Genomic DNA, 57389 nt, shown 5'->3' on the forward strand with positions numbered 1-57389 from the left:
ACGAAGAGAACCAGCCGGCGCACCTCACGCTCAAGGACGCGAGCGTGCCCGTGAACGTGAACCTGCGCACCTACGCGGGCCCCGAAGCGCGCTTCTGCCCGGCCGCGGTGTACGAGTTCATGAAGAACGACGACGGCAGCGACCGCCTGCAGATCAACGCGCAGAACTGCGTGCACTGCAAGACCTGCGATATCAAGGATCCGACGCAGAACATCGTGTGGGTCACGCCCGAAGGCGGCGGCGGCCCGAACTATCCGAACATGTAAGTCCGGCAGGCGAAAAAAAGCCGCTTCAGGTGTGAGCCTGAAGCGGCTTTTTTGTTGCCCGCGCAACGCGTGCGGCTCACGCCGCACCGGTCGACGTCACTCGTCGCTGGCCGCGATCTTCGGCGTCGTCACGACGACGTCGGCATTCTGCGCACGGTGGCGCAGCGCGTGATCGATCAGCACGAGCGCGAGCATGGCCTCGGCGATCGGCGTCGCGCGAATGCCCACGCACGGGTCGTGGCGGCCGAAGGTCTCGACCGTCGCGGGATCGCCCGCCTTGTCGATCGAGCGCCGCGGCGTGCGGATGCTCGAGGTCGGCTTGATGGCGATCGAGACGGTGATGTCCTGCCCCGTCGAAATGCCGCCGAGCACGCCGCCAGCGTGGTTGCCGTGGAATCCATTGGGCGTGAGTTCGTCGCCGTGCACCGAACCGCGCTGTGCGACGCTCGCGAAGCCTGCACCGATCTCCACGCCCTTCACCGCGTTGATGCCCATCATGGCGTGTGCGATGTCGGCGTCGAGCCGGTCGAACAGCGGCTCGCCCCAGCCCACCGGCACCCCGCTCGCCACCACGTTCACACGCGCGCCGATCGAGTCGCCGTCCTTGCGCAGCGCGTCCATGTAGCTCTCGAGCTGCGGCACGAAGTCGGCGTTGGGCACGAAGAACGGATTCTCGTGCACGTGCTCCCAGCTCACGAACGGCACGTCGATCTCGCCGAGCGCGCGCATGTAGCCGCGCACTTCCACGCCGAAGCGCTCGCGCAGCCACTTCTTCGCCACAGCGCCCGCCGCGACCGTGGGCGCCGTGAGGCGCGCCGACGAACGGCCGCCGCCGCGATAGTCGCGAATGCCGTACTTCTGCCAGTAGGTGTAGTCGGCGTGACCGGGGCGGAAGGTCTCGACGATGTTGCCGTAGTCCTTGCTGCGCTGGTCGGTATTGCGGATCAGGAGCGCGATGGGCGTGCCCGTGGTGCGCCCTTCGAATACGCCCGAGAGAATCTCGACCCTGTCCTCTTCCTGGCGCTGCGTCACGTGACGCGACGTGCCGGGACGGCGGCGGTCCAGGTCGATCTGGATGTCGGCTTCGGTGAGCGCCATGCCGGGCGGGCAGCCGTCGATGACGCAGCCAATGGCCGGGCCGTGGGATTCGCCGAAGGTGGTGACGGTGAAAAGCGTACCGAGCGTGTTGCCGGACATGGCGGTCGTCCAAAGTGAATCGGGGAATCCAGCATTATGCCAGCCTGCGCGCGGCGACGCCCGACCGGGCGGTCGGGCCTTCCGGCGAGAAGAGGCGGCGCGTTGGGTGGCGCGTACGCGCCGCGTGGCCCGGCGTCAGCGCCGCGCGCCGCGCAGTTCTGCCACCGTCTCCTGCAAGCGCTCAAGCGTAGCGTCCGCCGCCGCGATCGGCTCGCCCACCGCGAGCGTCAACCGGCTCGTCAGACCGCGTCGCAGCGGCCGCTCCTGGCCGGACCCCGCAAAGCGCGAGAACGCACTGCCCCACAGCCCGCGCAACGCCATCGGCACGACCGGCACGGGCGAGCGCCGCAAGATTTCGCTCACGCCGTGGCGAAACGGGTTCAGCTCCCCGGTGCGCGTCAGCTTGCCCTCGGGAAAAATGCAGACGAGGTCGCCCTCGGCCAGCGCGGCCGCGCACGCATCGTAGGCAGCAGCTAGCGCATCCGGGTCCTCGTGCGCGGGCGCAATCGGAATCGCCTTGGCGTGGCGGAACACCCAGCCGACGAACGGCGAGCGGAAGATCTGCTGATCCATCACGAACCGGATCGGCCGCGGGCTCTCGGCCATGATGACAATCGCATCGACATAGCTCACGTGATTGCAGACGAGCACGGCGGCGCCCTCGGCCGGTATGCGTTCGGTATGCACGAGCCGCACGCGGTAGACCGTATGCACGAGCACCCATGCCACGAAGCGCAGCAGGAACTCGGGCACTAGCGTGTAAATGTAGGCCGCCACGACGATATTGAGCAGCGCCGTGGTCAGAAAGATGCCGGGAATGCCGACGCCCGCGGACGTGAGCGCCATCGCCATGAGCGCAGAGACGATCATGAAGAGCGAATTGAGGATATTGTTCGCGGCGATGATGCGCGCGCGGTGGCTGGGCGCACTGCGGCTCTGGATCAACGCGTAGAGCGGCACGCTGTAGAAGCCGCCGAACATGGCGAGCAGGAACAGGTCGGCGAGCACGCGCCAGTGCGCGGCGGTGCGCAGGAATTCGCCTACCGAAAGCAGATGGGACGCGGCAGGCAACGCATGGCTCGCAAAGAAGAGATCGATGCCGAACACGCTCATGCCGATCGAGCCGAGCGGCACGAGGCCCACCTCGATGCGCCGCCGCGAGAGCCTCTCGCAGAGCAGCGAACCCGAGCCGATGCCGAGCGAAAACATCGCGAGCAGCACGGTCACGACGTCGGGGTCGGCCGACATCACGTCCTTCGCGAAATTGAAGAACGAGGCGAGAAACGTCGCGCCCACGAACCAGAGCCACGAGATGCCGAGCAGGCTCAGGAACACGGTGCGGTTGCCGTGCGCGAGGCGCAGGTTGCGCCAGGTCTCGGACACCGGATTCCAGTTGATGCGCAGGCCCGGCTGCGACGGCTCGCACGGCGGCACGAAGGCCGACGCCACGCGCCCCACGAGCGCGATCGCGATGCACATGCCGCCGAGCCACCATGCGCCCAGCGGCGGCCCAAGGTCCGCATGAGCAGACGCGGGATCCATCGCCCCGATACCCGCGGCCACGCCCCCGACGATCGTCCCGAGCAGGATTGCGACGAAGGTGCCCATCTCCACGAGCCCGTTGCCGCCAACCAGTTCATCGGGCGCGAGACGCTGCGGGAGGTACGCGTACTTGACCGGCCCGAACACGGTCGAATGCACGCCCATCAGGAAGGTGCACGCATACAGCAGCGGCGCGCTGTGCATCCAGAAGCCGGCCGCGCCGATCACCATGACCGCGATCTCGAAGGTCTTGACCCAGCGCGTGAGCATCGCCTTGTCGTACTTGTCGGCGACCTGGCCCGAGGTCGCGGAAAACAGCACGAAAGGCAGGATGAAAATGGCCGAGATGAGGAATGCGACCGTCTTCGGATCGACGCCCGAAAAGCGCGCGGCCTGATACGTGACGAGCGAGGTGAAGCCGATTTTGAAGACGTTGTCGTTCATCGCCCCGAGGAACTGCGTCCAGAAAAACGGGGCGAAACGGCGCTGGCGCAGCAGTGCGAACTGCGAAGCGTGGTCACCCTCATGGTGCACTTTGCGCTTGTCGCGCTGCGCCGCGGGCATCGGTCTATCGTTCATCGAACAGGAATCACACTGACAGAATTCATGGGGCCCAGACGCGAAAAAGCGCGCCTGATGCGCGCTTTTTCATCCTGATCAATCGGGCGTTAGTCGGGCTGCGCTCAGCGCGCCGGCTGACGCTCCTCTTCGGGCCAGTCGCGAATATACGCCTTGAGCAGCTTGTTCTCGAAGCCCTGCGCTTCCACCACGGCCTTCGCCACGTCGTAGAACGAGATCACACCCATGAGCGAACGGCTTTCCATGACCGGCAGGTAGCGCACATGGTGCTCGAGCATCATGCGGCGCACTTCGTCGACCTCGGTTTCCGGCGTGCAGGTGATGGGATGATCGTCCATGACCTTGCGGATCGTCGTGGTGCCGACGCTGCCGCCGTTTGCGCGCAGCGTGAGGATGATCTCGCGGAACGTGAGCATACCGACCAGATCGCCGTACTCCATGACGACGAGCGAGCCGATATCGTGCTCGGCCATGGTGTTGACTGCCTCGTTCAGCGCAGTGTCGGGCGTGACGGTGTAGAGCGTGTTGCCCTTCACCTTGAGGATGTCGCTGACACGCATGATGTGTCTCCAGGAATGCCGCTAGTAATGGGGGAAATGCTGAAAAGATGCCTACCTGATTCGATCCTAGCGGAAAGATTGTTAAAAGGAAAGCCGCGCGGCGGGCGCCCAGCGGCGTACCGAAACGTCTGCCGAAAGCCGTCGCGAGGGGGTTTCCGGCGCGAATCCGGCCACGCGGGACGCCCTCCATCCGGCCCGAAAAACGACCGGCCGGGCGTCCCCGCGCCCCGCCGCCGGTGTTACGATGCCCTTCACCCCCGACACCAGGCCGGTTTGCGCCGGCCGCGCCGCCACGATGTCATCAAATCCTGGATCGACTCCCGATAGCCGCTTCGACACGCTCGCGCTGCATGCGGGCGCGGCGCCCGACCCCGCCACCGGCGCCCGCGCGACGCCGATCTACCTCACCACCTCGTTCTCGTTCCGCGACACCGACCACGCCGCCGCGCTCTTCAACATGGAGCGCGCGGGCCACGTGTACTCGCGCATCTCGAACCCGACCGTCGCCGTGTTCGAAGAGCGCGTGGCCGCGCTCGAAGGCGGCGCGGGCGCGATCGGCACCGCGAGCGGCCAGGCGGCGCTGCATCTCGCGATCGCGACGCTGATGGGCGCGGGCTCGCACATCGTCGCCTCGGCGGCGCTTTACGGCGGCTCGCACAACCTGCTGCACTACACGCTCAAGCGCTTCGACATCGAGACGACTTTCGTGAAGCCAGGCGACCTCGACGCCTGGCGCGCGGCGCTGCGGCCCAACACGCGTCTGCTGTTCGGCGAAACGCTCGGCAACCCGGGCCTCGACGTGCTCGACATCGAAGCCGTCGCGCAGATCGCGCACACGCATGGCGTGCCGCTCCTCGTCGATTCGACGTTCACCACGCCTTACCTGCTGCGCCCCTTCGAGCACGGCGCGGATCTCGTCTATCACTCGGCCACCAAGTTCCTCGGCGGCCATGGCACGACCATCGGCGGCGTACTGGTCGACGGCGGCACGTTCGACTTCGAAGCGTCGGGCCGCTTTCCCGAACTCACCGAACCCTATGCGGGCTTTCACGACATGGTGTTCAGCGAGGAAAGCACGGTCGCGCCCTTCCTGCTGCGCGCGCGCCGCGAGGGCCTGCGCGACTTTGGCGCGTGCCTGCACCCGCAGGCCGCGTGGCAATTGCTGCAAGGCATAGAAACGCTGCCGCTGCGCATGGAGCGGCACGTGGCGAACGCGCGGCGCATCGTCGAATATCTCGCCGCGCACGAGGCGGTCGAATCGGTCGCGTGGCCGGAACTGCCGAGCCATCCCGATTACGCGCTTGCGAAGTGCCTGCTGCCGCGCGGCGCGGGCGCCGTGTTCAGCTTCAACCTGCGTGGCGGCCGCGCGGCGGGCAAGCGCTTCATCGAAGCGCTCACGCTGTTCTCGCATCTGGCCAATGTCGGCGACGCGCGCTCGCTCGTGATCCACCCCGCCTCGACCACGCATTTCCGCATGGACGCCGCCGCGCTGGCCGCCGCCGGCATCGCGGAGGGCACGATCCGGCTCTCGATCGGGCTCGAAGACCCCGCCGATCTGGTCGACGACCTCAAGCGCGCGCTGAAGGCGTCGCAAAAAACGGAAGCAGCGAAAGCCAAGCCCACCGGCAAGGAGGCGTCATGATCGTCGATGTCGCCGGCAAGCCGGTCTATGCCTACACGGCCTCGCGCGCGATCGAGCCCGCGCTGCCGTTCGCGGTGTTCGTCCACGGCGCGCAGCACGACCACAGCGTCTGGGCGCTGCAATCGCGCTATTTCGCCAACCACGGCTTCAACGCGCTGGCCGTCGATCTGCCCGGCCACCTGCGCAGCGCGGGTCCGGCGCTCACGAGCATCGGCGCGCTCGCCGACTGGCTCGCCGCCCTGCTCGACGCGCTGAACGCCCCGCGGGCCTTCGTCGCCGGCCATAGCATGGGCTCGCTGGTCGCGCTCGAATTCGCGGCGCGCCATCCGGAGCGCGCCCAGCGCATCGCCCTGCTCGCCACTGCATTCCCGATGACGGTCGCGCCAAGCCTGCTCGAAGCCGCGCGCGAGCGTGAGCCGGAGGCGATCGCGCTCGTCAACGCGTGGTCGCACTCGACGCTCGCCGCCAAGCCGTCGAGCCCCGGGCCGGGCTTCTGGCTGCGCGGCATGAACCAGCGGCTCATGGAGCGCGTCTCCGCGCGCGGCGAGCCGCAACTTTTCCATACCGATTTCGCGGCGTGCAACGCCTATGCGGACGGCCTGACCAGCGCCGCGAAAGTGCGTTGCCCGGTGCGCCTGATCCTCGGCAAACGCGACGCGATGACGCCCCCGCGCGCAGCGCGCGCCCTCGCCGAGGCGTTTGCGCAAGCGGGCACGCCCGCGGACACGGTCACGCTGGACGCCGGCCACGCGCTGATGACCGAGCAGCCCGATGCGACGCTCGACGCGCTCTACGCTTTTGCAATGCAGCAAACACCGCGCGTGGGCAACGGCTGACGGCTGTGACCTCCCTGGTTGCACGGTCGTTCGGAACGCTGGAGAATGGCTGAATCAACCATCCCCTGCGTACCCACGCAGAAAGGAGGAGACGATGCAACCCACCACGCATACCGAGCATTTTTCGAGCTTCGCGCAGTTCTATCCGTTCTACCTGAGCGAGCACAGCAATCTCATGTCGCGGCGGCTGCATTTCATCGGCTCGCTTGGCGTGATCGGCTTCGTCTGCATGGCGATCGCCACCGGCAACTGGCTCTGGCTGCCGCTTGCCATCGTGTGCGGCTACGGCTTCGCGTGGTTCGGACATTTCAAGTTCGAGAAGAACCGTCCAGCCACTTTCCGTCACCCCATCTACAGCTTGATGGGGGACTGGGTCATGTTCGCGGATATCTGCCGCGGCAAGATTTCTCTTTGATTCGAATGCGATGCGACGGCGCGCCTGTCATGGGCGCGCGGCCTCGTCACGCCGCCGGATGCGGGAGCACCGGCGGATGCTCCTCCGTGAGCGCCGGGAAACGCCGCGTCGCGAGCAGCGACGCGAGTGAAATCGCGAGCTTGTCGTTGTCGAGCGCACCGAGCAGCAGGTGCGCATCGATACTGCTCGACTTGAGCTGATACGCCAGTTCCTTGCGATCGATCGCGAAGCGGTCGAAGATGCGCGTCACCGAAATGCGCGCAGGATTGCCGATCAGCAGGAACAGCGTCTTCGCGCGCTCCTCCTGCTCGAGACGCCCCACCAGTTCATCTTCTTCGAGGCCGTCGATCAGGCGCGTGACCGTGGCCAGGTCGCGCCGCAGCAGCTGCGCGAGCTGCTCGGTCGTGCGGCCCGGCTCACCCGCTTCCCGCGCATCGGCGAGACCCGCGAGCAGTTCGAGCGCGTCGAGCAGATCGCTGCCCGGAAAGCGCGGCTTGTCGAAGCGCCCGGTGCGAATTTCGGGCAAGGCGGAGGTGATCATCGCGCCTACGAGCGTGATGAACCAGCTCAGGTACATCCACAGCAGGAACATCGGCGCGGCCGCGAAGGCGCCATAAACCGCCGTGTAAGTCGGAATGCGCCGCACGTAGTAGCCAAAGCCGCGCTTGGCCGCCTCGAAGGCGATCGTCGCGGCAATGCCGCCCACCAGGGCGTCGCGCCACTGCACGCGGCAGTTCGGCAGATACACGTAGAGCATCGTGAACGCGAGCGCCGTGAGCGGCAGGGATGCGCCAATCAGCATCCAGTCGAGGATGCCCGAAACGTGCTGCTCGGTCGCGATCACGGCCGAACGCGTGAACACGTACGAGGAGATCGACAGGCTCACGCCGATCAGGATCGGCCCGAGCGTCAGAATGGCCCAATAGACGAGCACGCGCTGAGCGAACGGGCGCGCCTTGCGCACGCGCCAGATCAGGTTGAAGGCCGACTCCACGGTCATCATCGTCATGACCGACGTGACGAAGAGCACGATCATGCCCATCGTCGTGAGGCCCTTGGCCTTCGAGGCGAACTGGTTCAGGTACTTGAAGATCTGGCTGTTGATCTGCGCCGGCATGAGATGGTCGGCGAGAAAGGCCTGCAGCGAGTTCTGGAACGAAGCGAAGATCGGGAACGCGGTAAAGAGCGCGAATGCGACCGTAGCGAGCGGCACGAGCGAGAGGAGCGTGGTGAACGTGAGGCTGCCCGCGACCTGCGGAATGCGATCTTCGCGGCTGCGCCGCGCCGCGAAGCGCGCGAGCCGCTTCACGATGTCCAGATCGATCTTCACCCTCGACAGCACATCCATTGGCCTGCTTTCCTCGCCACCGTGAACACTTCGATTGCTGCGCTTTCTAACCACCCATTCCGCGCGCACGCAGTGTACCTATTTGCCGATGATTTGCACGTGACATGCGCGTCGCTCGCCGGTGCCCCGCTGCGGCGGCAGACCCAACCCCTATAATATCCCGTCCACCGACGAGGCCCGATGAAACCGATTCTTGTGCTCTATTACAGCCGGCATGGCGCAACGCGCGAACTCGCGCGCGCCATCGCCCAGGGTATCGACAGTGTTCCCGGCGCCGAAGCGCGCGTGCGCACGGTGCCGCCCGTCTCGACGGTCTGCGAGGCCACCGCGCCCGACATCCCCTCCGACGGCCCACCCTACGTCGAGCTGCGCGACCTCGAAGAATGCGCGGGTCTCGCGCTCGGCTCGCCCACGCGCTTCGGCAACATGGCCGCGCCGCTCAAGTACTTTCTCGACGGCACCACGCCGCAGTGGCTTTCGGGTGCGCTCGCGGGCAAGCCCGCTTGCGTGTTCACTTCGACCGGCAGCCTGCACGGCGGCCAGGAGAGCACGCTGCTCTCGATGATGCTGCCGCTGCTCCATCACGGCATGCTGCTCGTGGGCATCCCCTACACGGAAAGCGCGCTCACGACCACGCAGGGCGGCGGCTCGCCCTACGGCGCCTCGCATCACGCGCGCCAGGACGCGCGCGGCCACGGTTTGAGCGCCGATGAAAGGACACTCGCGAGCGCGCTGGGCGTGCGGCTTGCACGCGCGGCGCTCGCACTTGCCACTACCGAGCAAGGCCAGCGGCTGTGAACACCCGCGTGGACGGCGTCACCGAACCCATCGTCCAGCGTCGCGGCGCCGCGCTTGGCGCTTTTGCGATGCTCGCCGCGCTCACGCTGCTGTGCATCGCGTGGGAATGGCGGCTCGCGCCACTGCGCCCCGGCGGCAGCGCGCTCGTACTCAAGGCCGTGCCGCTCGCCATCGCCCTCCCTGGCGTGCTGCGACGCAGGCTCTACACGCTGCAATGGGCGGCGATGCTCGTGCTGCTCTACTTCGCGGAAGGCATCGTGCGCGGCATGACCGATCCCGCGCCCGGCAACCGGCTCGGCTGGGTGGAAGTCGCGCTGGCTCTTGGCTTCTTCGCGTGTGCGCTTGCCTATGTCGCGCCGTACAAGCGCGCTGCAAAGCGTGCCGCGAAGCCCGCGAAACCCGAGTCCACCTAAGCGGCTCCCTCCGCGCCGCGACCGCCTTGTCCACGAGCGCTGCGTGAAGGCTATCACCGTGTCAAACTAGGTATTTGAGCCTCGCGACTTCATGACAATCGCGCCGTGAGCCAGCCCAGCCCAGGCGCGAATTCCCGAGACACCATGACCGACTCCACCCCGACCGCCTGCCAAGCCTTTCTCGACGCCTGCGCCGCCGCCATCGGCGCGCACTACGTGCTGACCGACGCCCACGACACCGCGCCCTACCTCGCCGACTGGCGCCGCCGCTACCAGGGCGCGGCCGTCGCCGTGCTCTGCCCGGCCAATGCGCAGGAAGTCGCCGCGGTCGTGAAGCTTGCGCACGAGCATCGCGTGGCGCTCGTACCTCAAGGCGGCAACACGGGCCTCGCGGGCGGCGCGACGCCGGACGCGAGCGGCAAGCAGGCCGTGCTGAGCCTGCGCCGCCTGAACCGCGTGCGCGAAATCGATCCGCACAACAACACGATCACCGTCGAAGCCGGCGTGATCCTCGCCGAAGTGCAGGCGCGCGCAAAAGATGCGGGCCGCCTCTTCCCGCTTTCGCTCGCGGCCGAAGGCAGCTGCACGATCGGCGGCAATCTCTCGACCAACGCGGGCGGCACCGGCGTGCTGCGCTATGGCAACACGCGCGAGCTGTGTCTCGGCCTCGAAGTCGTCACGCCGCAAGGGGAGGTCTGGGACGGTCTGCGCGGGCTGCGCAAGGACAACACCGGCTACGATCTGCGTGACCTCTTCATCGGCGCGGAAGGCACGCTCGGCATCATCACCGCCGCGGTCATGAAGCTGCATCCGCTGCCGGCCGCGCGCGTCACCGCGCTCGCTGCGCTCGGCTCGGCGCATGCGGCGCTCGACTTCCTCGCGCTCGCGCAGCGCTACGCCGGGCCGCTGCTCACGGGCTTCGAGCTGATGTCGGACTTCTGCATGGCGCTCGTCAGCCGTCATTTCCCGCAACTGCGCTATCCGTTCGCGGAGCATCATGCGCAGGTCGTGCTGCTCGAACTGTCGGACAACGAAAGCGAAGAGCACGCACGCGCCCTCTTCGAGCGGCTCATGGAAGAAGCGCTCGAACAAGGTCTCGTAGAAGACGCGGTGGTCGCGGAAAGCCTCGCGCAGTCGCAGGCGTTCTGGAATATCCGCGAGCACATTCCGCTCGCCCAGGCGCAGGAAGGGCTGAACATCAAGCACGATATCGGCGTGCCGATCTCGCGCATCGGCCATTTCATCGAGGAAACCGATGCCGAGATCGCCCGCGCGGTGCCCGGCGCGCGCATGGTCACCTTCGGCCATCTCGGCGACGGCAATCTGCACTACAACGTGCAGGCGCCCGAAGGCGGCGACCCGAAGCGCTTCCTCGCCGACAACGAGAAGACGCTGAACCGCATCGTCTACGACAGCGTGGATCGCCATCGCGGCACGATCAGTGCGGAACACGGCCTCGGGCAGTTGAAGATCGACGAGAACATGCACTACAAGAGCGAGGCCGAACTCGCGCTGATGCGCGCGATCAAGACCGCGCTCGATCCGCTGAACCTGATGAATCCGGGGAAAGTGCTGCGCTGAACGCGCGGGACGCAAGGAGCCGACATCGTGTTGAAGATCCGCGTGCTGTCCGACCTGCATCTGGAAAACGACGAGCCCGACACGATCCCGCACGCGCAGGCCGATCTCGTCGTGCTCGCGGGCGACATCCACAATCACGGGCTGGGCTTGCGCTGGGCGGCGGAAACGTTCGATCCGCAGGTGCCGGTGGTGTACGTGCCCGGCAATCACGAGTACTACGACGGCGATCTCGGCGCGCTGGAAACGGCGATGCGCGACGCCGCCTCCACGCTCGACAACGTACACTTTCTCAACGACGGTGTGTACGTCGATCCGGCGGGCCGCTTTCGCGTGCTCGGCACGACGCTGTGGGCGGACTTCGCACTCTTCGGCGCCGACGACGCCGCGCGTGAGGCCTCCGTCGCGGCCGCGATGCGCGTGATGCTGGACTTTCGCGGATTGATCCAGGTGTCCTGGCCGGATAGCCCGCAAGCGCTCGCGCGCGACTTCACGCCGGCCGACTCGCTCGCGCTCCACGCGCGGTCGCGCGCATGGCTCGAAGCGGAACTGGCAAAGCCCTTCGCGGGCGAGACGATCGTCGTCACGCACCACGCGCCGCACAAAGGGAGTCTCGCGCCGCGCTACGCGGAGGATCGGGTGTCGGCGGGATTCGTGAGCGATCTCGACGCGCTGGTGCGCGCGCCTGTCGCGCTATGGATACATGGCCACACGCACACGTGCTTCGACTACACGGTCAACGGCACGCGCGTGGTGTGCAATCCGCGCGGCTATCGCGACCGCCGCACGGGGCAGCCGGAGAATCCGGCCTTTGCATGGGACAAGGTGGTGGAAATCTAGCGAGGCAAACGTGCCCGCAGCCTTAGCGCAGGCGTGCGTCGTCGCGGCGCACGCGCAGCGTCACGGGCTGCAGTTGCGCGCGGCGCATGCGCAGCAGATCGCGCGATGCCGCGATGCCGATCAGGCCCATCATCACGGCGATGCCGATCATCAGATGCGTATCCATTCGAGTTCCCGGTATTGGCAAAAGAGGGTTGCGTGAAACAGTCCCGCTACCTTACCAAGCCGCCGCCCCGCCGGGCGTAAGGAAGTGTTGCCATCTGCGCAAGCTGTAACAGGCTGTCACAACCCGCGCGCGCACCTTTTGACCGGCTGCGAGTGCAACCGGCTCAGGTGCGCGCGAACTGGCGCAGTTCGTTCTGATCGCGGGCGAGCGTCGCAGGCATGCTCTCGCGCAGCAGTTCGACCCATGTGCGGATCTTCGCATCGAGATACTGGCGCGACGGATACACCGCAAAGACGTTCATCTCCTGCGACTTGTACTCCGGCAGGATCCATTGCAGCTCGCCGCTGCGCAGACCGCTGATTGCCGAATAGATCGGCAGCAGGCCCACGCCCATGCCCTCGCGCACGGCCACCGCCATCGCCTCCGCCACGTTCACCTGGAAGGTCGCCGGGCCGAGGTCGATCGTGGTCTCGCCTTCAGGGCCCGTGAACTGCCACTGCGAGGTCGGGAACACGGGCGTCACCATCTGCAGACAGGTGTGGTTCGCGAGATCGGCGGGCTTTTGCGGCACGCCGCGCTTTTCCAGATACGCCGGCGAGGCAACTGCGATGCTGCACGCACTCGCGAGCCGCTGCGATACGAAACCGGAATCCGGCAGATCGGTCGCGACCACGAGGGCCACGTCATAACCTTCGTCGAGCAGGTCCGGCATGCGCTGGGCGAGCGTGAGTTCCACGTGCACGTCCGGATAGAGCTGCTGATACTGCCCCACCGCCGGCACCACATAGTGCTGGCCGAAGCTCGTCATCGCGTGGACCTTGAGCTTGCCCGAGGGGCGCGCATGCGCGTCGCCGGCTTCCGCTTCGGCCTGATCGACGTAGGCGAGGATCTGCTCGCAGCGCTGCAGGTAGCGCTCGCCCGCCTCGGTGAGCGCGATGCGGCGCGTCGTGCGGTTCAGGAGGCGCGTGCGCAGGTGCGCCTCCAGATCGGAGACCGCGCGCGAAGCGTAAGCCGTGGTCGTGTTCAGGTATTGCGCCGCGCCCGTGAAGCTGCCCGCCTCCACCACCCGGACGAATACACGCATGTTTTGAAGCGTATCCATACCAATCCTCTATCTGACACACGAATTGTTGCATATTTTGCAAGATCGATTGTCTCACGTTCCGTAAAAATGCCTTGCATCCTTACCGGTTATTCATCAATCGCGCAAAAAATATAATGACGCACAGTGATTCATAGTCAAGATAAGGAGTAAATCGTGCAGTCTCCGGTACCGAAAGGACTAGCCGCACTCACGGTTCTTACGTTCTCGTTGATAATCGCGGGCTGCGCCAGTACCGGGGGCATCGCACCGCAAGCGAAACAGGCCGAAGCCGCGCAACTCGACGCCGGCTCGGCGATCCGCGCGGCCGACACCGACGCCGGCTGGCCCGCCAGCGACTGGTGGCGCGGCTATAACGACCCTCAACTGAACGCCTGGATCGAAGCCTCCGTGGCCGGCAACCCCTCGCTTGCCGCCGCCCAGGCGCGTGTGCGCGAAGCGCGCTCGATGGTGGGCGTGGCACAGGCCGGGCTCCTGCCGCAAATCAACGGCAGCATGTCCATCCAGCGCCAGCAATGGTCCGACAACGTCTACTACGGGCCGGGCCCGCTCGCGGGTGCGAACACGTGGAACAACACGGCCACGCTCGGCCTGTCGTATCACCTCGATCTCTGGGGCCAGGACAAGAACAACGCCGAGCGCGCGCTCGACGTGGCCCACGCCACCGCCGCCGATGCGCGCGCGGCGCAACTCGAACTCGAAGTCAATGTCACGCGCACCTACATCGAGATGTCGATGAACTACGCGCTGCTCGACATTGCGAAGCAAACGCTCGCCCAGCAGCAGCGCATTCTCGCGCTCGCGCAAAAGCGCCTGGCAGGCGGCATCGGCACCCAGCTCGAAGTGAGCCAGGCGCAAACGCCGCTGCCCGAGTACGAACGCCAGATCGACGCGCTCGAAGAATCCATCGCGCTCGGCAAGAACCAGCTCGCGGCGCTCGCGGGCAAGGGCCCGGGCGCCGGTGAATCGATCGAGCGCCCTGCGCTCTCGCTCGCCGCGCCCGCGGGTCTGCCCTCGGCGTTGCCCGCCCAGTTGATCGGCTATCGCCCCGACGTGGTCGCGGCGCGCTGGCTCGTCGCCGCGCAGGCGCGCGGCATCGACGTCGCGAAGGCCGACTTCTATCCGAACGTGAACCTGCTCGTCTCGATGGGCGGCTACGCGGCGGCCGGTCCGCTGTTCCAGTTCCTCAAGTCGATGAGCGGCAGCTATGCGGCAGGCCCCGCGTTCTCGCTGCCGATCTTCGACGGCGGACGCCTGCGCGCGCAACTCGGCGCGCAGTCCGCCGCATACGACATCGCCGTCGATCAGTACAACCAGACTATCGTCACCGCGCTCAAGGAAATCGCCGATCAGGTCGTGCGCATGCGCTCGCTCGCGACGCAGGAAAACGACGCGCACCGCTCGGTCGCGGCCGCGCAGCGCAACTACGATCTCGCGCAGGAAGGCTTCCGCCGCGGCTTGACCGATTACGTGAACGTGCTGATTGCGCAAACGCAGTTGCTGCGCGCGCAGGAAGGCGTCGCGCACATCCAGGCCGAGCGGCTCGCCGCACATGCCACGCTCGTCGCGGCGCTGGGCGGCGGCATGATCGACGCATCGAGCGATGCGGCCGCGAAGGGTCCGACCGAAGCCGAGCAACTCCCCGCGCACGGCAAAAAGACGCGCGACGTGCCGCTCATGCCCGCGGCGCTGCTCGCGCCACGCGGCTCGCATGCGTCGTCCGGACCCGACGCCGCCGACGCGAGCGCATCGGGCAACGCCAGCGCAACCGGCTCGGCGCACTGAGGCAGACGACGATGCAAGCGTCCACTTCCTCACCCTCGCAGCCGGGCGGCCAGAGCCTCTACGCCGCGTTTGCCGACTGGGCGCGTACCGACGGCCTCGTCTGGATCTACCTCTTCAAGGTGATCGCCGCTGCGCTGCTCGCGCTCGGCATCGCCATGAAGCTCGATCTGCCGCAGCCGCGCACGGCCATGACCACCGTGTTCATCGTGATGCAGCCGCAAAGCGGTCCAGTGTTCGCCAAGAGCTTCTACCGGCTGTGCGGCACGCTCGTGGGCCTCGTCGTGATGCTCGCGCTGATCGGCCTGTTCGCGCAGCAGCCGGAACTCTTCATCGTCTCGACGGCGCTATGGGTCGGCCTGTGCACCGCGGGCGCCGCGCGCAACCGCAACTTCCGTTCGTACGGCTTCGTGCTCGCGGGCTATACGGCGGCGCTCATCGGCATTCCGGCCTCGCAGCATCCCGACGGCGCATTCATGTCGGCGATGACGCGCGTGGGCGAAATCTCGATCGGCATCCTTTGCTCGGGCTTCGTCAGCGCCGTGGTGTTTCCGCAGTTTACGGGCGAGTTGCTGCGCTCGAACGTGCGGCGCCGTTTCTCGTCGTTCGTCGATTACGTTTCGGCGGCGCTTGCCGGGCGTGTCGATCGTTCGCATATCGAAGCGAGCAATGCGCGCTTCGTCGCCGACGTCGTGGGCTTCGAAGCGAACCGCAGCATGGCCGTGTTCGAGTCGCCCGACGCACGCATGCGCTCGGGGCGCCTCGCGCGTCTGAACACCGAGTTCATGACGGTCTCCACGCGCTTTCACGCGCTGCATCAGTTGATGAACCGTCTGCGCGCCGATGGCTCCGCGGCCACCGTCGCTGCGCTCGAACCGTACTTCCGCGAAATCGCGCCGCTGTTCGCCAAAGCGGGTGAGCCGGTGCTCACGGCCGCCGACGCGACGCACGTCTCGAAGCAGCTCGACGACTACCGCTCGGCGCTGCCAAAGCGCGTGCGCGCCACGCGCGCGGAGCTCGAAGCACGGGGCGATGCGCGCCTGCTCGACTTCGACACCGCCACGGAACTGTTCTACCGCTTCGTGCACGAGATGACCGAATACACGGCCACCTACGCCTCGCTCGCCGTCGACACGCACGCGCGCGAAAAGTGGATCGCACGCTACGTGCCGAAGACGAACCTGATCGCGGCGGGCGTGGCGGGCCTGCGCGCGGCCATCGTGATGTCGCTGCTCGGCGCGTTCTGGATCGCCACCGCGTGGCCGAGCGGCACGAACCTCGTGCTCAATGCCGCCGCGACCTGCGCGCTCGCCTCGTCGGCGCCGCAGCCCTCGCGCATGGCGACGCAGATGGCGCTCGGCACCGTGCTCGCGTCGATCGTCGGCATGATTCTCACGTTCGGCGTGTTTCCGCATATCGACGGCTTCGTCATGCTGTGCATCGCGCTCGCACCCGCGCTCGCATTCGGCGTGTTCCTCACGACGCGCCCGAAGTACGCGGGCTGCGGCGTGGGCTACTGCATCTTCCTGTGCTTTCTCGCGGGGCCGGACAACGTCGTGCAGTACAACCCGGGCAGCTATATGAACGACGCGCTCGCGCTCATCGCCTCGATGGCGGTCTCGGCGCTGGCGTTCGCCGTGCTCCTGCCGCCCTCCACGCCGTGGCTGCGCCGGCGTCTGCTCGCCGACCTGCGCGGCGGCGCCGTGCACGCGTGCCGCGCACGCCTGAAGGGACTGCGCAACCGCTTCGAGAGCGGCGCGCGCGACCTGATGTTCCAGCTCTCGGCGATTGCCGGCAACGAGGACGAGCAACGCCGCGACACGATGCGCTGGCTCTTCTCGACGCTCGAAGTGGGCAACGCCGCGCTCGATCTGCGCCACGAACTGGCCACGCTGCCCGCGCATCCGCAGTACGCACGGGGAACGGCGTGGCGCGTGGCGATCGACGCGACGCTCAAAGCCGTGAGCGCGCTCTTCGATCGCCCGGGCGAGGCGCGCTACCGCGACGCGCTCGCGGCGACGGCGCGTGCCATCGACGCGAGCCAGACCGTGCTGCAGGGCATGTGGAAACCCGCTGCAACGAGCGCAGCCGAGCGTGGCGACGCGCCGCCGCGCGAAGAGCGCCACCAGTTGCAGCGCATCCAGAGCCATCTGCATTTCATCCGCACCGCGCTCATCGACCCGCAATCGCCGCTCGCGGCATATGCGGGCAACGAAGGCGCGAATCCTGGCGCGAGCCAAGGAGCCAACCATGCCTCGTGACGTCGCGTTTCTCGACGCCTATATCCCGGCGATCGTGCTGCTCTTCATTCTGGGCGCGGCGATCACCTGGGTGCTCGATTCCGTACTGGCCCGAACCGGCCTCTACCGGGTCGTGTGGCACCCGTCCCTCTTTCGCGTGAGCCTGCTCGTGGTCGTGTGCTGCGTGCTCGGTCTCGCGGTCTATCACTAAATGCGTCGCTGCATGCATCGCTGAACGAATCAACCGAATCATGACAATCCGCAACCTCATTGGCTTTATCGCGACGGCCATCATCTTCGTCGTCGCCATTCTGGTCGGGCGCGTCCTGTGGGTTCACTACATGGACGAGCCGTGGACCCGCGACGGCCGCGTGCGCGCCGAAGTGGTGAACATCGCCCCCGACGTCTCGGGCGCCGTGGTCGAGCTGCCCGTGAAGGACAACCAGTTCGTGCACAAGGGCGACCTGCTCATGCAGATCGATCCGTCGCACTATCAGATCGCCGTGGAGCAGGCCGAGGCCGCCGTGGCCGCGCGCAAGGCCGAGCTGACGATGCGCCAGGACGACGCGCGCCGCCGCGCCGATATGGACAGCGAAGTGGTCTCGGCCGAAAACCGCGAGAACGCGTCGCACACCGCGAACTCGGCACAGGCGCAGTACCAGCAGGCAATCGCCGCGCTCGACGCCGCCAAGCTCAACCTCGAACGCACGCGCGTGGTCTCGCCGGTGGACGGCTACATCACGAACCTGCAGGTGTTCCAGGGCGACTATGCGATCTCGGGCCAGGCCAAGCTTGCCGTGGTGGACAGCCATTCGTTCTGGGTCTACGGCTACTTCGAGGAAACCAAGCTGCCGCACGTGAAGGTGGGCAACAAGGCCGACATCAAGCTGATGAGCGGCGGCACGCTAGAGGGCCACGTCGAGAGCATCTCGCGCGGCATTTACGACCGCGACAATCCGCAAAGCCGCGAGCTGCTCGCCGACGTGAACCCGACCTTCAACTGGGTGCGCCTCGCGCAGCGCGTGCCGGTACGCATCCATATCGACAAGGTGCCGGACGACATGGTCCTCGCCGCGGGCACGACCTGCACGGTGGTCGTCAAACCGGGCACGTGATGGAGCCGTGACGGCGCGTACTGCCTGCCGGGCTACGCAAAAGCGCACGCGAAAAGGGAACGCCGGTTTGGCGTTCCCTTTTTTGTTGCTGTGCGCACACGGAGTGTTAGCGATGCCCGCACAGTGCGCCGACAGCGAATCGATGAGCATTGCAAAACATTGCCTTTATCACGTTAAAGCCTATCTCGATTGATACGCATCAACGGAAGTTTGTCGGATTACTCGGATTATTCCTATTCCCCACTCTTCCAATTCGCCATCAACGTGATCATTCGCCTCCATCGTCCTCACGAAATCGGCGCCATCCCGCGGACAACGCGCGAGGACGGCGCGGTGCGGGCCTTCGCGCGCCGCGCACTGGCCGGACTCGCGAAGCGCCAGACCCTCGCGCCGCAGCGGGTGGTCGTGCTCGGCCTCGGCAATGTTCAATGGGGCGATGCGGGCGTAGGCGTGCTCGCGCTCGAGCGCCTGAAGGCGACCTGGCAATGCCCCGCGCAGGTCGAACTCGTGGAAGGCGGCACGCGCGGCCGCGCGCTTCTGCCCGTCGTCGAATCCACGCAGCGTTTGCTCGTGCTCAGCGCCATCGATTTCGGCCTCGAGCCGGGCGCGCTGCGCGTCCTCACCGGCGATGCGGCGGCCGAATACCTCTACACGCGCCGTCCGAGCCGGCCCGGCATGGGCTTCGCCGACGCGCTCGCCTGCGCGCAACTGAGCGGCCGCTCGCCGCGCGAGATCGTGCTGATCGGCGTGCAGCCGCAAGGCAGCGATTGTTACGGCGCGGGCTTGTCGAGCACGGTGCGCGCGCGGCTCGATGCGACTGTCGATGCCGCCCGGCTCTGGCTGCGCCGCTGGCGCGTCGCACCGCTGCCGCGTCTCGAGCATCCCGAAATCGGCGGCTGAACGCCGCGCAGGGGTTGCGCGGGCCTTCCACGCGCCCGGCGGGCGCGCCGCATGCGCCCGTATGAGGAAATCCGCGGGACAACCCGCGTTGCCCGCGCGCATTGCACTGCACTATCCTGAAAAACTGCGCCAGATCCGGCCAATGGCTGCACCATCAGCACGGGAGGAAGGTAGTCATGCGTTACCGCGATTTTCACCGCGAGTCGGTGGCGAACCCCGACGACTTCTGGCGCCGCGAGGCCGGGCGCATCCATTGGGAGACGCCGTTCGACCAGGTGCTCGACCGCTCGAACCCGCCGTTCGCGCGCTGGTTCTGCGGCGGCCGCACGAACCTGTGCTTCAACGCCGTGGACCGTCACCTCTCGGCGCGCGCGCACCAGAATGCGCTCGTCTACGTCTCGACCGAGACCGGCATCGAGCGGCGCTACACCTACGCCGACCTGCACGCCGAAGTGAACCGCATGGCCGCCGTGATGCGCTCGCTCGGCGTCGCGCGCGGCGAGCGCGTGCTGATCTATCTGCCGATGATTCCCGAAGCCGTGTTCGCCATGCTCGCCTGCGCGCGCCTGGGCGCGATCCACTCGGTGGTGTTCGGCGGATTCGCCGCGCCGAGCCTCGCTGCGCGCATCGACGACGCGAAGCCCGTGCTGCTCGTGACCGCCGACGCCGGGGCGCGTGGCGGCAAGGTGATCGACTACACGCCGCTCGTCGACGAAGCCATGGCGCGCGCCGAATACGCGCCGCCCAAGGTGCTGCTGATCGACCGCCAACTCGCGCCCGAGCGGCTGAACGCGCCCTATCTCGTCGACTACGAGCCGCTGCGCGAGCAGCATTACGACGTGCAGATTCCCTGCGAATGGCTCGAATCGAACGAGCCTTCGTACATCCTCTACACCTCGGGCACGACGGGCAAACCCAAGGGCGTGCAGCGCGACGTGGGCGGCTACGCGGTGGCGCTCGCGGCATCGATGGAATACATCTTCGAAGGACGCGCAGGCGACACCATGTTCACAGCGTCGGACATCGGCTGGGTGGTGGGCCATAGCTACATCATCTATGCGCCGCTGCTCGCGGGCATGACCACGGTGATGTACGAAGGCACGCCGGTGCGCCCCGATGGCGGCATCTGGTGGCGCCTCGTCGAGCAGCACCGCATCAACCTGATGTTCACGGCGCCGACGGCCATTCGCGTGCTCAAGAAGCAGGACCCGGCGCTGCTGCACTGCGCCGACCTGTCGAGCCTGCGCACGCTCTTTCTCGCGGGCGAACCGCTCGACGAGCCCACGGCCGCATGGATCTCCGATGCACTCGGCAAACCCGTCGTCGACAACTACTGGCAGACCGAGACCGGCTGGCCGATGCTGGCGATCCAGCGCGGCGTCGACCCGCTGCCGCAAAAGCTTGGCTCGCCGGGCGTCCCCTGCTATGGCTACGACCTCGTGCTGCGCAACGAACATACGGGCGAGCCCTGCGCGCAAGGCGAGAAAGGCGTGATCACGCTCAGCTTCCCGTTGCCGCCCGGCTGCATGCAGACCGTGTGGGGCGACGACGCGCGCTTCGTGAAAACGTACTGGGACAGCGTGCCCGGCCAGCAGGTGTATTCGACCTTCGACTGGGGCGTGCAGGACAGCGACGGCTACGTGACGATCCTCGGCCGCACCGACGACGTGATCAACGTGGCGGGCCATCGTCTCGGCACGCGCGAGATCGAGGAGGCGATCTCGTCGCATGCGGCAGTCGCGGAAGTGGCCGTGGTGGGTGTGAACGACGCGGTGAAGGGTCAGGCGGCGCTGGCTTTCGTCGTGCTGCGCGATGCGAATGCGGCCGCCAGCCCCGCCGATGCACAGAAGCTCGCCGCTTCGCTCACCGCGACGGTGGACCGCCAGCTCGGCGCGATCGGCCGGCCCGCGCGCGTGCACTTCGTGCCGATGCTGCCCAAGACGCGCTCGGGCAAGCTATTGCGCCGCGCGATTGCGGCGCTCGCCGAAGGGCGCGACCCGGGCGATCTGCCGACCATCGAGGATGCCTCGGCGCTGCAGTCGATTCGCGAGGCGGTGAGCGCAGGCGACAGCTGAGGCCTGCGCCCGCTCAGCGCGCGAGCGGGCGATACGCGGCCAGAAAGCGCTTGAGGATGCCGGTCGAGTACGTGCCCGCGATATCGGTGAGGAAGCTCGAGAACGAGGTGCTCGCGTGCTCGTCGGCGGTATCGGAGATCGTACGCACGATCGCGCACGGCACGTCGTACTCGTGGCAGACCTGGGCGATCGCGGCACCTTCCATCTCGACGGCGAGCGCGTCGGGCAGCAGCGCGCGCAGCGCGCCCACGGCCGCCGCGCTCGCCACGAACTGGTCGCCGCTGATCACGAGCCCGCGATGCACCTGCGGCAGCGCGGTCTCGAGGCGCGGCAGCGCGGCCTTGAAGCGCGCGGTCAACTCCGGCCCCTCCTCCGCGATGAAACGCTCGCACGCGGCGGCGAGCGCCTGCGCCAGCGCATGATCGGCATCGAAGCGCGAGCGCGCGAGCAGCGGAATCTCGTGGCGCGGGAACAGCGGCTCGGCGTTCATGTCGTGCTGGAGCAGCGTTTCGCCCACCACCACGTCGCCCACGTGGACGCCCGAGCCCACGCCGCCGGCGACGCCCGTGAAGACGATCGCTTCCACATCGAACGCATGGATCAGCGCGCTCGCGGTGGCGGCGGCCGCCACCTTGCCGACGCGCGCGAGCGTCACCACGCACGGCGCGCCGTGCACGGTGCCGAGGTGATAGTCACGCCGGCCGAACGTGCGCGTCACGACACCCGATTCGGCCTGCATGGCCGCGATCAGATCGCCGAGTTCCTGGGGCAGCGCGGCGAGCACGCCGAGCGGACGGGCGGCACTGCCGCTCGCTTGGGTCGAGAGGTTCATCTTCGAATGATTTCCGTCTGGGTCGTTTGAGGCTGACGCGCGCTCACTCCACCGGCTGCAGCTTGGCCACCGCCAGCGCGAGCCATTTCTCGCCGTGCCGCTTGAAGCGCACCTGCGCCTTGGCGTCGGTGCCGCTGCCTTCGAGCGCCGTGATCGTGCCTTCGCCGAACTTCGTGTGGAACACGCCCTGGCCCACCCGGAAGCCCGTCTCGGCGGCGCGCTGCTCGTTGGCGAATGCGGGCGCCGGGCTCTTGTCCGCGATATAGGCGTCGCGCTCGCGGCGGCCGCCTTCGCTGCCGCCACTGCCGCCGCCCGGACGCGCGAACCAGTCGCGGCCCCAGCCGGCGTTGTCGGAACGCCCGCCCCAGCGCGCGCCCGCCTCGACCTTGGGCGTGAGCCACTTGAGCGATTCCTGCGGCAGCTCGTCGAAAAAGCGCGAGCGCACGTTGTAGCGCGTCTGGCCGTGCAGCAAGCGGCTCTGCGCGAACGAGATATAGAGCCGCTCCTTCGCACGCGTGATCGCCACGTACATCAGGCGGCGCTCTTCTTCGAGGCCGTCAGCTTCCATCGCGCTGTTCTCGTGCGGGAACAAGCCCTCTTCGAGACCGGTGATGAAGACCGCCGTGAATTCGAGGCCCTTCGCCGCGTGCACCGTCATCAACTGCACGGCGTCCTGGCCTGCCTGCGCCTGGTTGTCGCCGGCTTCGAGCGACGCGTGCGAGAGGAAGCCCGCGAGCGGCGTCATGACGTCGGGGTTCTGCGCGGGGTCGGTGATCGTGGGCGCGTCGAGCACTTCGATCTCGCCGTCCTGCGAGACGATCTCGGGCACCGCGCTCGCACCCGGGCGCAGCGGGATCGAGCGCGCGGGCGTGTCGAGACCATAACCCTCTTCGCTCACGAACGCCGTGGCCGCGGTCACGAGTTCCTGCAAGTTCTCGAGGCGATCCTGGCCTTCACGCTCGTTCTGGTAGAACTCGGCGAGACCGCTCATGCGCACCGTGTACTCGACCGTTTCCGGCAGGCTCATCTGCGCGGTCTCGGCGCGCATCTTCGCGACCAGACTGGCGAACGAACCGAGGCTCGTGCCCGCCTTGCCCGTGACGTACGGAATGGCCGCGGCCATCGAGCAGTTGTAGAGGCGCGCGGCATCCGCCAGCTGCTCGATCGAGCGCGCGCCAATGCCGCGCGTGGGGAAATTCACGACACGCGCGAACGCCGTGTCGTCGTTCGGATTGTCGATGAGACGCAGATACGCGAGCGCATGCTTCACTTCCTGTCGCTCGAAGAAGCGCAAGCCGCCGTACACCTTGTACGGCACGCCCGCGTTCACGAGCGTGTGCTCGATCGTGCGCGACTGCGCGTTGCTGCGATAGAGGATGGCGATCTCGTTACGCGCCAGTCCCTGGTTGATCAGCGCGCGAATTTCCTCGACGATCCAGCCCGCTTCCTGCGAGTCGGTGGCCGCTTCGTACACGCGCACCGGCTCGCCGTGGCCCGCATCGGTGCGCAGATTCTTGCCCAGACGCCGCGAGTTATGCGCGATCAGGTAGTTGGCCGCATCGAGAATATGGCCGTGCGAACGGTAGTTCTGCTCCAGCTTGATCATGTGCTTCACGCGGAACTCGTTCTCGAAGTCGCGCATGTTGCCGACGTTCGCGCCGCGGAACGCGTAGATCGACTGGTCGTCGTCGCCCACCGCGAAGATCGCGTTGCCCGGCCCCGCGAGCAGCTTGAGCCACGCGTACTGGAGCTTGTTGGTATCCTGGAACTCGTCCACCAGAATGTCGCGAAAGCGCCCCTGATAGTGCGCGCGCAGCGGCGGGTTGTATGCGAGCAGCTCGTAGCAACGCAGCAGCAGCTCCGCGAAATCGACCACGCCTTCGCGCTGGCACTGCTGGTCGTAGGCTTCGTAGAGTTCGACGAACTTGCGGTTGAAGTCGTCGCTCACGTCGACGTCCTTCGGACGCAGGCCCTGCTCCTTCGCGTTGTTGATGAAGTACTGCAGGTTCTTGGGCGGGTACTTCTCGTCGTCGACGTTCAGGCCCTTCATCAGACGCTTGATGGCCGAGAGCTGGTCTGCCGTGTCGAGAATCTGGAAGGTCTGCGGCAGGCCGGCGTCGCGGAAATGCGCGCGCAGCATGCGGTTGCACAGGCCGTGGAACGTGCCGATCCACATGCCGCGCGTGTCGATGGGCAGCAACGCCTGGAGGCGCCCCATCATTTCGCGCGCGGCCTTGTTCGTGAAGGTCACGGCCAGGATGGTCGAGGGCGAGGCCATGCCCTGCTGGATCAGCCACGCAATGCGCGTGATCAGCACGCGCGTCTTGCCGCTGCCGGCCCCGGCCAGGATGAGCGCCGGTTCGTTGGGCAACGTGACGGCGGCGAGTTGTTCGGGGTTCAGGTTCGCGAGCAGTTCGGGCATGGGCTGAAAAGGAGCGTGACCCCAGGGCGGGACCCCGGGGACGTGGCGCGCGGCACAGGCGCGCCGTCGTTGAATGGCAGACCGCCATTATAAGTGCGCACGCACGCGGCGGCTTGGGCGACCCGGGCGCGGCGCGGCTCGCGCGCGGAACGCCCGCACGACGGCCCGCACGACGGCCCGCACTACAGCGCGCACCATGGCCCGCCCAGCGCCCCAGCGCGGCTGGCGCGTCGGCTCCGGCAGGACTTCCCCTTATAATCGAACGTTTCCGCATCCTTTTTTCGGCAGATTCCACCCATGAGCGACAGCACGCTAGCGAAAAGCTTCGAGCCCCAGACGATCGAGGCCCACTGGGGCCCCGAATGGGAGCGTCGAGGCTACGCCGCCGCGACCTTCGAGCCCGGCCGCAACAATTTCTCGATCCAGTTGCCGCCGCCCAACGTCACCGGCACGCTGCACATGGGGCACGCGTTCAACCAGACGATCATGGACGGCCTCGCGCGCTACCACCGCATGCTCGGCGACAACACGCTTTGGGTGCCCGGCACGGACCACGCGGGCATCGCCACACAGATCGTGGTCGAGCGCCAGCTCGACGCGCAGAAGATCTCGCGCCACGACCTGGGCCGCGAAAAGTTCGTCGAGCGCGTGTGGGAATGGAAGCAGCAGTCGGGTTCGACCATCACGGGCCAGGTGCGGCGCCTGGGCGCCTCGATCGACTGGTCGCGCGAGTACTTCACGATGGACGACAAGATGTCGACCGCCGTGCGCGACGTGTTCGTGCGCCTCTATGAACAGGGCCTGATCTACCGCGGCAAGCGCCTCGTGAACTGGGACCCGGTGCTGGGCACCGCCGTGTCGGACCTCGAAGTCGTGAGCGAAGAGGAAAACGGCAACCTGTGGCACCTGCGCTATCCGCTCACGGACGGCTCGGGCCATCTCACGGTCGCGACCACGCGCCCGGAAACCATGCTCGGCGACACGGCCGTGATGGTGCACCCGGAAGACGAGCGCTACGCGCACCTGATCGGCAAGACCGTGAAGCTGCCGCTCGCGGACCGCGAGATCCCGATCATCGCCGACGAATACGTGGACCGCGCGTTCGGCACGGGCGTCGTGAAGGTCACGCCCGCGCACGACTTCAACGACTACCAGGTGGGCCTGCGCCATGGCCTGCCGATGATCGAGATCCTCACGCTCGACGCGAAGGTCAACGACAACGCGCCCGCCAAATACCGCGGCCTCGACCGCTTCGAGGCACGCAAGCAGGTCGTGGCCGACTTCGAGGCACTCGGTCTGCTCGACTCGGTCCAGCCGCACAAGCTCATGGTGCCGCGCGGCGACCGCACGGGCGTGGTGATCGAGCCGATGCTCACGGACCAGTGGTTCGTCGCGATGACGAAGCCCGCGCCCGAAGGCACCTTCAACCCCGGCAAGTCGATCACCGAAACCTCGCTCGACGTGGTGCGCAGCGGCCAGATCAAGTTCGTGCCGGAAAACTGGACCACGACCTACTACCAGTGGCTCGAGAACATCCAGGACTGGTGCATCTCGCGCCAGCTCTGGTGGGGCCACCAGATCCCGGCGTGGTACGGCGAGAACGGCGAGATCTTCGTCGCGAAGAGCGAGGAAGAAGCGCGCGCGCAGGCTGAAGCCAGGGGCTACACGGGCGCACTGAAGCGCGACGAAGACGTGCTCGACACGTGGTTCTCGTCGGCGCTCGTGCCGTTCTCGTCGCTCGGCTGGCCTGCGCAGACCCCTGAACTGAAGGCCTTCCTGCCCTCTTCCGTGCTGGTCACTGGCTTCGACATCATCTTCTTCTGGGTGGCGCGCATGGTCATGATGACCACGCACTTCACCGGCAAGGTGCCATTCGACACGGTGTACGTGCACGGTCTCGTGCGCGACGCCGAAGGCCAGAAGATGTCGAAGAGCAAGGGCAACACGCTCGACCCGATCGATATCGTCGATGGCATCGATCTCGAAGCGCTGGTCGCGAAGCGCACGACCGGCCTCATGAATCCCAAGCAGGCCGCGACCATCGAAAAGAAGACGCGCAAGGAGTTCCCGGAGGGCATTCCCGCGTTCGGCACCGACGCGCTGCGCTTCACGATGGCTTCCATGGCCACGCTCGGCCGCAACGTGAACTTCGACCTCGCGCGCTGCGAAGGCTACCGCAACTTCTGCAACAAGCTCTGGAACGCCACGCGCTTCGTGCTGATGAACTGCGAAGGCCACGACTGCGGTTTCAGCAAGCCGGGCGCATGCCAGCCGGGCGATTGCGGCCCCGGCGGCTACACGGACTTCTCGCAGGCCGACCGCTGGATCGTCTCGCTCCTGCAGCGCGTGGAAGCCGAAGTCGCGAAGGGCTTCGCGGACTATCGCTTCGACAACGTGGCCAACGCCATATACAAGTTCGTCTGGGACGAATACTGTGACTGGTATCTGGAACTGGCGAAGGTGCAGATCCAGACGGGTACGCCCGAGCAGCAGCGCGCCACGCGCCGCACGCTGCTGCGCGTGCTGGAAACGGTGCTGCGCCTCGCGCACCCGGTGATTCCGTTCATCACCGAAGCGCTGTGGCAGAAGGTGGCGCCGCTCACCGACGCGTACCCCGAGGGTGCCGCCGAAGGCGCAGCATCGATCATGGTGCAGCGTTACCCGGTCGCGGAAGCCAAAAAGATCGACGAAGCCGCGGAACAGTGGGCCGCCGACCTGAAGGCCGTGATCGACGCGTGCCGCAACCTGCGTGGCGAAATGGGCCTGTCGCCCGCCACCAAGGTGCCGCTGCTCGCCACGGGCAACGCCGAACGCCTCGCAACGTTCGCGCCCTATGCGCAGGCGCTTGCAAAGCTTTCGGAGGTCCAGATCATCGCCGACGAAGCGGCGCTCGATGCGGCATCGGCAGGCGCGCCAGTTGCTATCGTAGGGACGGACAAGCTCGTGCTGAAAGTGGAGATCGACGTCGCCGCCGAACGCGAACGCCTGTCGAAGGAAATCGCCCGCCTCGGCAATGAGGTAACGAAGTGCAAGGCGAAGCTCGGAAACGAGAGTTTCGTAGCAAAAGCACCGCCCGCAGTCGTTGAGCAGGAGCAGAAAAGACTGGCAGAATACCAGGCAACGCTGGACAAGCTGACCGCGCAACTCACGCGGTTGCCGGCCTGAGCGCCATACCGGCCAAGGGCTGTAACGCGTGACGCCGCACCCGCGGCGTCACACGAGCACCAGGACAGGGACAAAAGACATGCTGAAAGTGACAAAAGCGGTATTCCCGGTAGCGGGCCTCGGCACGCGCTTCCTTCCGGCCACGAAAGCCAGCCCGAAGGAAATGCTGCCCGTGGTCGACAAGCCGCTCATCCAGTACGCGGTCGAAGAAGCCGTGGCTGCGGGCATCACTGAGATGATCTTCGTGACCGGGCGCAGCAAGCGCGCGATCGAGGACCATTTCGACAAGTCGTATGAAATCGAGGCCGAACTCGAAGCGCGCGGCAAAGCCAAGCTGCTCGAACTGGTGCGCAACATCAAGCCGAACAACGTCGACTGCTTCTACGTGCGTCAGCCCGAGGCGCTCGGCCTTGGCCACGCCGTGCTGTGCGCGGAAAAGCTCGTGGGCGACAACCCGTTCGCCGTGATTCTCGCGGACGACCTGCTCTACGGCACGCCGCCCGTCATGCAGCAGATGGTCGAGGTGTTCGACCACTACCATAGCTCGGTGCTCGGCGTGGAAGAGATCCCGCCCTCGGAAACGCGCTCGTACGGCATTGTCGACGGCAAGGAGTGGGAAGACTCGATCGTCAAGCTCTCGGGCATCGTCGAGAAGCCGGCGCCGGAAGTCGCACCGTCGAACCTCGGCGTGGTCGGCCGCTACGTGCTCAAGCCGCGCATTTTCGAGCATCTGAAGTCGATCAAGCCGGGTGCGGGCGGCGAGCTGCAGCTCACCGACGCGATCCAGTCGCTGCTCGCCGACGAACAGGTGCTCGCCTACAAGTACCACGGCACGCGCTTCGACTGCGGCAGCAAACTCGGCTACCTGAAGGCGACGGTGGAGTTCGCGCTGCGTCACCCGGAAGTCGGCGCGGATTTCGACGAATATCTGCGTACGCGCAAGCCGGTGCTGGAAGGCTAAGGCGCCCCCGATTAGGGCCCCCGCCCCGCGCAAATGAAAATGGCCCGCATTCTCACGCGGGCCATTTTTTATCTGCCGATGCGTTTAGCGCCGGCGCATCAGGAACACGAACGTCTTGTCCTGCTGCGAGCTTTCCACGATCTCGTTGCCGGTTTGCTTCGCGAAAGCGGCGAAATCGCGCTGCGAGCCGGGATCGGTCGCGAGGACCTTGAGGATCTGGCCGCTTTCCATGTCGGCGAGCGCCTTCTTGGCGCGCAGGATCGGCAGCGGGCAGTTCAGCCCGCGCGCATCCACTTCCTTGTGAACCTGAATCTGCATCGGGGTTGGATCCTTCGGTGGCGCACCGTCACGGCGTGAGACGGCGCTGGCAATAGCGTCAATTTTACCGCAGCCACGCCGGCCGCCGCTTGCGTCCCGATCACGGCACGGCTTACAGCGTGACCGCCGCCCCCGTATGCAGCGATTCGCGCAGCGCCTGGCCGATGCGCGTGGCCTCCAGGGCGTCTTCGAGCGTCGCGCCGAGGCTCCCCTTCTGCGCTCCCCCCGCCTTGCGCGTCGCGACTTCCGCGACGAACGCCTGCGCTTCGATCAGGAACGCCTCTTCGAAGCGGTCGAAGAACGTGGGCGTGCAAACGCTACGCACGCCGGTCGAATCGTAGACCTCGACGCGATTCGCGCGCGGGATGTGGCCGATCGCCAGCGCGCCCGCCGTGCCGATCACCTCGCTCGACGTGTCGTTGCCGTGCGCCATCGTGCGCGAGGCGTAAAACATCGCGAGACGCCCGCCCTCGAACTCGCAGATCGCCACGCCGTTGTCCACGTCGCCCGATTCGCGCAGGCCTTCGTGCAGCGCGATCGCGCCCGCGGCGTACACCCGCATGGCGCGCGGCTGGCCGAGCAGCCAGCGCGCGACGTCGATGTCGTGGACCGTGCAGTCGAGAAAAATGCCGCCCGAAGTCGGCGCAAAGCGCACGAAAAAGCCCTCGGGATCGTTGAGATCGCAGGTCTGCGAGCGCACCAGAAACGGCTTGCCGATCGTGCCTGCCTGCACTCTTGCGTAGGCATCCTGATAACTCGGATCGAAGCGGCGCATGAAGCCGATGGTGACCTGCCGGTCGGCATGGCGACGCGACACATCGACCACCCGCTCGCATTCGGCCACGTCGAGCGAGAGCGGCTTCTCGCAGAATACGTGCTTGCCCGCCTCGAGCGCCTGCACGATCTGCTCGGCGTGCAATGCCGAAGGCGTAACGAGCCACACCGCATCGACCGATTGATCGGCCAGCAGGTCGGCGTACTCGCCATACAGCCGCGCGGCGGGCAGCGCCTCGCGCGCCCACGCGAGATCCGCGTCGAGCGGACTGCACGCGGCCGCGAGCGTTGCACCCGGCACGCGATACGCCAGGTTCTGCGCATGCCGCCGCCCCAACCTCCCCAGTCCCGCCACGCCCACGCGCAACGGCTGGGCACGATCGATTGCCTGCATCCTTGCTCTCCTCGCTTGATCCTCGCTTGATTCGTTTCAGTCGCCCAGCGTCACCACGCGGCCCTCGCGCCACGACAGCGAAGCGGCTTCGGCCAGCTGCAGTGCCTTCAGGCCGTCCGCGACCGAGGTGCGCACCGGCACGCCCTGCGTCACCGCTTCGTGAAAGTGCGCCATTTCGCGCGCGTAGGCCGCGCGATAGCGCTCGAGGAAGAACGCCTCCGGCACGTCCTGCGCGACAGCAGTCTTCGACCACGCCACCACTTCGGTCGGCTTCATGTTGCCCGCCTGCAGCATGCCCTCGCTGCCGAGCACCTCGAAGCGCTGGTCGTAGCCATAGGCCGCGCGCCGCGCCGTGTTGATCTGGCAGAGACGCCCGCGTTTCGTGCGGATCGTCACGGCCGTCGAATCGATGTCGCCCGCGTCGGCAATCGCCGGGTCGGACAGGCAGCTGCCCGTGGCGTGCACGCTCAGCGCTTCGTCGTCGAGAATCCAGCGGAAGATGTCGAAGTCGTGGATCAGCATGTCCTTGAAGATGCCGCCCGAGTGCTTGATGTACTCCACCGGCGGCGCGCCCGGATCGCGGCTCGTGACGATCAGCATTTCCGGCGTGCCGATCTCGCCTGCGTCGACGCGCGTCTTGAGCGCAGCGAAGGTGGGATCGTAGCGCCGCTGGAAGCCGATCATGGCCACGACGCCCGCGCGCAGCACGGCTTCAGCACAGGCGCGTGCGCGCTCGATGGTCAGATCGACGGGCTTTTCGCAGAAGATATGCTTGCCCGCCGCGGCCGACTTGAGGATCAGTTCGGCGTGCGTATCGGTGCTCGAGCAGATCACCGTGGCGCCGATCGAAGCGTCGCCGAACGCGGCGTCGACGTCCACGACCTGCGCGCCGTGCTGTGCGGCGAGCGCGGCGGCGGCTTCGCGATTGACATCGATCACGTACTTCAGACGCACGCCCGGCTGGCGCGCGAGATTGCCCGCATGAATGCGGCCAATGCGCCCCGCGCCGAATACCGCCACATCCAGCGTTTGCGCTGCGCCGCTTGCTGCACTAGTCATCGTATCCTCCGGTGTCGGTCGATTCTTCCACGTTGAGTTCGAGCCGGTACGCAAGCGCAATGAAGAGCGCCTGGCACAGGCAGAAGGTGCTGGTGAGCGAGCGGAACGCGAACGCGCTCCCCTCCTTCACATAGAGCTGCGCGTTCGCGTGGCGCGCGAGCGGCGAGAGCTGGCTGTCGGTGATGACGAGCGTTTTGGCGTGATGCTGCTGCGCCACACGCAGGCAGTACTGCGTCTCTTTGCCATAGGGCGCGAAGCTGATGGCGATCACCACGTCGCCCTTCTTCACGCCGCGAATCTGCTCGTGATACATGCCGCCGAGCCCCGAGACGAGATGCACGCGTTTGCGCGTGTGCTGCAGGGCATAGACGATGTAGCTCGCCACCGGAAACGAGCGGCGCACGCCGATCACGTAGATGTTGTCCGCCTGCTCGAGCATCTTCACGGCCTCGTCGAACTGCGCGCCGTCGAGGCCGGCTTCGAGTTCGTCGAGCCCGCTGCGGCACGCGCCGATGAACTCGCGCGCCACGGCGCCGCCCATGTCCGGGCTCGCCTCGCCCTCCTTGGCGTCGATCAGCTGGCGAATGCGCTGCTGATAGCTCGTGGCCGAGGCGCCCTGCCCCGCATAGGCCTGGCGGAACACGGCCTGCAGGTCGGAGAAGCCCGAGAAACCGAAGCGCTGCGCAAAGCGCACCACTGCCGAAGGATGCACGCCACAGCTCGCGGCAATGTCACTCGTGCGGTCCATCATCACGCTCGCGCGGTGCTGCTCGATGTAGGTCGCGATGCTTTTCAGCTGACGCGGCAGCGCCTCGTAATCGTGCGCGATGCGCTGCATCAATTCGTCTACGCCCGCTACGGCGTCGGTTGTGTCATCCGCCATGATGGTTTTCCCCGGCTGGTTGCCGCACTGCCGCAAAGCCTTACCAGGCCTTGATTCCACGGCATGCCGACGGAGCCGATTATAGGCAGCGTGTCACACGAATGGAACAGATTTTCCATTTTTATTTGCAATGAAATTTTCGTTGCAAGTCGCGAGGCGATGTCCTACTCTTGTCGATGAGCGCGGCAGCTGATGCAGGTAACAAGCGGCATGTCAAAAGCGCGGCTGCGGCATTCACCCCAAGAACGAACGACAGACCGAGAAAGGTGGAGACAATGACTCAACGCAAGGGCAAGACCATGCTCCGGAGGTTGGCCGCAGTGCTCGCGCTGGCAGCGGGCCTGACAGGTGCGAGCGTGCTCAGCGCGCAAACGGCGCAAGCTGCCGACGCGCATTTCGTGCTGATCAGCCACGCGCCCGATTCCGACTCGTGGTGGAACACGATCAAGAACGCGATCAAGCAGGCCGACGAAGACTGGAACGTCGAGACCGACTACCGCAATCCACCCAACGGCGATATCGCCGACATGTCGCGCCTGATCGAACAGGCCGCCGCGCGCAACTACGACGGCGTGATCGTCACCATCGCCGACTACGATGTGCTCAAGAGCGCCATCGGCAAGGTCACGCAGAAGAAGATCCCGCTCGTGACGATCAACTCGGGCACCGAGGAACAGAGCGAGAAGCTCGGCGCGATCATGCACGTGGGTCAGCCCGAATACGTGGCCGGTCACGCAGCCGGCGAAAAGGCCAAGGCCGCGGGCGTGAAGTCGTTCCTGTGCGTGAATCACTTCGCGACCAACGCCGTGTCGTTCGAACGCTGCCGCGGTTTTGCCGATGCGCTCGGCGTGGACTACAAGAGCTCGACGATCGACTCCGGCCAGGATCCGACGGAAATCCAGTCGAAGGTGAGCGCGTATCTGCGCAACCATCCGAACACGGGCGCGATCCTCACGCTCGGCCCGGTGCCGGCGGCCGCTACGCTCAAGGCGATCGACCAGATGGGCCTCGCGGGCAAGATCTACTTCTGCACGTTCGACTTCTCGGATGACATTGCCAAGGCGATCCGCGCGGGCACCATCCAGTTCGCGATCGACCAGCAGCCGTACCTGCAGGGCTATATCCCCGTGGCCGTGCTCGCGATCGTGAAGAAGGAGCACACTACCGACCCGCAGAAGATCCGCCAGATCCTCGAAGCGAATCCGAAGTTCAAGCAGCGCCTCGAAACCTATGGCCTGCAGCCCTCGTACGGTCCGAAGAACATCCGCTCGGGTCCGGGCTTCATCACCAAGGACAATCTCGACAAGGTCGTGAAGTACGCAGGTCAGTACCGCTAAGCATTTTTCGTCAGCCACGCGCGGCGAAGGCTAGCATCTTCCGATGCCCATCGCCTCTCGCCAGCCTCGCCGCGCGCCATTCACCGTGTTGCTTCTACTGCAAGGCAGTCGCTTGCGGGGAATGCGCTCGGGTATTTGAGCCAAAGCAGACGTGAATGCGCCTGCCACGGCCGATCGCCTTGCATAGGACCAGCGTAAGGCGCTAAAGCACCAACTCTGGTCGATACAGGAGACATCATGGGTGTAGCCGGCAAACACTTCCCTTCGCACGCTCCGGAAGGCGGCGCGCAAGACGCGCCCACGCCGCAGCCAGGCGCCAGCGATGAACGCGTGCGCCGCGAATCGTGGTTCGGCCATCTGCTCGGCCGCCCCGAATTCGCCGCGATTTCCGGCACCGTGCTGGTCTTCGCCGTCTTCGCGATCGGCGCGGGCGGCTCGGGCATGTTCGACCTCGACGGCGTGATGAACTGGTCCCAGGTCGCCGCCTACCTCGGCATCCTGAGCGTCGGCGCGTGCCTCCTGATGATCGCCGGCGAGTTCGACCTCTCCATCGGCTCGATGATCGGCTTCGCCGGCATGATGGTGGCGATCCCCACGATGTATTTTCACTGGCCCATCGCGCTTTCCATTCTGTTCGCGTTCGTGGGCTGCACCGCGCTCGGCGCGCTCAACGGCTACCTCGTGATGCGCACGCGGCTGCCTTCGTTCATCGTCACGCTCGCGTTCCTCTTCATCCTGCGCGGCCTGACGCTTGCGCTCTCGATCATGTTCGCCGACCGCACGATCGTCTCGGGTGTGGGCGACGTGGCCAAAGCCGACTTCGTGACCAACCTGCTCTTTCACGGCACGGCGTTCAAGGGCCTGTTCGTGGCGCTCGCGCATATCGGCATCGGCAGGATGCTCGACAACGGCCAGCCGCTCGTACCGGGCGTGCCCAAGGTGATTCTCTGGTGGTTCGCGCTCGTCGCAATCGGCGCATTCGTGCTCGCCAAGACGCGCTACGGCAACTGGATTCTCGCCGTGGGCGGCGACGCCAACGCCGCGAAGAACGTGGGCGTGCCCGTGAAGCGCGTGAAGATTTCGCTCTTCATGCTCACCGCGTTCTGCTCGTGCCTGTTCGCCGTGCTGCAGGTGTGCGACATCGGTTCGGCGGCCGCCGACCGTGGGCTGCAGAAAGAATTCGAAGCGATCATCGCCGCGGTGATCGGCGGCACGCTGCTCACGGGCGGCTATGGCTCGGTGATCGGCGCGGCATTCGGCGCACTCATCTTCGGCGTCGTGCAGATCGGCATCACTTACACGAACATCGATTCGGACTGGTTCCGCGTGTTCCTCGGCGTGATGCTGCTCATTGCCGTGCTCTTCAATCACTATGTGCGCCGCCGCGTCGCGCAATCGTAAGCCGGAGGCTCAAATGTCCGATATTCAAACCACCGCAGACGGCGACACGATTCTCTCGCTCGAGAACGTCAGCAAGTATTTCGGCAAGGTCATCGCACTGAACGGCGTCACGCTGCGCCTGAAGCGCGGCGAGGTGCACTGCCTGCTCGGCGACAACGGCGCGGGCAAGTCCACGCTCATCAAGACGCTCGCCGGCGTGCACCAGCCGACCTCCGGCCAGTATTTCGTGGACGGCAAGCCCGTAACGTTCGACTCGCCGAAAGACGCACTCGATCTCGGCATCGCCACCGTCTATCAGGATCTCGCGCTCGTGCCGCTGCTCTCGGTCGCGCGCAACTTCTTCATGGGCCGCGAGCCGCAAAAGAAGCTGTTCGGCTTCATCAACGTGATGGATCTCGATGCGAGCGCGGCGATCGCGAAGGATCGCCTCGCCGGCATGGGCATCAACGTGCGCGACCCGCATCAGGCCATCGGCACGATGTCGGGCGGCGAGAAACAGTGCCTCGCGATCGCACGCGCCATTCACTTCGGCGCCCGCGTGCTGATTCTCGACGAGCCGACCGCCGCGCTCGGCGTGAAGCAGAGCTTCAACGTGCTCAAGCTGATTCACGCCGCGCGCGCCAAGGGCATTTCGGTGATCTTCATCACCCACAACGTGCACCACGCCTACCCCATCGGCGACTCGTTCACGCTGCTCAATCGCGGTCGCTCGCTCGGCACCTACACGAAGGACACGATCAGCAAGAACGAAGTGCTCGACATGATGGCGGGCGGCGCGGAGATGCAGAAGATGATCGCCGAACTCGACGGCGCGACTATCTGAGCACGAGCGCACGGCACAGCACTCAACAGGAATACACATGGCCCTGACTCATTCAACCCCGCCCCCTTCCACTCCAGGCCGCTTCGCCGCCGGCCGCAGCCGCGACATCGTCTGCCTCGGACGCCTGGGTGTCGATCTCTACGCCCAACAGGTGGGCGCGCGACTCGAAGACGTCTCCACCTTCGCGAAGTACCTGGGCGGCTCCTCGGCGAACATCGCCTTCGGCTGCGCGCGTCTTGGCCTGAAATCGGCCATGCTCACGCGCGTGGGCGACGACCATATGGGGCGCTTCCTCGTCGAAACGCTCACGAGGGAAGGCTGCGACACGAGCCATGTGCGCGTGGATCCCGAACGCCTCACGGCGCTCGTGCTGCTGGGCCTGAAAGACCGCGACACGTTCCCGCTCATTTTCTACCGCGAGAACTGTGCCGACATGGCCGTCGATCCGGGCGACTTCGACGAAGCCTTCATCGCCTCCGCGAAAGCGCTGCTCATCACCGGCACGCACTTCTCGACCGAGCAGGTAAACCGTACGAGCCTCACCGCGCTCGAGTACGCGCGCCGCAACAACGTGCGCACCGTGCTCGACATCGACTACCGTCCCGTGCTCTGGGGCCTCACGGGCAAGGCGGACGGCGAGACGCGCTTCGTCGCGAGCGAAGGCGTGAGCGCGCATTTGCAGCGTATCCTGCCGCATTTCGATCTCGTGATCGGCACCGAGGAGGAGTTCCGCATTGCAGGCGGCAAGGAATCGCTCGTCGATGCGCTCAAGCGCGTGCGCGAAGTCACGGGGGCGACGCTGCTCGTCAAGCGCGGGCCGCTCGGCTGCCAGATCGTAGAGGGCGCGGTGCCCGCCTCGATGGACGATTTGCCGATGCAGCGCGGCGTGGAAGTCGAAGTGCTCAACGTGCTCGGCGCCGGTGACGCTTTCGCCTCCGGTTTTCTTTCGGGCTGGCTGCGCGATGCCTCGCTCGAGGATTGCGCACGCTCGGCCAACGCGTGCGGCGCCCTCGTCGTCTCGCGGCATGGCTGCGCGCCCGCCATGCCGACGCCCGTAGAACTCGACTACTTCCTGCGCGAAGCGGCAGCCGACCCCGTGCGCATGCGCCGCCCCGACCGCGACGCGACGCTCGCGCGCCTGCATCGCGTCACGCCCGCGCGCAAGCGGCACGACGAAGTGCTCGGCTTCGCGTTCGATCATCGCAACCAGTTCTTCGACCTCGCGCAGCAGACCGGTGTCAGCGAAGCGCGCATTTCGTATCTGAAGAATCTCTTCGTCGAGGCCGTGGCGCAGACCGAGCGCACGCTCGGATTGCAGGGACGCATCGGTGTCCTGATCGATGACCGCTACGGCCAGGATGCACTCAATGCCGCGACCGGCCGCGGCTGGTGGATCGGTCGCCCGGTCGAGTTGCCGGGCTCCGTGCCGCTCGTGTTCGACCATGGCCGCTCGATCGGCACGACGCTCGCGTCCTGGCCCATCGACCACACAGTCAAGTGCCTCGTGCAGTTCCATCCCGACGAGCCCATCGAACAGCGTCTCGAACAGGAGGCGCAGCTGCGCGCGCTCTACGACGCCACCCAGGCGAGCGGCCACGAACTGCTGCTCGAAGTGATTCCGCCGAAGCTTAACGGCAAGCCGAATGCGCCCGATACGGTCTATCGCGCGCTCAAGCGGCTCTACAACATCGGCCTCTATCCGGAGTGGTGGAAGCTCGAACCGACGGGCGCCGCGCAATGGCGCGAGATCGACGCGCTGATCGCCGAGCGCGACCCGTATTGCCGCGGCGTCGTGCTGCTTGGGCTCTCCGCGCCGATCGAACAGCTCGTGGAGGGCTTCCGCGCGGCATCCGCCTCGAACACATGCCGGGGCTTCACAGTGGGCCGCTCGATCTTCTACGAACCGAGCCTCGCCTGGCTCTCGGGCGAAATCGGCGACGACGAAGTAATCTCCCGCGCGCGCCGCGCCTTCGAAACGCTGATCGGCGCGTGGCGCGCCGCGCGCACCGAGGTTCAAGGCGCGCACGACAATCATGAGGAGAAGGCGGCATGAATCAACGCATTGCTCCTGGCGACTACGCCTCGCAGGATAGCGCGCAGAACGCCGCGCCCGCTGCGCACGCAAGCACCGTGCGGCTCACGGCGGCGCAGGCGCTCGTGCGCTATCTCGCTGCGCAGCGCGTGGCGAGCGAGGACGGCTCGGGCCGCACCGAACCGCTATTCGGCGGCGTGTTCGCGATCTTCGGTCACGGCAACGTGGCCGGCATCGGCGAGGCGCTCTATCAGCATCGGCACGAACTGCCCACGCTGCGCGCGCACAACGAGCAGGCCATGGCGCACAGCGCGATCGCTTATGCCAAGGCGCACTTTCGCCGCCGCATGATGGCGGTGACGACCTCGATCGGACCGGGTGCGACGAATCTCGTCACGGCGGCCGCGCTGGCGCACGTGAACCGCTTGCCGGTGCTGCTGTTGCCCGGCGACATTTTCGTGTCGCGCGAACCCGATCCGGTGCTGCAGCAGATCGAGGACCTGCACGACGGCGGCCTCTCCGCGAACGACGCGCTGCGCCCAGTATCGCGCTACTTCGACCGCATCGTGCATCCCGCGCAACTGCTCACGGCGCTGCCGCGCGCGCTGCGCGTGCTCACCGACGCCGCGCTCTGCGGCCCGGTCACGCTCGCGCTGCCACAGGACGTGCAGGCCATGGCGTGGGACTACCCGGCGAGCTTCTTCACGCCACGCCTCGTGACATTCCACGCACCCGCGCCCATTCAGACCGAGATCGATGCGGCGCTGACGCTGTTGCATCGCGCGAAGCGCCCGCTCATCGTGGCGGGCGGCGGCGTGCTCTATTCGCGTGCCTCGCAGGCCTTGCAGACGCTCGCGGCCTCGCGCGGCATTCCCGTGGCCGAAACGCAGGCGGGCAAAGGCTCGCTCGCATGGGACGATCCGCTCAACGTCGGCGCGCTCGGCGTGACGGGCTCGCCCGCCGCCAACGAACTGGCGCGCGACGCCGACTGCGTGCTCGCCGTGGGCACGCGCTTGCAGGACTTCACGACCGGCTCGAACTCGCTCTTCGCGAACGCACACGTGCTCGGCGTGAACGCCAACGGCTTCGACGCACTCAAGCGCGACGGCCTCGCCGTGCAGGCAGACGCGCGCCAGGCACTCGCCGCGCTCAACGACGAGCTGATCAACTGGCGCGCCGATGCGAACTGGACCGCGCGCGCCCAGCGCCTCGCCAGCGACTGGCGCGCGAGCATCGAGCGCCTCACGCACACGCCGCAGGAACGCAACTGCCTGCCCTACGACGCCGATGTGATCGGCGCCGTGCAGCGCTCGTCGAATCGTTCGTACACCGAAGACATCGTCGTCTGCGCGGCCGGTACGCTGCCCGCCGAGCTGCACAAGCTCTGGCGCGCGGGCCAGCCCGGCGCCTATCACGTCGAATACGGCTATTCGTGCATGGGCTACGAGATCGCGGGCGGCCTGGGCGCGAAGCTTGCGCGCCCCGATCGCGAGGTCATCGTGATGGTGGGCGACGGCAGCTATCTGATGATGAACAGCGAGATCGCCACCTCCGTCATGCTGGGCGCGAAGCTCATCGTCGTCGTGCTCGACAACCGCGGTTATGGCTGCATCAACCGGTTGCAGCAGGCTTGCGGCGGAGCGCCGTTCAACAACCTGTTCGACGACTGCGCGCAAGGGCCGCTCGGCGCGCCGCGCATCGACTTCGCCTCGCATGCGCGCTCGCTCGGCGCGCAGGCCGAGCACGTGGCGAACGTCGCGGAACTCGAAGCGGCGCTGCAACGCGCGCGTGCTTCGTCGCGCACTTACGTGGTCTGCATCGACACGGACCCCGCGCGCACGACCGAGGAAGGCGGCTGGTGGTGGGAAGTCGCCGTGCCCGAAGTGTCCACGCGCCCTGCCGTGCGCGAGGCGCGCGAGCGCTATGAAGAACAGGTCGCGCAGCGCAGCGGACGCGCGCAAGCCAGCGAAGACGAATCCGGCAACGCATAACGCTTCTGACGACACAGACATCGAGGAGCGCACATGAGCGCATTTGAAGCACGCATCGGCATCAACCCGCTGTCGTGGATGAACGACGACCTGCCCTCGCTCGGCGGCGAGACGCCGCTATCGCAGGCGCTGACCGAGGGCCGCGAGATCGGCTACGAGGGCTTCGAGCTAGGCAACAAGTTTCCGCGCGAGCCGCAGGCGCTCAAGGCGCTCCTCGCGCAATACGATCTGTCGCTCGTCTCCGGCTGGTACTCGGGCATGCTCGCGCGGCGCAGCGTCGAGGAAGAGATCGCCGCGGTCGAGAAGCATCTGGACCTGCTCGCGCAGAACGGCGCAACGGTGATGGTCTATGGCGAAGTCGCCGATTCGATCCAGGGCGCGCCGCGACCGCTCTATCAGCGCCCGCGCTTTTTCAGCGACAAGCAGTGGGACGACTACGCCACGCGCGTGGACGCCTTCGCGCGCCATACGCTCTCGCGCGGCGTGCGGCTCGCATACCACCATCACATGGGCGCCTATGTCGAAACGCCCGCCGACGTCGACAAGCTGATGGCGCGCACGAGCGACGCCGTGGGCCTGCTGTTCGACGCGGGCCATATGACGTTTGCAGGCGGCGACCCGCTCGCCGCACTCGACAAACACATTGCGCGCGTGTGCCATGTGCACTGCAAGGACGTGCGCCCGGCCGTCATGAAGCTCGCCCGCAACCGCAACTGGAGCTTTCTCGACGCCGTGCTCGCCGGCGCGTTCACCGTGCCGGGCGACGGCGCCATCGATTTTCCCGCGATGATCGCGCGCCTGAAGCGTCACGGCTATCGCGGCTGGCTCGTCGTCGAAGCCGAGCAGGACCCCGTGATCGCACCGTCTTACGAATATGCGCAAAAGGGTTACCGTACGCTGCGCACGCTCGTCGATGCGCCGGACACCCCATCGAAGGAGGCAGCATGACTCTGCTGGTCAAGGCCGCGCGCGAAGGCCAGACGATCGCGCGCGTCACGCCCGACACCGCGGGCTGGCGCTATGTCGGCTTCGCCGCATACCGGCTCGAAGCCGATGAACTCGTCTATGTCAGCGAGCCCGATCGCGAGAGCTGCATCGTCGTGCTCTCGGGCGCGGTGGATATCGAGGCAGGCGGCGAGCGCTGGTCGAGCCTCGGTTCGCGCGACAGCGTCTTCGAAGACGCCGCGCCGTATGCCCTTTATGTGCCGCCCGGCGTGAAAGCGACGGTGCGCGCCAAACGCAATGCCGAAGTGGGCGTGGCGAGCGCACCCGCCAAAGGCACGCTGCCCGTTCGCCTCATCGAGCCCGCGCAGATGAAGCGCTCCACGCGCGGCAAGGGCGCGAATACGCGCTACGTCTGCGATATCCTGCCGCAAGACGCGCCAGCTGAATCGCTGCTCGTGGTCGAGGTGCGCACGCCTTCGGGGCATTCGTCGAGCTACCCGCCGCACAAGCACGACGCCGATCGCTTGCCACACGAAAGCGCGCTCGAAGAAACCTACTATCACCGGCTCAATCCGCAGCAGGGTTTCGCGTTCCAGCGCGTGTACACCGACGCGCGCGATCTGGACGAAACGATGGCCGTGGAAAATCACGATGTCGTGATGGTGCCGCGCGGCTACCACCCGGTCGTCGTCCCGTATGGCTACGACTCGTACTATCTAAACGTGATGGCCGGCCCCACGCGCGAATGGCACTTCCACAACGACCCGGCACACGAGTGGATCATCGAGCGCGACGCGAAATGACGCGACCATAAAAAAACGCCGCGTGGAACCACGCGGCGTTTTTCATCGTGCCCGCAACGAGCAACGAACGGCAAGGGCGTCAAGCCAGCCGGAATTTGCCGACCAGCCGCTTGAGCACCTTCGCCTGATCGTCGAGCGATTGCGCAGCCGCAGTCGCCTCTTCCACGAGCGCCGCGTTCTGCTGCGTGCCGGCGTCCATCTGCGTGACCGCGCGGCTGATCTCCTCGATGCCCGAGCGCTGCTCGCGCGAAGCCGCCGAAATTTCGCCGATGATGTCGTTCACGCGCCGCACGGCCTTCACGACTTCGTCCATCGTCGAACCCGCGTCCTGCGCCAGCGTCGAGCCATTGGACACGCGCTCGACCGATGCGCCGATCAGCGCCTTGATCTCCTTGGCCGCCGCCGCGCTGCGCTGCGCGAGGCTGCGCACCTCGCCCGCCACCACGGCGAAGCCGCGCCCATCCTCGCCCGCGCGCGCCGCTTCCACGGCGGCATTGAGCGCGAGGATGTTGGTCTGGAACGCAATGCCCTCGATCACGCCGATGATGTCCGCGATGCTCTTCGCGCTGTCGTTGATCTCCTGCATCGTCGCGACCACGCGCCCCACCACCGAGCCGCCCTTCTCCGCGATTGCCGAAGCGTTGCCCGCCAGCGTGCTGGCCTGTTCGGCGTTTTCGGCATTCAAGCGCACCGTGGACGTGAGCTGTTCCATGCTGCTCGCCGTGCGCTCGAGCGCCATGGCCTGCTCTTCGGTGCGGCGCGACAGATCGAGATTGCCGGTCGAGATTTCGCCCGAGGCGGAGGCGATCGCCTCGGCGCTCGCGGCGATTTCGGCCACCGTGGTCGAGAGACCCTTCTGCATGTCGCGCAGCGCGCCCAGCATGCTCGCCGCGTCGCGTGCGTGAACCGTGACGGGCTGTGCGAGATCGCCGGCCGCAATGCGGGCCGCGATGGCCTTGGCGTGCGCGGGCTCGCCGCCCAGTTGGCGCGCGATGCGGCGCACGACCCATTCGCTCACGAAGAACGCGAGCACGAACATGGCCACCGTCGCCACGGCCATCATCACGAACGACGACTTGAAGATGAACTCGGCCTTCGCGAGGGTCGCCTTCGCGGCCGTGCCGCGCTGCGCGACGAGATCGTTGACGAGCGTTTCGAGCTTGCCGGTCTCCACGAGCAGCGAGACGTCCTGGGTGCCCACCTGCCAGCTCATCTGCGAGAGATCGAGCGGCTGCTGCTTCACGAGCGTCACGAAGTCGCGCAGATGGCCGCTCCAAGCCGTGGTCGCATCGGCGAGCTTCTTTTGCAGGGCGAGCGCGTCGCCGCCCTGCTCCTGCGCGTATTGCTGCAGCTCGCTCATGCCGCGCTCCAGCGCGCCGAGATCCTTGTCGATGTCCTGACCCAGTTCGTCGCGCTCGCGCGCCGTGGTCGCGGTGAGCAGCATCTTCTGCGCGCGGCTCGCGCGCAGCACGTGGCCGCGCGCCTCCTCGGCGGCGCGGCTCGCGACGTAGCCCTGTTCGTAGATCGATTGCGTCGAGCCGTTTAGACGGCTGATTTGCGCGAGCGAAATGGCGCCGATGGCGAGCGTGCCGATCAGCACCAGCGCGAAGGCGAGGCGCAGTGTGGCCTTCACGGAAAGCCGCGAGCTGCGCGTTGCCGCACCGGCGCCCCCCGTTTTACGTTGCTGCGCGTTCGCCGCGCCGCCTGCCGGATCCTGCGGCACGAAGCCCGCGTGCCTGCCGCCTTGCGATACTGCTTTCATTTTGGTCTCCAGCATTGTTGTCAGGCTCAGCGCCATCGTTCCTGATTTGCGCTACGCCTCAACCCCGGTCTACGGCACACCGACGCGCATTCTTTAACGCCTTCGCGCGCGGGTGCGGCCCGTATTCCAGCCCCGTTTTGCGCTCCTCGTGGGCGCGCATATCGGCGGTTTATACACGGCCAAAATGAGATGCCAAAAATCCCGCATCAATTTTGAGTATTCGCTCCGGCCCCTTGCGGCATTGGGCCGCAGGGTGACGGCGCACCGCCCGTGTCCGATTCTCGACAAATCTTGTCCGTACAGTTCGAGCAAGACACATTACACTGCGCTCATAACTCTTATACATGTCCTTTCATGCCGTCGCCGCTGCCCGCCTGGCGTGGTGCCCGCTGAATACTCTCTGCTGCTACCGACAACATGGAAACCAGTCTCGACAAGCGCGCCCTGCCGGGCGCCGCCGCGGGTTCGTCCGCGGCCGCTTCCGCCCCCGCCGCGGGTGCGGTGCAACGCACCGTCTATTCGGTGCTGGGTGCGATCAGCTTCTCGCACCTGCTCAACGACATGATCCAGTCGCTGATCCTCGCCATCTACCCGATGCTCAAGGACAACTTCTCGCTGTCGTTCACGCAGATCGGTCTCATCACCCTCACCTACCAGATCACGGCGTCGATGCTGCAGCCACTGGTGGGCTTCTTCACCGACAAGCGGCCGCTGCCATACTCGCTGCCCGTCGGCATGGGCTTCACGCTGTGCGGCCTGCTGCTGATGTCGGTTGCGCCGACCTTCGGCGTGCTGCTCGTGGCGGCCGCCCTGGTGGGCTGCGGCTCGTCGGTGTTCCATCCCGAGTCTTCGCGCGTGGCGCGCATGGCGTCGGGCGGGCGTCACGGTCTCGCGCAATCGCTTTTCCAGGTGGGCGGCAACGCGGGCACGTCGCTCGGGCCGCTGCTCGCCGCCGCGATCGTCATTCCGCACGGCCAGCGCAGCATCGCGTGGTTCTCGGCGGCGGCGCTCGTCGGCATGGTCGTGCTCACGCAGATCGGCCGCTGGTACAAGGCCCATCCGGCGATGAAGAAAAAGCGCGCCGAGGTGGCGCAGGTCACGCTCTCGCGCAAGCGGGTAGCGATCGCCATGGGCGTGCTCGTGCTGCTCGTGTTCTCGAAGTACTTCTACCTCGCGAGCATCAACAGCTACTTCACGTTCTATCTGATCGACCGCTTCCACCTCTCCGTGCAGGCCGCGCAGATCCATCTGTTCGTGTTCCTCGCCGCCGTGGCCGCCGGCACCATCATCGGCGGCCCGGTGGGTGATCGCATCGGCCGCAAGTACGTGATCTGGGTCTCGATTCTCGGCGTGGCGCCGTTCACGCTGCTGCTGCCCTACGCCAACCTGTTCTGGACCGGCGTGCTCACGGTGATCATTGGCGTGGTGCTGGCTTCGGCGTTCTCCGCCATCCTCGTCTATGCGCAGGAGCTGATTCCGGGCAAGGTGGGCATGGTCGCGGGTCTCTTCTTCGGCTTCGCGTTCGGCCTCGGCGGCATCGGCGCAGCGGTGCTCGGCCAGCTGGCGGATGCGACCAGCATCGGCTTCGTCTACAAGGTCTGCTCGTTCCTGCCGCTCATCGGCATCCTCACCGTGCTGCTGCCCGACGTGGAAGGCAAGCGCGCGAAGAAGACCGCGTAAGCTAAGCGGCGCAGCGGCATCACTTTGCCGCTCGGTAAAACGGCCGGACGCCCCTCGGGGCTCCGGCCGTCGTTCGTTGTGCGCCTGCACACGCTTTGCCTCGCCGCGACTTCGTACTAGGCTTGTGGTTGGCCGCCGCCGCCCGCCAGCCAGCCCCTTCGGCCCGGCGAAAGGCGGCGCTTTCGAGACGCCCGCGCGCGAGGTTCGACATGCAACTGTCCACGGTAGAGATCGAAAAGCCCGAAGCCACTAATTTCATCCTTGGCCAGACCCACTTCATCAAGTCCGTCGAGGATCTGCACGAGGCGCTCTACGGCACGGTGCCGGGCATCCAGTTCGGCCTCGCGTTCTGCGAGGCGTCGGGCAAGCGGCTCGTGCGGCGCTCGGGCACCCAGGACGCGCTCATCGAGATGGCGACGCAAAACGCGTTGCGCATCGCGGCGGGTCACTGCTTCATCATCTTTCTCGGCGACGGCTTCTTCCCGATCAACGTGCTCAACACGATCAAGGCCGTGCCCGAGGTCTGCCGCATCTTCTGCGCCACCGCGAACCCCACGCAGGTGCTGATCGCGGAAACCGACCAGGGGCGCGGCATCGTCGGCGTGGTGGACGGCATGCCGCCGCTGGGCGTCGAGGCCGAAGACGACGTGCGCTGGCGCAAGGACCTGTTGCGCGCCATCGGCTACAAGGCCTGAGCGCCGATGACGACGCTGGGCGCGGCGATCGAGCGGCAGACGGCACACGCGCTCGCGTGCGGCGCGCTCCATCCCATCGAGACGGCGCATACCTTCATCGACGATGGCGGCATGCGCTTTTCCGTGCGCGTGGCCGAGAATCTCGCGCGCAAGGAGGCAGCGCGGCTCACGCCGCAGACTCCGACTGCGTCTGTTCCGCAGCCCCCGCGCGATCCATTCCTGCCTTACGAGCCCGATCTTTTCGTCGGCGACCTCTCGCCCACTCACGTTGCGCTGCTCAACAAGTTCAATGTGATCGACCGCCATCTGCTGATCGTGACGCGCCGCTACGAGCCGCAGGAGGCGCTGCTCGACGCGGCGGACTTCGCCGCACTGATCGCGGTGCTGCGCGAGATCGACGGACTCGGGTTCTACAACGGCGGCGCGGCCGCGGGCGCCAGCCAGCCGCACAAGCATTTGCAGATGGTGCCGCTGCCGCTCGCAGGCGATGCGCCTCATATGACGCCGCTCGAAGCGCTGCTCGGCGGCGCGCAGGCGGTCCACGGCGCGCGTCCCATCGCGATCGTGCCGGGGCTCGCGTTTCGCCATGCATTCGCGCGTCTCGATCTCGGCCCCGAGGCCGGCACAGCGGAAGATGCCGCGCATGTGGCACTTGGCTGCTATCGCGCGCTGCTGGACGCGGCGGGCGTGCCCGCTGTCGACGTGGGCGGCGTCGCGCATCAGGGCGCGCCCTACAACCTGCTCGTCACGCGCCAATGGATGCTGGTGGTGCCCCGCACGACGGAATGTGTCGAAGGGATTTCGGTCAACTCGCTCGGCTTTGCCGGCTCGTTCTTCGTGCGCAATGCGGCTCAGCTGCAGACGCTCGCGCAACTCGGCCCGATGACGGCGCTCGAACGCGTGAGCGTGGCGCGTTGAGGCGCTGAGGCGTCTTGCCGACCGCGTCTAGCCGACCCCGTCTAGCCGACGACGAGCGGCTCGAGCGCCGCGCACAGCGCGTCGGGTAACGCGCTCACGGGCCGGCGCGTCTCGCGATCGACGTAGACGTGCACGAAATGCCCCTGCGCCGCGGGCGCATCCTCGCCTTCGCGAAAGAGTCCGACCTCGTAGCGCACGCTCGACGACCCGAGACGTGCAACGCGCAGCCCCGCCTCCACGCGCTCCGGAAACACGAGCGGCGCGAAGTAGTTGCACTGCGTTTCGACGACGAGCCCGATGGTCGTGCCGTGCTCGATGTCGAGCGCGCCCGCGCGGATCAGATACTCGTTCACCACGGTGTCGAAGTAGCTGTAGTAGACGACGTTGTTCACGTGGCCGTAGACATCGTTGTCCATCCAGCGTGTGCCGATCGGCAGGAAATGACGATACCCGGAGCGGGCGACGGTGACGGGTCGGTTCATCGAGGAGATCCAGGGAAGGCGTGGCAGGAAAGCGTCGCGCGGCGCGCGGCCATCACTGGCCCGGACGCTCGACGAACTCGAACGGCAGGCCGCGCCGGCGCATCCATTCGCCGAGCGCCTGGCCCGTGCCCGCGCGCCACGGCCGCAGCTTCGCGGGCTCGACGAGGCGGTATTCGAGCAGTTCCGGCGAGAGCGCGATCGTGCCCGACGCCTTCACGTGATACGCGATGATGAGCTCGTTCTTGCGGATGAACTCGTACACGCCAATCAGTTCGACGCTCTCGGCGCGCAGCGCGGTTTCCTCGTGCACTTCGCGCGCGATGCCCTCCTCGGGCGTCTCGCCGTTTTCGAGAAAGCCGGTAATGAGCGCGAACATGCCTTCGGGCCAGGCCGCGTTACGGGCCAGCAAAATGCGGCCCTCGTACTCGACGATCGCCGCCACGACGGGCAGCGGATTGTTCCAGTGGACGTAGCCGCAGGCGTGGTCCGGGCAAGCGAGACGCACGCGGCCGCCTTCGTGGGCGGGATCGGCGCGCTCGGTCAGACGCGTGGCGCAGCGCGGGCAAAACTGGTATTCGCTCATGGGGGAAAAGGCAGGGTCGATGGCGCTGGGAACCAGCCGCGCGGCCCGGTGGACACGCTCGCGGCTCGCGCGAAAGCGTCCATTCTAGTGTGCTATCAGCGTCCGCGTGCGGCCTCGCGCGTATGCCAGGCCCGCCAGACGAGCCCGATTGCGCCGGCCACGAGCGCACCCGCCGCGAGCCACAACGAAGGCGAGAACGAGCCCGTCGACGCCGCGAGCGGCGCGGCCACGAGCGGCCCCGCGATCTGCCCGACGCCATAGGCGGCCGTTGCATAGCCCATCAGCGCGGCGGCATGCTCGCCGCGCAGCAGACGCGCCTCGCGCATCGCGAAGAGCGTGATCGCCGTGAACGGCAGGCCGATCAACACGCTGCCGAACGAGAAGCCCGCGGCGTTGGGCCAGATGATGCCGAGCGCGATGCCCACGGCCTGCAGCACGTAGGCGCCCGCCAGCATCAGGCGGTTGTCCCAATGCAGCGGGAGGCGCGCAGCCAGCAGCGCGCCGGCGATCAGCGCTGCGCCGAGCATCGGCCAGAACAGGTCGGGCCACGCCGAGCCGGGCAGCGCATGGCGTGCGATCACGGGCAGGAACGTCGCCGTGATGATGTAGCCGAAACCCGGCACGCCGTAGAGCAGCACGAGCCAGCAGGCGTCGGCGCGGCGCCCTTCGCGCTCCACGTGCGCGACGCTTGCCGCGGCACGTGCGGCGGGACGCGGCGCAAGCGCGCGCCTGTCTTCGCCAAACGTCGACCAGACGACGGCGGCGAGCAGCGCGCTGATCAGCCCGAAGCCGATCCAGCCCGTGCGCGCGCCGAGACCGCCGGCCGCGCTCACGAACAGCCCGGTCGCAATGATGCCGACGCCGGGACCGGTGTAGATCACGCCGCCCCACTCGTTCGCGCCGAGCTGCGCGAGCCGACGCAGGCCCCACTGCGAGGCGAACACGAAGGTCCACGCGCTCACCGCGCCCGCCACGAAGCGCACCACGGCCCAGATCCAGAACTGCTGGGTGAGGCCCATCGCGAGCGTGAGGAGCACCGTGACCACGAGGCCCGCACGCACGATCTTCGCGGGCGCCATGCGCAGCGCGACGCAACTGATCGCGCCCACGAAGTAGCCCGCGTAGTTCAGCGAGGCGAGCCAGCCGCCGTGACGCAGGTCGAGCGCGCCGCCGTGCAGCATCAGCGGCAGGAGCGGCGTAAAGGCGAAGCGCCCGACGCCCAGCGCAACGGCAAGGGACACCATGCAGGCCAACGCCGCACGGCGCCCGGCATGCGGGCGGGGTTCGGAAACGTGGACGGTGCCGGGGACGTAGTCGTTCATGAGATCAGCGGATTAAGCAACTGCCTACCATCGTAGGCGATTCCATCGTTCACTAAAAATGAATTATCATGAATCGTTGCATCCCGAGGAGAGAACTATGGACCTCGCCGAACTGGCGATTTTCCGGGCGGTCGTACGGGAAAACGGCGTGACGCGGGCCGCCGCCAAGCTCAACCGCGTGCAGTCGAACGTGACGACGCGCATCAAGCAGCTCGAAGATCAGCTCGGCACGCCGCTCTTCACGCGCGAGGGCCGCCGCCTGATTCTCACGCCCGCTGGCGAAACCCTGCTGCCCTACGCCGAGCGCCTGCTCGCGCTCGCCGACGAAGCGCGCCATGCGCTGAAGGCCGGGCGCCCGGCGGGACGCCTGCGCCTGGGTACCATGGAGAGCGCCGCAGCAAGCCGTCTGCCCGGCCCGCTCGCGCACTATCACCAGACGTGGCCCGAGGTCACGCTCGAACTGGAAACGGGCACGACCGGCACGATGATCGAGCGCCTGCGCGAATACGCAATCGATGCGGCGCTGATCGCCACGCCGCTCGATGGACTGCCGGACCCCGAGGTATTCGAGCACGTGCCGGTCTATCGCGAAGAACTCGTGATGATCACGCCGCGCGGCCACCGGCCGATCCGACAGCCCGGCGATATCGCACTCTCCACGCTCGTCGCGTTCGAACGCAACTGCGCGTATCGCGCCTATGTCGAGCGCTGGTATGTGGAGCATGGCATCCGGCCGTCACGCGTGCTGGAACTGGGCTCGTATCACGCGATCATTGCGTGCGTGGCGGCGGGCGCGGGGGTGGCCGTCGCGCCGCGCTCGGTGCTCGAACTGCCACGCAGTGCCGACGACGTCACGATTCATTCGCTTGGCAAGCTCGGTCAGATCGACACGCTGCTCGCCTGGCGGCGTGGCCACTATTCGCCTGCGCTCGGCGCGTTGAAGGCAGCGCTGCTGGAGGATGCGCAACGCACGGGCAGCATGGCGGCGCCATTGGCGGCTGAAGCGGTAGCCACGCCTGCAGGTCTTCACGCCTGATAAGCCGCGCGGGAAACAAAAAGGGCTGCCCTCACGGACAGCCCTTCTTCGTCACAAAGCGGCGTTCACGCCGCGACGCGTCGTATTACAGCTTCGCTTCGACCCAGCCCTTCACGCCGGCGAGCGCGGCCGGCAGGTTGGCCGGCTCGGTGCCGCCTGCCTGCGCCATGTCGGGACGGCCGCCGCCCTTGCCGCCGACCTGCTGGGCGACGAAGTTCACGAGTTCGCCGGCCTTGACCTTCTTGCTCGCCTCGGCGGTCACGCCCGCGATCAGGCTGACCTTGCCGCCGTCGACAGCCGCCAGCACGATCGCCGCGCTCTTGAGCTTGTCCTTGAGCTTGTCCACGGTCTCGCGCAGCGTCTTCGAATCGGCGCCATCGAGCGTCGCGGCCAGCACGTGCACGCCGTTCACTTCGATGGCCTGCCCCACGAGCTCGTCGCCCTGGCTCGAAGCGAGCTTCGACTTGAGCGCGCCCAGTTCCTTCTCGAGCGACTTCACCTGGTCCTGCACCTGCGCGATACGCTGCGTCAGTTCCGAAGGCTGCGCCTTGAGCGCCGCCGCCGCCGCGTTCACGCGCGCATCGAGCTCCTGTACGAAGCGCACGGCGTTGTCGCCCGTGATCGCTTCCACGCGGCGGATGCCCGCGGCCACGCCGCCTTCCATCACGATCTTGAAGAAGCCGATGTCGCCGCTGCGCGTGACGTGCGTGCCGCCGCACAGCTCGCGCGAGAAGCCGAGGTCGAGCACGCGCACTTCGTCGCCGTACTTCTCGCCGAACAGCGCCATCGCGCCGCCCTTCACCGCGTCGTCGTACGACATCACGCGTACGATGCCGGGCGCGTTCGCGAGCACTTCCGCGTTGACGATCTGCTCGACGCGGCGGATCTCGTCGTCCGTCATCGGCGCGTTGTGCGCGAAGTCGAAGCGGGTCTTATCCGCGTCGACGAGCGAGCCCTTCTGCTGCACGTGCGAACCGAGCACTTCGCGCAGCGCCTTGTGCATCAGGTGCGTGGCCGAGTGGTTGCGCGCCGTGCGCGCGCGCAGGATGGCGTCGATTTCCGCCTTCACGACGTCGCCGACCTTGAGCGTGCCCTGCTCGAGCGTGCCGTGGTGGCCGCTCACATCGGCCTGGACCTTGAGCGTGTCGGCCACGGCGAAACGGATGCTCGCGTTCGAGATCACGCCCTGGTCGCCCACCTGGCCGCCCGATTCCGCGTAGAACGGCGTGTGATCGAGCACCACCACGGCGTCCTGGCCCGTCTTCACTTCGGTAACCGATGCGCCGTCCACGTAGAGTGCGACGACCTTCGCGTCGTCGAACGCGATTTCCTCGTAGCCGTGGAACGTCGTCTTGGCGCCCGAGTATTCGAGGCCCTGGGTCATCTTGAACTTGCCTGCCGCGCGTGCCTGCTCGCGCTGACGCGCCATCGCTTCGTCGAACGCCGGTTCGTCGACCGTGACGTTGCGTTCGCGGCAAACGTCGGCCGTGAGGTCGAGCGGGAAGCCGTACGTGTCGTGCAGCTTGAACGCGAGTTCGCCCGAGAGCGTCTTGCCGCCCTTGGCTTCGAGGTCCGCGAGTTCGGCTTCGAGAATCGACATGCCGTGCTCGATGGTCTCGAAGAAGCGCTCTTCTTCCTGGCGCAGCACGTCCGTCACGCGCTGCTGCGCTTCGGCGAGTTCCGGGTAGGCGGCGCCCATTTCCGCGACGAGATCCGCCACCAGCTTGTGGAAGAACGCGCTCTTCTGGCCGAGCTTGTAGCCGTGGCGGATCGCGCGGCGCACGATACGGCGCAGCACGTAGCCGCGGCCTTCGTTGCCGGGGATCACGCCGTCGACGATCAGGAACGAGCACGCGCGGATATGGTCGGCAATGACCTTCAGCGAGTTGTTCGTGAGGTCGGGCGTGTTCGTTTCGCGCGAGGCCGCCTTGATGAGGTTCTGGAAGAGATCGATCTCGTAGTTGCTGTGCACGTGCTGCAGCACCGCGGCGAGACGCTCGAGACCCATGCCCGTGTCGACGCACTGCTTGGGCAGCGGCGTCATGTTGCCCTGGGCGTCGCGGTTGAACTGCATGAACACGAGATTCCAGATCTCGATGAAGCGGTCGCCGTCTTCTTCAGGCGATCCCGGGGGGCCGCCCCAGATTTCCGGGCCGTGGTCGTAGAACACTTCCGAGCACGGGCCGCAGGGACCGGTGTCGGCCATCTGCCAGAAGTTGTCGGAAGCGTAGCGCGCGCCCTTGTTGTCGCCGATGCGGATGATGCGCTCCACCGGCACGCCGATTTCCTTCGCCCAGATGTCGAAGGCTTCGTCGTCTTCCTTGTAGACGGTGACCGTGAGCTTCTCCGCCGGCAGCGCGTAGACCTTGGTCAGCAGCTCCCAGCAGTAGTGGATCGCGTCGCGCTTGAAGTAGTCGCCGAACGAGAAGTTGCCGAGCATCTCGAAGAACGTATGGTGACGCGCCGTGTAGCCGACGTTCTCGAGGTCGTTGTGCTTGCCGCCCGCGCGCACGCTGCGCTGCGCGGTCGTGGCGCGCGAGTACGGGCGCTTTTCGGTGCCGAGGAACACGTCCTTGAACTGCACCATGCCCGAGTTGGTGAAGAGCAGTGTCGGGTCGTTGCCCGGCACGAGGCTCGACGAGCGCACGATCGTGTGGCCCTTCGATTCGAAGAACTTGAGGAATTTCTCGCGGATGTCGGCGGCTTTCATGGCGTGCGTTGGGTCCTTCCTGGGGCGTACGGTGCTGAATCTTTGTCGTGGTCGCGCCCCGGGGCCCACGTTACTCGCGAAAACCCCGGTGCTGAATCGAACGATTATACGGGATCGTCGCGCGCTCGCGGCGGCGCGTCCGGCGTGGTTTGCATGGGAGCGACAGGGCGCGCGGCGACACGGCGGGTCAGGCGATTTTGTTCCGCACTGCGGAACTTCGTACCGAATATTGGCCCATGCCGCGGCTTTTCGCTTACCATGGGCGGCATCGGCCGGCGCACCACGCGCGCTCGCGGCCCGCCTTAGAACGACATTGGAAGACACAGCATGGGCGCTCTCAGCCATATCCGCGTACTCGATCTCACCCGCGTCCTCGCCGGACCGTGGTGCGCACAGACCCTCGCCGACTTTGGCGCCGACGTGATCAAGGTGGAGCGCCCCGGCGTCGGCGACGACACGCGCCACTGGGGCCCTCCGTATCTGAAGACGCCCGATGGCGAGGACACCGTCGAGGCCGCCTACTACCTCGCCGCGAACCGCAACAAGCGCTCGGTGACGGTGGACATCGCCACGCCCGAGGGACAGCGCATCGTGCGCGAGCTCGCTGCGCAAAGCGATGTCGTGCTGGAGAACTACAAGGCCGGCCAGTTGAAGAAATACGGCCTCGACTATGAGTCGCTGCGCGAGGTGAGGCCCGACCTCATTTACTGTTCGGTCACCGGCTTCGGCCAGACCGGGCCCTACGCCTCGCGCGCGGGTTATGACTTCATCGTGCAAGGCATGGGCGGCTTCATGAGCATCACCGGCGAGCGCGACGCGCTGCCGGGCGGCGGCCCGCAAAAGGCGGGCGTCGCGATCGCCGACCTCATGACCGGCATGTATTCGACCATTGCCGTGCTGACGGCGCTCGCGCACCGCGACCGCACGGGCGTGGGCCAGTACATCGACATGGCGCTGCTCGACGTGCAGGTGGCGATGCTCGCGAACATGAATTCGAACTACCTGGCGAGCGGCAATCCGCCCGCGCGCTGGGGCAACGCGCATCCCAACATCGTGCCCTATCAGGCGTTCCAGACTAGCGATAGCTGGATCATCCTCGCGGTCGGCAACGACGGGCAGTTCCGCAAGTTCGTCGAGGTGGCGGGCCAGCCCGGGCTTGCCGACGACGAACGATTCGCGACCAATCCGGCGCGCGTGCGCCATCGCGACACGCTCGTGCCGATCGTTGCCGATCTGATCCGCACGCGCACGAAAGCCGACTGGATCGGCGCGCTCGAAGCCGCAGGCGTGCCGTGCGGGCCGATCAACAACCTCGCGGAAGTGTTCGAGAACGAGCAGGTGATCGCGCGCGGGCTGCAGGTGGACGTGCCGCACCCTTCGGGCGGCACGGCGCGGCTGGTGGGCAACCCCATCCGCATGAGCGAGACGCCGCCGCGCGTGGCGAGCCATCCGCCCACGCTCGGCGAGCATACCGATGCGGTACTGCGCGAAGTGCTCGGCTACGGCGAAGAGCAAGTGGCGGCGTTGCGCAGCAAGGGCGTGGTGTAACCGCAAGGTGCCGGAGCGGCCGCTTGGCCTTAGCCGCCCTGTTTGCCCATCGACATCAGCCACTCCAGCCCCTGCGGCCAGTCATCGAGCCCGCTATCCGCATTGATGTGCCCGCGCGCGCCGATCTCGATCCAGCGGCTGCCCCACGCCTTCGCGCAGCGCTGCGAAAACGCAACGCCCCCATACGGATCGTCGCCGCTGGCGACCACAACGCTTGCGAACGGCAGCGCCGCCAGCGGCACCGGATCGAAGCCCCGCGCGTCGCGCGGAAATTCGGGACCGTGCGGATCGGGTAGCGCCACCAGCAGCGCGCCGGCCACCTTCGCGCATGTCGCCGCGCTCGCGTGATGCGCAGCCCAGTGCGCCACGGTCAGGCAGCCGAGGCTGTGAGCGGCGAAGCGCACGCCGGCCGGCGCGCGTCGTACGGCAGCCTCCAGCGCCGCGCACCACGAGTCGCAGTCCGGGTGCATCCAGTCGGGCATCTGCACCCGTGCAAAGCCCGCATGCGCGGCTTCCCAGCGCGTCTGCCAGTGCCCCGGCCCCGAATCCATGTAGCCCGGCAGCACCAGCACAGCCGTTTCGCTCGTCGTCACGTTTCCCCCTCGCTTGTTGTGGTCCGCGCGACGATCCGGCACCGGGACTGGCACGGCGGGTCGCGTCAGGTAGAATGGAAGACACCATCGGGTGCCCAGTTACGCGCTTTTATCCTTTTGACGGGCGCCCTCGAACGACTCCCTTTTCGCATGAATACCGAACGTAAAGACGCCGACCGCACGGACGCGCCTGCGGCATCCAATTTCATCCGCAACATCATCGACGACGACAACCAGTCGGGCAAGTGGGCCCAGCGTGTCGAAACGCGCTTCCCGCCGGAGCCGAATGGCTATCTGCACATCGGCCACGCGAAGAGCATCTGCCTGAACTTCGGCGTGGCGAAGCGCTATGGCGGCGTGTGCCACCTGCGCTTCGACGACACGAACCCGGAAAAGGAAAGCGTCGAGTACGTCAACTCGATCATCGACGCCGTGACGTGGCTCGGCTTCGAGTGGAAGAAAGAGGACCAGGAATACCTCTTCTACGCGAGCGACTATTACGACAAGCTCTACGAGTTCGCCGAACTGCTGATCCAGCGCGGCAAGGCCTACGTGGACAGCCAGTCGCCGGAAGAGATGCGCGCGAACCGCGGCTCGGCCACCGAAGCCGGCAAGAACTCGCCGTTCCGCGATCGCTCCGTCGACGAAAACCTCGACCTCTTCCGCCGCATGAAGGCGGGCGAATTCGAGGAAGGCGCGCATGTGCTGCGCGCGAAGATCGACATGGCGTCGCCGAACTTCAACATGCGCGATCCGGTGATCTACCGCATCCGCTTCGCGCATCACTACCGCACCGGCGACAAGTGGTGCGTGTACCCGATGTACGACTACACGCACTGCATCTCGGACGCGCTGGAAAACATCACGCATTCGCTGTGCACGCTCGAGTTCGAAGACCATCGCCCGCTGTATGACTGGGTTCTCAATGAACTGGCCGACGCCGGCGTGTTCACGCGCCCGCTGCCGCAGCAAATCGAGTTTTCGCGCCTGAACCTGACCTACGCGATCACGAGCAAGCGCAAGCTGCTGCAACTGGTGACCGAAGGCCACGTGGAAGGCTGGGACGACCCGCGTATGCCGACCATCGTCGGCGTGCGCCGCCGCGGCTTCACGCCCGAAGCGATCCAGCTCTTCTGCGAGCGCATCGGCGTGACGAAGGTCGATTCGTGGATCGACATGAGCGTGTTCGAAGGCGCGCTGCGCGACGACCTCGACGACAAGGCGCCGCGCACAGCCGCCGTGCTCGACCCGCTCAAGCTCATCATCGACAACTATCCCGAAGGCCAGAGCGAGGACTGCACGGCCCCCGTGCATCCGCATCATCCGGAGCGCGGCCTGCGCACGTTCCCGATCTCGCGCGAACTGTGGATCGAGCGCGAAGACTTCAACGAGACGCCGCCGAAGGGCTATTTCCGCCTGTTCCCGGGCAACAAGGTGCGTCTGCGCTATGGCTTCGTGATCGAATGCACGGGCGCGGACAAGGACGAGAACGGCAACGTGATCGCCGTGCACTGCAACTACTTCCCGGACAGCAAGTCGGGCACGGATGGCGCGAACAACTACAAGGTCAAGGGCAACATTCACTGGGTCAGCGCAGCGCACGCGTGCCCGGCGGAAGTGCGCCTCTACGATCGCCTGTTCCGCGAAGAGCAGCCCGACGCAGGCGGCCGCGACTTCCTCGAAGCGCTCAATCCGGATTCGAAGCGCGTGGTGCAGGCGTATCTGGAACCGGGCGCACGCGACGCAGCGCCGGAAGACCGGTATCAGTTCGAGCGCCATGGCTACTTCGTCGCCGACCGCTACGATTCGAAGCCGGGTGCGCCGGTATTCAACCGCATCGTCGGTTTGCGCGACAGCTGGGGCAAGTAAGGCTCGCGCCGCGCTTGCTGCCGGCAACAAAAGGCCCGCACGGATTCGTGCGGGCTTTTTTCATTTCGGCGGCTGGCGCGTCTCAATCGAAACGCCGGCTCACAGTCTGCGATGCAGTTCCGCGAGCGAGAGCGACATGCTAAAGAGCCGCGCGAGACTGCGGCTCGCGTAGCGATCCACTTCGCCGGGCACGGTCCAGCGCCAGGCGTCCATTTCCGGAATCATCACACCGTCCTCACGGCGCGGAAACAACGACACGCAAACGCAACGCGTGAGGTCGAGTTCATCGGCGCTCGCACGCGCGGCAAAGAGATGCAGATCCTTGTCGCGCCGGTACACGTAGCGCCCGAGATCGACGAGGCGCGGCGCCGCAACATCGATGCCGGTCTCCTCGACCATCTCGCGGCGCGCGCTCTGCGATTCGCTCTCGCCAGGCTCACCCTGCCCCTTCGGAATGTCCCAGTGATTCGTGCCAGTTGCGTGCGCGAGCAGCACTCGGCCTTCAGGATCGAGCAGCACGATGCCGCACGAAACGATCTTGCCGTTCACTGCGCGCTCAGTGCTGCTTCTGGAAAACCCAGGCGCCTTGGCCCGTGCGGCAGAAGTGCGGACGCAGTGTCATCGACTGGCCCTTCGCGTTGATGACGACCTCGGTAT

At 66.6% G+C, this 57389-nt stretch carries 49 protein-coding genes (1 of these 49 running past the window's edge); 29 read left to right on the forward strand and 20 right to left on the reverse strand.

Features of this window, described 5'->3' with window-relative positions:
- Positions 1–266: 4Fe-4S dicluster domain-containing protein (locus AB4Y44_RS29925; protein WP_368701599.1), on the forward strand; the 266-nt coding region annotated here is incomplete at its 5' end.
- 96 nt (positions 267–362) lie between these two features.
- Here AB4Y44_RS29925 and aroC read toward each other — a convergent pair.
- The 3 genes from aroC to AB4Y44_RS29940 form a co-directional block, all read right to left on the reverse strand.
- Positions 363–1463, reverse strand: coding sequence for a chorismate synthase (aroC, locus tag AB4Y44_RS29930; protein WP_368701600.1), 1101 nt, complete (start codon positions 1461–1463; stop codon positions 363–365).
- Between the two features lie 135 nt (positions 1464–1598).
- Positions 1599–3584 (reverse strand): MFS transporter, encoded by a 1986-nt coding sequence (locus tag AB4Y44_RS29935; RefSeq protein WP_368701601.1) that lies wholly within the window; start codon positions 3582–3584, stop codon positions 1599–1601.
- A gap of 104 nt (positions 3585–3688) precedes the next feature.
- Complete coding sequence (locus AB4Y44_RS29940) at positions 3689–4144, reverse strand: CBS domain-containing protein (RefSeq protein ID WP_069268653.1); 456 nt, start codon at positions 4142–4144, stop codon at positions 3689–3691.
- A gap of 295 nt (positions 4145–4439) precedes the next feature.
- Here AB4Y44_RS29940 and AB4Y44_RS29945 point away from each other — a divergent pair, with 295 nt between their 5' ends.
- The 3 genes from AB4Y44_RS29945 (at position 4440) to AB4Y44_RS29955 (ending at position 7037) form a co-directional block, all read left to right on the forward strand.
- The gene (locus AB4Y44_RS29945; protein ID WP_368701602.1) at positions 4440–5786 is read left to right on the forward strand and encodes an O-acetylhomoserine aminocarboxypropyltransferase; all 1347 of its coding nucleotides are present in this window, start codon (positions 4440–4442) and stop codon (positions 5784–5786) included.
- Positions 5783–6622 (forward strand): alpha/beta hydrolase, encoded by an 840-nt coding sequence (locus AB4Y44_RS29950; RefSeq protein ID WP_368701603.1) that lies wholly within the window; start codon positions 5783–5785, stop codon positions 6620–6622. The genes AB4Y44_RS29945 and AB4Y44_RS29950 overlap by 4 nt, the downstream gene beginning before the upstream one ends.
- Before the next feature lie 94 nt (positions 6623–6716).
- Positions 6717–7037: an Mpo1-like protein gene (locus AB4Y44_RS29955; RefSeq protein ID WP_342924562.1), complete on the forward strand. Its 321-nt coding sequence runs from the start codon at positions 6717–6719 to the stop codon at positions 7035–7037.
- A 46-nt stretch (positions 7038–7083) separates the two neighbouring features.
- Here the strand turns inward: AB4Y44_RS29955 and AB4Y44_RS29960 are convergent, their stop codons facing one another.
- Complete coding sequence (locus AB4Y44_RS29960; RefSeq protein WP_368701604.1) at positions 7084–8385, reverse strand: YihY family inner membrane protein; 1302 nt, start codon at positions 8383–8385, stop codon at positions 7084–7086.
- Between the two features lie 180 nt (positions 8386–8565).
- Here AB4Y44_RS29960 and wrbA point away from each other — a divergent pair, with 180 nt between their 5' ends.
- The 4 genes from wrbA to AB4Y44_RS29980 all read left to right on the forward strand — a co-directional run bounded on the left by wrbA (position 8566) and on the right by AB4Y44_RS29980 (position 12014).
- A complete protein-coding gene (gene wrbA, locus AB4Y44_RS29965; RefSeq protein WP_342924564.1) occupies positions 8566–9183 on the forward strand; it encodes an NAD(P)H:quinone oxidoreductase in 618 nt (205 codons plus the stop codon).
- Between the two features lie 68 nt (positions 9184–9251).
- The gene (locus AB4Y44_RS29970; protein ID WP_368701631.1) at positions 9252–9596 is read left to right on the forward strand and encodes a DUF2069 domain-containing protein; all 345 of its coding nucleotides are present in this window, start codon (positions 9252–9254) and stop codon (positions 9594–9596) included.
- A gap of 144 nt (positions 9597–9740) precedes the next feature.
- Positions 9741–11177 (forward strand): FAD-binding oxidoreductase, encoded by a 1437-nt coding sequence (locus AB4Y44_RS29975; protein WP_368701605.1) that lies wholly within the window; start codon positions 9741–9743, stop codon positions 11175–11177.
- A 30-nt stretch (positions 11178–11207) separates the two neighbouring features.
- Positions 11208–12014 (forward strand): metallophosphoesterase, encoded by an 807-nt coding sequence (locus tag AB4Y44_RS29980; RefSeq protein WP_342924610.1) that lies wholly within the window; start codon positions 11208–11210, stop codon positions 12012–12014.
- Positions 12015–12036: 22 nt separating this feature from the next.
- Here AB4Y44_RS29980 and AB4Y44_RS29985 read toward each other — a convergent pair whose 3' ends face one another.
- Together AB4Y44_RS29985 and AB4Y44_RS29990 are read right to left on the reverse strand one after the other, a co-directional pair.
- A complete protein-coding gene (locus AB4Y44_RS29985) occupies positions 12037–12180 on the reverse strand; it encodes a hypothetical protein (RefSeq protein WP_342924566.1) in 144 nt (47 codons plus the stop codon).
- Positions 12181–12343: 163 nt separating this feature from the next.
- The gene (locus AB4Y44_RS29990) at positions 12344–13282 is read right to left on the reverse strand and encodes a LysR family transcriptional regulator (RefSeq protein WP_342924567.1); all 939 of its coding nucleotides are present in this window, start codon (positions 13280–13282) and stop codon (positions 12344–12346) included.
- Between the two features lie 156 nt (positions 13283–13438).
- Between AB4Y44_RS29990 and AB4Y44_RS29995 the strand changes: the two genes are divergently transcribed.
- The 6 genes from AB4Y44_RS29995 to AB4Y44_RS30020 all read left to right on the forward strand — a co-directional run bounded on the left by AB4Y44_RS29995 (position 13439) and on the right by AB4Y44_RS30020 (position 21394).
- Positions 13439–15067 (forward strand): efflux transporter outer membrane subunit, encoded by a 1629-nt coding sequence (locus AB4Y44_RS29995; protein WP_368701606.1) that lies wholly within the window; start codon positions 13439–13441, stop codon positions 15065–15067.
- Positions 15068–15078: 11 nt separating this feature from the next.
- Positions 15079–17325, forward strand: coding sequence for an FUSC family protein (locus tag AB4Y44_RS30000; protein ID WP_368701607.1), 2247 nt, complete (start codon positions 15079–15081; stop codon positions 17323–17325).
- Positions 17315–17515: a DUF1656 domain-containing protein gene (locus AB4Y44_RS30005; RefSeq protein ID WP_028208049.1), complete on the forward strand. Its 201-nt coding sequence runs from the start codon at positions 17315–17317 to the stop codon at positions 17513–17515. Before AB4Y44_RS30000 ends, AB4Y44_RS30005 begins: the two co-directional genes overlap by 11 nt.
- Positions 17516–17555: 40 nt before the next feature.
- Positions 17556–18419, forward strand: coding sequence for an HlyD family secretion protein (locus tag AB4Y44_RS30010; protein ID WP_028208048.1), 864 nt, complete (start codon positions 17556–17558; stop codon positions 18417–18419).
- Between the two features lie 264 nt (positions 18420–18683).
- Entirely contained in the window at positions 18684–19319 is a 636-nt protein-coding gene (locus AB4Y44_RS30015; RefSeq protein WP_368701608.1) for a hydrogenase maturation protease, read from the forward strand.
- 176 nt (positions 19320–19495) lie between these two features.
- A complete protein-coding gene (locus tag AB4Y44_RS30020) occupies positions 19496–21394 on the forward strand; it encodes a propionate--CoA ligase (protein WP_342924571.1) in 1899 nt (632 codons plus the stop codon).
- 13 nt (positions 21395–21407) lie between these two features.
- Here AB4Y44_RS30020 and AB4Y44_RS30025 read toward each other — a convergent pair whose 3' ends face one another.
- Positions 21408–22226, reverse strand: a complete 819-nt coding sequence (locus tag AB4Y44_RS30025; RefSeq protein WP_342924572.1) for a 5'-methylthioadenosine/adenosylhomocysteine nucleosidase — start codon at positions 22224–22226, stop codon at positions 21408–21410.
- Between the two features lie 43 nt (positions 22227–22269).
- On the reverse strand, positions 22270–24648 hold the full coding sequence (locus AB4Y44_RS30030) for a UvrD-helicase domain-containing protein (protein ID WP_342924573.1): 2379 nt from the start codon (positions 24646–24648) through the stop codon (positions 22270–22272).
- Positions 24649–24945: 297 nt separating this feature from the next.
- On the opposite strand from AB4Y44_RS30030, the gene AB4Y44_RS30035 reads away from it, so the two are divergent.
- Together AB4Y44_RS30035 and galU are read left to right on the forward strand one after the other, a co-directional pair.
- Positions 24946–27813, forward strand: coding sequence for a valine--tRNA ligase (locus tag AB4Y44_RS30035; protein WP_368701609.1), 2868 nt, complete (start codon positions 24946–24948; stop codon positions 27811–27813).
- A 79-nt stretch (positions 27814–27892) separates the two neighbouring features.
- Positions 27893–28774, forward strand: coding sequence for a UTP--glucose-1-phosphate uridylyltransferase GalU (galU, locus tag AB4Y44_RS30040; protein ID WP_028208043.1), 882 nt, complete (start codon positions 27893–27895; stop codon positions 28772–28774).
- An 84-nt stretch (positions 28775–28858) separates the two neighbouring features.
- On the opposite strand, the gene AB4Y44_RS30045 is transcribed toward galU, so the two are convergent.
- The 4 genes from AB4Y44_RS30045 to AB4Y44_RS30060 all read right to left on the reverse strand — a co-directional run bounded on the left by AB4Y44_RS30045 (position 28859) and on the right by AB4Y44_RS30060 (position 32202).
- Positions 28859–29086 carry a sulfurtransferase TusA family protein gene (locus tag AB4Y44_RS30045; RefSeq protein WP_028208042.1) on the reverse strand — a complete coding sequence of 76 codons (228 nt, stop codon included), beginning with the start codon at positions 29084–29086 and terminating at the stop codon, positions 28859–28861.
- A gap of 118 nt (positions 29087–29204) precedes the next feature.
- Positions 29205–30260, reverse strand: a complete 1056-nt coding sequence (locus AB4Y44_RS30050; RefSeq protein WP_368701610.1) for a Gfo/Idh/MocA family oxidoreductase — start codon at positions 30258–30260, stop codon at positions 29205–29207.
- Positions 30261–30296: 36 nt separating this feature from the next.
- The gene (gene iolG, locus AB4Y44_RS30055) at positions 30297–31319 is read right to left on the reverse strand and encodes an inositol 2-dehydrogenase (RefSeq protein ID WP_342924576.1); all 1023 of its coding nucleotides are present in this window, start codon (positions 31317–31319) and stop codon (positions 30297–30299) included.
- Entirely contained in the window at positions 31312–32202 is an 891-nt protein-coding gene (locus AB4Y44_RS30060; RefSeq protein ID WP_342924577.1) for a MurR/RpiR family transcriptional regulator, read from the reverse strand. The genes iolG and AB4Y44_RS30060 overlap by 8 nt, the downstream gene beginning before the upstream one ends.
- Before the next feature lie 275 nt (positions 32203–32477).
- Between AB4Y44_RS30060 and AB4Y44_RS30065 the strand changes: the two genes are divergently transcribed.
- From AB4Y44_RS30065 to iolB, 7 genes are all read left to right on the forward strand, one after another.
- Positions 32478–33539: a sugar ABC transporter substrate-binding protein gene (locus tag AB4Y44_RS30065; RefSeq protein ID WP_342924578.1), complete on the forward strand. Its 1062-nt coding sequence runs from the start codon at positions 32478–32480 to the stop codon at positions 33537–33539.
- 237 nt (positions 33540–33776) lie between these two features.
- The gene (locus AB4Y44_RS30070; RefSeq protein WP_342924579.1) at positions 33777–34940 is read left to right on the forward strand and encodes an ABC transporter permease; all 1164 of its coding nucleotides are present in this window, start codon (positions 33777–33779) and stop codon (positions 34938–34940) included.
- Between the two features lie 13 nt (positions 34941–34953).
- A complete protein-coding gene (locus AB4Y44_RS30075) occupies positions 34954–35763 on the forward strand; it encodes an ATP-binding cassette domain-containing protein (RefSeq protein ID WP_368701611.1) in 810 nt (269 codons plus the stop codon).
- A gap of 37 nt (positions 35764–35800) precedes the next feature.
- On the forward strand, positions 35801–37816 hold the full coding sequence (gene iolC, locus AB4Y44_RS30080) for a 5-dehydro-2-deoxygluconokinase (protein WP_368701612.1): 2016 nt from the start codon (positions 35801–35803) through the stop codon (positions 37814–37816).
- Complete coding sequence (gene iolD / locus AB4Y44_RS30085; protein WP_368701613.1) at positions 37813–39786, forward strand: 3D-(3,5/4)-trihydroxycyclohexane-1,2-dione acylhydrolase (decyclizing); 1974 nt, start codon at positions 37813–37815, stop codon at positions 39784–39786. Before iolC ends, iolD begins: the two co-directional genes overlap by 4 nt.
- Before the next feature lie 33 nt (positions 39787–39819).
- Complete coding sequence (gene iolE, locus AB4Y44_RS30090; protein ID WP_368701614.1) at positions 39820–40734, forward strand: myo-inosose-2 dehydratase; 915 nt, start codon at positions 39820–39822, stop codon at positions 40732–40734.
- Positions 40731–41534 carry a 5-deoxy-glucuronate isomerase gene (gene iolB, locus AB4Y44_RS30095; RefSeq protein ID WP_342924584.1) on the forward strand — a complete coding sequence of 268 codons (804 nt, stop codon included), beginning with the start codon at positions 40731–40733 and terminating at the stop codon, positions 41532–41534. The genes iolE and iolB overlap by 4 nt, the downstream gene beginning before the upstream one ends.
- 79 nt (positions 41535–41613) lie before the next feature.
- Here iolB and AB4Y44_RS30100 read toward each other — a convergent pair whose 3' ends face one another.
- Positions 41614–43296, reverse strand: a complete 1683-nt coding sequence (locus AB4Y44_RS30100; RefSeq protein ID WP_368701615.1) for a methyl-accepting chemotaxis protein — start codon at positions 43294–43296, stop codon at positions 41614–41616.
- A gap of 417 nt (positions 43297–43713) precedes the next feature.
- On the opposite strand from AB4Y44_RS30100, the gene AB4Y44_RS30105 reads away from it, so the two are divergent.
- The 3 genes from AB4Y44_RS30105 (at position 43714) to AB4Y44_RS30115 (ending at position 46589) form a co-directional block, all read left to right on the forward strand.
- A complete protein-coding gene (locus tag AB4Y44_RS30105) occupies positions 43714–44976 on the forward strand; it encodes an MFS transporter (protein WP_342924586.1) in 1263 nt (420 codons plus the stop codon).
- A gap of 209 nt (positions 44977–45185) precedes the next feature.
- A complete protein-coding gene (locus AB4Y44_RS30110) occupies positions 45186–45671 on the forward strand; it encodes an adenosine-specific kinase (RefSeq protein WP_342924587.1) in 486 nt (161 codons plus the stop codon).
- 6 nt (positions 45672–45677) lie between these two features.
- A complete protein-coding gene (locus tag AB4Y44_RS30115) occupies positions 45678–46589 on the forward strand; it encodes a DUF4922 domain-containing protein (protein WP_368701616.1) in 912 nt (303 codons plus the stop codon).
- Between the two features lie 41 nt (positions 46590–46630).
- On the opposite strand, the gene AB4Y44_RS30120 is transcribed toward AB4Y44_RS30115, so the two are convergent.
- The 3 genes from AB4Y44_RS30120 to AB4Y44_RS30130 all read right to left on the reverse strand — a co-directional run bounded on the left by AB4Y44_RS30120 (position 46631) and on the right by AB4Y44_RS30130 (position 48898).
- Positions 46631–47071 carry an acyl-CoA thioesterase gene (locus AB4Y44_RS30120; protein WP_368701617.1) on the reverse strand — a complete coding sequence of 147 codons (441 nt, stop codon included), beginning with the start codon at positions 47069–47071 and terminating at the stop codon, positions 46631–46633.
- Positions 47072–47123: 52 nt separating this feature from the next.
- Positions 47124–47654 carry an NUDIX domain-containing protein gene (locus AB4Y44_RS30125; RefSeq protein WP_368686311.1) on the reverse strand — a complete coding sequence of 177 codons (531 nt, stop codon included), beginning with the start codon at positions 47652–47654 and terminating at the stop codon, positions 47124–47126.
- A gap of 95 nt (positions 47655–47749) precedes the next feature.
- Positions 47750–48898, reverse strand: a complete 1149-nt coding sequence (locus AB4Y44_RS30130; protein ID WP_368701632.1) for a YbfB/YjiJ family MFS transporter — start codon at positions 48896–48898, stop codon at positions 47750–47752.
- Positions 48899–49073: 175 nt separating this feature from the next.
- Between AB4Y44_RS30130 and AB4Y44_RS30135 the strand changes: the two genes are divergently transcribed.
- The gene (locus AB4Y44_RS30135; RefSeq protein ID WP_368701618.1) at positions 49074–50012 is read left to right on the forward strand and encodes a LysR substrate-binding domain-containing protein; all 939 of its coding nucleotides are present in this window, start codon (positions 49074–49076) and stop codon (positions 50010–50012) included.
- 85 nt (positions 50013–50097) lie between these two features.
- Here AB4Y44_RS30135 and alaS read toward each other — a convergent pair whose 3' ends face one another.
- Positions 50098–52722: an alanine--tRNA ligase gene (gene alaS / locus AB4Y44_RS30140; protein ID WP_368701619.1), complete on the reverse strand. Its 2625-nt coding sequence runs from the start codon at positions 52720–52722 to the stop codon at positions 50098–50100.
- Between the two features lie 327 nt (positions 52723–53049).
- Here alaS and AB4Y44_RS30145 point away from each other — a divergent pair, with 327 nt between their 5' ends.
- Positions 53050–54270: a CaiB/BaiF CoA transferase family protein gene (locus AB4Y44_RS30145; RefSeq protein ID WP_368701620.1), complete on the forward strand. Its 1221-nt coding sequence runs from the start codon at positions 53050–53052 to the stop codon at positions 54268–54270.
- 29 nt (positions 54271–54299) lie between these two features.
- On the opposite strand, the gene AB4Y44_RS30150 is transcribed toward AB4Y44_RS30145, so the two are convergent.
- Positions 54300–54863, reverse strand: a complete 564-nt coding sequence (locus tag AB4Y44_RS30150) for an RBBP9/YdeN family alpha/beta hydrolase (RefSeq protein WP_368701621.1) — start codon at positions 54861–54863, stop codon at positions 54300–54302.
- A gap of 150 nt (positions 54864–55013) precedes the next feature.
- On the opposite strand from AB4Y44_RS30150, the gene AB4Y44_RS30155 reads away from it, so the two are divergent.
- On the forward strand, positions 55014–56732 hold the full coding sequence (locus AB4Y44_RS30155) for a glutamine--tRNA ligase/YqeY domain fusion protein (RefSeq protein WP_368701622.1): 1719 nt from the start codon (positions 55014–55016) through the stop codon (positions 56730–56732).
- A 99-nt stretch (positions 56733–56831) separates the two neighbouring features.
- Here the strand turns inward: AB4Y44_RS30155 and AB4Y44_RS30160 are convergent, their stop codons facing one another.
- Both AB4Y44_RS30160 and AB4Y44_RS30165 read right to left on the reverse strand, forming a co-directional pair.
- Entirely contained in the window at positions 56832–57281 is a 450-nt protein-coding gene (locus AB4Y44_RS30160; protein ID WP_368701623.1) for an NUDIX domain-containing protein, read from the reverse strand.
- 7 nt (positions 57282–57288) lie between these two features.
- Positions 57289–57389: the 3' end of an RT0821/Lpp0805 family surface protein gene (locus AB4Y44_RS30165; RefSeq protein WP_342924597.1), read on the reverse strand. The gene runs 298 nt beyond the window's last position; only the last 101 of its 399 coding nucleotides appear in the window; the start codon falls outside the window, past its right edge; the stop codon is at positions 57289–57291.

It is taken from the genome of Paraburkholderia sp. BR10937 (assembly GCF_040965695.1).
Taxonomy (GTDB): domain Bacteria; phylum Pseudomonadota; class Gammaproteobacteria; order Burkholderiales; family Burkholderiaceae; genus Paraburkholderia.

What these genes read in the sequence shown, in the direction of transcription:
- AB4Y44_RS30105 (WP_342924586.1), top strand. Translation starts at nt 43,714, where the DNA reads ATGGAAACCAGTCTCGACAAGCGCGCCCTGCCGGGCGCCGCCGCGGGT.
- AB4Y44_RS30075 (WP_368701611.1), top strand. Translation starts at nt 34,954, where the DNA reads ATGTCCGATATTCAAACCACCGCAGACGGCGACACGATTCTCTCGCTC.
- AB4Y44_RS30120 (WP_368701617.1), bottom strand. Translation starts at nt 47,071, where the DNA reads ATGAACCGACCCGTCACCGTCGCCCGCTCCGGGTATCGTCATTTCCTG.
- iolB (WP_342924584.1), top strand. Translation starts at nt 40,731, where the DNA reads ATGACTCTGCTGGTCAAGGCCGCGCGCGAAGGCCAGACGATCGCGCGC.
- AB4Y44_RS29955 (WP_342924562.1), top strand. Translation starts at nt 6,717, where the DNA reads ATGCAACCCACCACGCATACCGAGCATTTTTCGAGCTTCGCGCAGTTC.
- AB4Y44_RS29985 (WP_342924566.1), bottom strand. Translation starts at nt 12,180, where the DNA reads ATGGATACGCATCTGATGATCGGCATCGCCGTGATGATGGGCCTGATC.
- AB4Y44_RS29950 (WP_368701603.1), top strand. Translation starts at nt 5,783, where the DNA reads ATGATCGTCGATGTCGCCGGCAAGCCGGTCTATGCCTACACGGCCTCG.
- AB4Y44_RS29970 (WP_368701631.1), top strand. Translation starts at nt 9,252, where the DNA reads ATGCTCGCCGCGCTCACGCTGCTGTGCATCGCGTGGGAATGGCGGCTC.
- AB4Y44_RS29960 (WP_368701604.1), bottom strand. Translation starts at nt 8,385, where the DNA reads ATGGATGTGCTGTCGAGGGTGAAGATCGATCTGGACATCGTGAAGCGG.
- AB4Y44_RS30060 (WP_342924577.1), bottom strand. Translation starts at nt 32,202, where the DNA reads ATGGCGGATGACACAACCGACGCCGTAGCGGGCGTAGACGAATTGATG.
- AB4Y44_RS29940 (WP_069268653.1), bottom strand. Translation starts at nt 4,144, where the DNA reads ATGCGTGTCAGCGACATCCTCAAGGTGAAGGGCAACACGCTCTACACC.
- AB4Y44_RS29945 (WP_368701602.1), top strand. Translation starts at nt 4,440, where the DNA reads ATGTCATCAAATCCTGGATCGACTCCCGATAGCCGCTTCGACACGCTC.
- iolC (WP_368701612.1), top strand. Translation starts at nt 35,801, where the DNA reads ATGGCCCTGACTCATTCAACCCCGCCCCCTTCCACTCCAGGCCGCTTC.
- alaS (WP_368701619.1), bottom strand. Translation starts at nt 52,722, where the DNA reads ATGAAAGCCGCCGACATCCGCGAGAAATTCCTCAAGTTCTTCGAATCG.
- AB4Y44_RS30115 (WP_368701616.1), top strand. Translation starts at nt 45,678, where the DNA reads ATGACGACGCTGGGCGCGGCGATCGAGCGGCAGACGGCACACGCGCTC.
- AB4Y44_RS30065 (WP_342924578.1), top strand. Translation starts at nt 32,478, where the DNA reads ATGACTCAACGCAAGGGCAAGACCATGCTCCGGAGGTTGGCCGCAGTG.
- AB4Y44_RS30100 (WP_368701615.1), bottom strand. Translation starts at nt 43,296, where the DNA reads ATGAAAGCAGTATCGCAAGGCGGCAGGCACGCGGGCTTCGTGCCGCAG.
- AB4Y44_RS30025 (WP_342924572.1), bottom strand. Translation starts at nt 22,226, where the DNA reads ATGAACCTCTCGACCCAAGCGAGCGGCAGTGCCGCCCGTCCGCTCGGC.
- iolD (WP_368701613.1), top strand. Translation starts at nt 37,813, where the DNA reads ATGAATCAACGCATTGCTCCTGGCGACTACGCCTCGCAGGATAGCGCG.
- galU (WP_028208043.1), top strand. Translation starts at nt 27,893, where the DNA reads ATGCTGAAAGTGACAAAAGCGGTATTCCCGGTAGCGGGCCTCGGCACG.
- AB4Y44_RS29935 (WP_368701601.1), bottom strand. Translation starts at nt 3,584, where the DNA reads ATGAACGATAGACCGATGCCCGCGGCGCAGCGCGACAAGCGCAAAGTG.
- iolG (WP_342924576.1), bottom strand. Translation starts at nt 31,319, where the DNA reads ATGACTAGTGCAGCAAGCGGCGCAGCGCAAACGCTGGATGTGGCGGTA.
- AB4Y44_RS30155 (WP_368701622.1), top strand. Translation starts at nt 55,014, where the DNA reads ATGAATACCGAACGTAAAGACGCCGACCGCACGGACGCGCCTGCGGCA.
- AB4Y44_RS30130 (WP_368701632.1), bottom strand. Translation starts at nt 48,898, where the DNA reads ATGGTGTCCCTTGCCGTTGCGCTGGGCGTCGGGCGCTTCGCCTTTACG.
- AB4Y44_RS30000 (WP_368701607.1), top strand. Translation starts at nt 15,079, where the DNA reads ATGCAAGCGTCCACTTCCTCACCCTCGCAGCCGGGCGGCCAGAGCCTC.
- AB4Y44_RS30070 (WP_342924579.1), top strand. Translation starts at nt 33,777, where the DNA reads ATGGGTGTAGCCGGCAAACACTTCCCTTCGCACGCTCCGGAAGGCGGC.
- AB4Y44_RS30135 (WP_368701618.1), top strand. Translation starts at nt 49,074, where the DNA reads ATGGACCTCGCCGAACTGGCGATTTTCCGGGCGGTCGTACGGGAAAAC.
- AB4Y44_RS29975 (WP_368701605.1), top strand. Translation starts at nt 9,741, where the DNA reads ATGACCGACTCCACCCCGACCGCCTGCCAAGCCTTTCTCGACGCCTGC.
- AB4Y44_RS30125 (WP_368686311.1), bottom strand. Translation starts at nt 47,654, where the DNA reads ATGAGCGAATACCAGTTTTGCCCGCGCTGCGCCACGCGTCTGACCGAG.
- iolE (WP_368701614.1), top strand. Translation starts at nt 39,820, where the DNA reads ATGAGCGCATTTGAAGCACGCATCGGCATCAACCCGCTGTCGTGGATG.
- AB4Y44_RS30035 (WP_368701609.1), top strand. Translation starts at nt 24,946, where the DNA reads ATGAGCGACAGCACGCTAGCGAAAAGCTTCGAGCCCCAGACGATCGAG.
- AB4Y44_RS30030 (WP_342924573.1), bottom strand. Translation starts at nt 24,648, where the DNA reads ATGCCCGAACTGCTCGCGAACCTGAACCCCGAACAACTCGCCGCCGTC.
- AB4Y44_RS29990 (WP_342924567.1), bottom strand. Translation starts at nt 13,282, where the DNA reads ATGGATACGCTTCAAAACATGCGTGTATTCGTCCGGGTGGTGGAGGCG.
- aroC (WP_368701600.1), bottom strand. Translation starts at nt 1,463, where the DNA reads ATGTCCGGCAACACGCTCGGTACGCTTTTCACCGTCACCACCTTCGGC.
- AB4Y44_RS30110 (WP_342924587.1), top strand. Translation starts at nt 45,186, where the DNA reads ATGCAACTGTCCACGGTAGAGATCGAAAAGCCCGAAGCCACTAATTTC.
- AB4Y44_RS30005 (WP_028208049.1), top strand. Translation starts at nt 17,315, where the DNA reads ATGCCTCGTGACGTCGCGTTTCTCGACGCCTATATCCCGGCGATCGTG.
- wrbA (WP_342924564.1), top strand. Translation starts at nt 8,566, where the DNA reads ATGAAACCGATTCTTGTGCTCTATTACAGCCGGCATGGCGCAACGCGC.
- AB4Y44_RS30050 (WP_368701610.1), bottom strand. Translation starts at nt 30,260, where the DNA reads ATGCAGGCAATCGATCGTGCCCAGCCGTTGCGCGTGGGCGTGGCGGGA.
- AB4Y44_RS30020 (WP_342924571.1), top strand. Translation starts at nt 19,496, where the DNA reads ATGCGTTACCGCGATTTTCACCGCGAGTCGGTGGCGAACCCCGACGAC.
- AB4Y44_RS30010 (WP_028208048.1), top strand. Translation starts at nt 17,556, where the DNA reads ATGACAATCCGCAACCTCATTGGCTTTATCGCGACGGCCATCATCTTC.
- AB4Y44_RS30145 (WP_368701620.1), top strand. Translation starts at nt 53,050, where the DNA reads ATGGGCGCTCTCAGCCATATCCGCGTACTCGATCTCACCCGCGTCCTC.